At 29.2% G+C, this 57671-nt stretch carries 56 protein-coding genes; 51 read left to right on the top strand and 5 right to left on the bottom strand.

Annotated elements, in window-relative coordinates; genetic code table 11:
• Positions 1–356 precede the first annotated feature (356 nt).
• The 29 genes from OCV55_RS14195 (at position 357) to OCV55_RS04275 (ending at position 30974) form a co-directional block, all read left to right on the top strand.
• Positions 357–953 (top strand): type II toxin-antitoxin system PemK/MazF family toxin, encoded by a 597-nt coding sequence (locus tag OCV55_RS14195; protein WP_449670192.1) that lies wholly within the window; start codon positions 357–359, stop codon positions 951–953.
• A gap of 683 nt (positions 954–1636) precedes the next feature.
• Positions 1637–1846: a hypothetical protein gene (locus OCV55_RS04410; protein WP_147579920.1), complete on the top strand. Its 210-nt coding sequence runs from the start codon at positions 1637–1639 to the stop codon at positions 1844–1846.
• 84 nt (positions 1847–1930) lie between these two features.
• Positions 1931–2875, top strand: a complete 945-nt coding sequence (locus OCV55_RS04405; protein WP_117867700.1) for an NAD(P)H-binding protein — start codon at positions 1931–1933, stop codon at positions 2873–2875.
• Positions 2876–3337: 462 nt separating this feature from the next.
• Entirely contained in the window at positions 3338–4939 is a 1602-nt protein-coding gene (locus tag OCV55_RS04400; protein WP_032091527.1) for an ABC-F family ATP-binding cassette domain-containing protein, read from the top strand.
• 393 nt (positions 4940–5332) lie between these two features.
• Positions 5333–6163, top strand: a complete 831-nt coding sequence (gene dapF / locus OCV55_RS04395) for a diaminopimelate epimerase (RefSeq protein ID WP_117826017.1) — start codon at positions 5333–5335, stop codon at positions 6161–6163.
• A gap of 11 nt (positions 6164–6174) precedes the next feature.
• Complete coding sequence (dapD, locus tag OCV55_RS04390) at positions 6175–6879, top strand: 2,3,4,5-tetrahydropyridine-2,6-dicarboxylate N-acetyltransferase (protein ID WP_022002193.1); 705 nt, start codon at positions 6175–6177, stop codon at positions 6877–6879.
• Positions 6880–6888: 9 nt separating this feature from the next.
• A complete protein-coding gene (locus tag OCV55_RS04385; protein ID WP_147579919.1) occupies positions 6889–8019 on the top strand; it encodes a M20 metallopeptidase family protein in 1131 nt (376 codons plus the stop codon).
• 2 nt (positions 8020–8021) lie between these two features.
• Positions 8022–9206: an aspartate aminotransferase family protein gene (locus OCV55_RS04380; RefSeq protein ID WP_032091525.1), complete on the top strand. Its 1185-nt coding sequence runs from the start codon at positions 8022–8024 to the stop codon at positions 9204–9206.
• A gap of 66 nt (positions 9207–9272) precedes the next feature.
• Positions 9273–11333 carry a cysteine peptidase family C39 domain-containing protein gene (locus tag OCV55_RS04375; protein WP_147579918.1) on the top strand — a complete coding sequence of 687 codons (2061 nt, stop codon included), beginning with the start codon at positions 9273–9275 and terminating at the stop codon, positions 11331–11333.
• Positions 11311–11772, top strand: coding sequence for an rRNA maturation RNase YbeY (gene ybeY / locus OCV55_RS04370; RefSeq protein WP_032091524.1), 462 nt, complete (start codon positions 11311–11313; stop codon positions 11770–11772). The genes OCV55_RS04375 and ybeY overlap by 23 nt, the downstream gene beginning before the upstream one ends.
• Before the next feature lies 1 nt (position 11773).
• Positions 11774–12169 (top strand): cytidine deaminase, encoded by a 396-nt coding sequence (gene cdd / locus OCV55_RS04365; protein ID WP_022002188.1) that lies wholly within the window; start codon positions 11774–11776, stop codon positions 12167–12169.
• A complete protein-coding gene (era, locus tag OCV55_RS04360) occupies positions 12166–13062 on the top strand; it encodes a GTPase Era (RefSeq protein ID WP_032091523.1) in 897 nt (298 codons plus the stop codon). Before cdd ends, era begins: the two co-directional genes overlap by 4 nt.
• Positions 13052–13801 carry a DNA repair protein RecO gene (gene recO, locus OCV55_RS04355; protein ID WP_022002186.1) on the top strand — a complete coding sequence of 250 codons (750 nt, stop codon included), beginning with the start codon at positions 13052–13054 and terminating at the stop codon, positions 13799–13801. The genes era and recO overlap by 11 nt, the downstream gene beginning before the upstream one ends.
• 78 nt (positions 13802–13879) lie before the next feature.
• Positions 13880–15712 carry a YgiQ family radical SAM protein gene (locus OCV55_RS04350; protein ID WP_147579917.1) on the top strand — a complete coding sequence of 611 codons (1833 nt, stop codon included), beginning with the start codon at positions 13880–13882 and terminating at the stop codon, positions 15710–15712.
• The gene (locus OCV55_RS04345; protein WP_147579916.1) at positions 15709–16623 is read left to right on the top strand and encodes an alpha/beta fold hydrolase; all 915 of its coding nucleotides are present in this window, start codon (positions 15709–15711) and stop codon (positions 16621–16623) included. Before OCV55_RS04350 ends, OCV55_RS04345 begins: the two co-directional genes overlap by 4 nt.
• Before the next feature lie 122 nt (positions 16624–16745).
• Positions 16746–18119: a glycine--tRNA ligase gene (locus tag OCV55_RS04340; RefSeq protein WP_147579915.1), complete on the top strand. Its 1374-nt coding sequence runs from the start codon at positions 16746–16748 to the stop codon at positions 18117–18119.
• Between the two features lie 14 nt (positions 18120–18133).
• Positions 18134–19885 (top strand): DNA primase, encoded by a 1752-nt coding sequence (gene dnaG / locus OCV55_RS04335; protein ID WP_032091519.1) that lies wholly within the window; start codon positions 18134–18136, stop codon positions 19883–19885.
• Positions 19886–19888: 3 nt separating this feature from the next.
• Complete coding sequence (gene rpoD / locus OCV55_RS04330; protein ID WP_032091518.1) at positions 19889–21130, top strand: RNA polymerase sigma factor RpoD; 1242 nt, start codon at positions 19889–19891, stop codon at positions 21128–21130.
• Complete coding sequence (locus OCV55_RS04325) at positions 21130–21819, top strand: tRNA (adenine(22)-N(1))-methyltransferase (protein WP_147579914.1); 690 nt, start codon at positions 21130–21132, stop codon at positions 21817–21819. The genes rpoD and OCV55_RS04325 overlap by 1 nt, the downstream gene beginning before the upstream one ends.
• Positions 21806–22564 (top strand): Nif3-like dinuclear metal center hexameric protein, encoded by a 759-nt coding sequence (locus OCV55_RS04320; RefSeq protein ID WP_147579913.1) that lies wholly within the window; start codon positions 21806–21808, stop codon positions 22562–22564. The genes OCV55_RS04325 and OCV55_RS04320 overlap by 14 nt, the downstream gene beginning before the upstream one ends.
• A 62-nt stretch (positions 22565–22626) precedes the next feature.
• Entirely contained in the window at positions 22627–23082 is a 456-nt protein-coding gene (locus OCV55_RS04315; RefSeq protein ID WP_147579912.1) for a DUF3267 domain-containing protein, read from the top strand.
• A 311-nt stretch (positions 23083–23393) separates the two neighbouring features.
• Positions 23394–24824: a pyruvate kinase gene (pyk, locus tag OCV55_RS04310; protein ID WP_119363088.1), complete on the top strand. Its 1431-nt coding sequence runs from the start codon at positions 23394–23396 to the stop codon at positions 24822–24824.
• Positions 24825–24932: 108 nt separating this feature from the next.
• A complete protein-coding gene (gene bsh / locus OCV55_RS04305; protein WP_032091514.1) occupies positions 24933–25907 on the top strand; it encodes a choloylglycine hydrolase in 975 nt (324 codons plus the stop codon).
• A 163-nt stretch (positions 25908–26070) separates the two neighbouring features.
• On the top strand, positions 26071–27378 hold the full coding sequence (gene rsxC / locus OCV55_RS04300) for an electron transport complex subunit RsxC (protein WP_119363090.1): 1308 nt from the start codon (positions 26071–26073) through the stop codon (positions 27376–27378).
• Positions 27379–27387: 9 nt separating this feature from the next.
• A complete protein-coding gene (locus OCV55_RS04295) occupies positions 27388–28305 on the top strand; it encodes an RnfABCDGE type electron transport complex subunit D (protein WP_147579911.1) in 918 nt (305 codons plus the stop codon).
• Positions 28302–28904, top strand: a complete 603-nt coding sequence (locus OCV55_RS04290; RefSeq protein WP_147579910.1) for an RnfABCDGE type electron transport complex subunit G — start codon at positions 28302–28304, stop codon at positions 28902–28904. Before OCV55_RS04295 ends, OCV55_RS04290 begins: the two co-directional genes overlap by 4 nt.
• Positions 28905–28908: 4 nt before the next feature.
• A complete protein-coding gene (gene rsxE / locus OCV55_RS04285; protein WP_052011134.1) occupies positions 28909–29607 on the top strand; it encodes an electron transport complex subunit RsxE in 699 nt (232 codons plus the stop codon).
• On the top strand, positions 29604–30176 hold the full coding sequence (locus OCV55_RS04280; protein ID WP_032091510.1) for an electron transport complex protein RnfA: 573 nt from the start codon (positions 29604–29606) through the stop codon (positions 30174–30176). Before rsxE ends, OCV55_RS04280 begins: the two co-directional genes overlap by 4 nt.
• A 12-nt stretch (positions 30177–30188) precedes the next feature.
• A complete protein-coding gene (locus OCV55_RS04275) occupies positions 30189–30974 on the top strand; it encodes an RnfABCDGE type electron transport complex subunit B (RefSeq protein WP_147579909.1) in 786 nt (261 codons plus the stop codon).
• Between the two features lie 14 nt (positions 30975–30988).
• On the opposite strand, the gene OCV55_RS04270 is transcribed toward OCV55_RS04275, so the two are convergent.
• Positions 30989–31963, bottom strand: coding sequence for an FAD:protein FMN transferase (locus OCV55_RS04270; protein WP_147579908.1), 975 nt, complete (start codon positions 31961–31963; stop codon positions 30989–30991).
• A gap of 41 nt (positions 31964–32004) precedes the next feature.
• Between OCV55_RS04270 and OCV55_RS04265 the strand changes: the two genes are divergently transcribed.
• The 10 genes from OCV55_RS04265 to OCV55_RS04220 all read left to right on the top strand — a co-directional run bounded on the left by OCV55_RS04265 (position 32005) and on the right by OCV55_RS04220 (position 41906).
• Positions 32005–32364 carry a NusG domain II-containing protein gene (locus OCV55_RS04265; RefSeq protein ID WP_119363096.1) on the top strand — a complete coding sequence of 120 codons (360 nt, stop codon included), beginning with the start codon at positions 32005–32007 and terminating at the stop codon, positions 32362–32364.
• Positions 32348–32857 carry a Gx transporter family protein gene (locus tag OCV55_RS04260; RefSeq protein ID WP_147579907.1) on the top strand — a complete coding sequence of 170 codons (510 nt, stop codon included), beginning with the start codon at positions 32348–32350 and terminating at the stop codon, positions 32855–32857. The genes OCV55_RS04265 and OCV55_RS04260 overlap by 17 nt, the downstream gene beginning before the upstream one ends.
• A 251-nt stretch (positions 32858–33108) precedes the next feature.
• Entirely contained in the window at positions 33109–33909 is an 801-nt protein-coding gene (locus OCV55_RS04255; protein WP_032091505.1) for a MurR/RpiR family transcriptional regulator, read from the top strand.
• Between the two features lie 137 nt (positions 33910–34046).
• A complete protein-coding gene (locus OCV55_RS04250) occupies positions 34047–35336 on the top strand; it encodes a PTS sugar transporter subunit IIC (RefSeq protein WP_119363098.1) in 1290 nt (429 codons plus the stop codon).
• Positions 35329–36696 carry a glycoside hydrolase family 1 protein gene (locus OCV55_RS04245; protein ID WP_267309814.1) on the top strand — a complete coding sequence of 456 codons (1368 nt, stop codon included), beginning with the start codon at positions 35329–35331 and terminating at the stop codon, positions 36694–36696. Before OCV55_RS04250 ends, OCV55_RS04245 begins: the two co-directional genes overlap by 8 nt.
• Positions 36693–38381 (top strand): glycoside hydrolase family 3 protein, encoded by a 1689-nt coding sequence (locus OCV55_RS04240; protein WP_147579905.1) that lies wholly within the window; start codon positions 36693–36695, stop codon positions 38379–38381. Before OCV55_RS04245 ends, OCV55_RS04240 begins: the two co-directional genes overlap by 4 nt.
• A complete protein-coding gene (gene pgmB / locus OCV55_RS04235) occupies positions 38378–39016 on the top strand; it encodes a beta-phosphoglucomutase (RefSeq protein WP_147579904.1) in 639 nt (212 codons plus the stop codon). Before OCV55_RS04240 ends, pgmB begins: the two co-directional genes overlap by 4 nt.
• 182 nt (positions 39017–39198) lie before the next feature.
• The gene (locus tag OCV55_RS04230) at positions 39199–39675 is read left to right on the top strand and encodes a heme-binding protein (RefSeq protein ID WP_147579903.1); all 477 of its coding nucleotides are present in this window, start codon (positions 39199–39201) and stop codon (positions 39673–39675) included.
• An 87-nt stretch (positions 39676–39762) separates the two neighbouring features.
• Positions 39763–40260: an oxidoreductase gene (locus OCV55_RS04225; RefSeq protein ID WP_394802854.1), complete on the top strand. Its 498-nt coding sequence runs from the start codon at positions 39763–39765 to the stop codon at positions 40258–40260.
• Between the two features lie 173 nt (positions 40261–40433).
• On the top strand, positions 40434–41906 hold the full coding sequence (locus tag OCV55_RS04220) for a family 1 glycosylhydrolase (protein WP_147579902.1): 1473 nt from the start codon (positions 40434–40436) through the stop codon (positions 41904–41906).
• A gap of 25 nt (positions 41907–41931) precedes the next feature.
• Here OCV55_RS04220 and OCV55_RS04215 read toward each other — a convergent pair whose 3' ends face one another.
• Positions 41932–42813, bottom strand: coding sequence for a LysR family transcriptional regulator (locus OCV55_RS04215; RefSeq protein ID WP_147579901.1), 882 nt, complete (start codon positions 42811–42813; stop codon positions 41932–41934).
• A 107-nt stretch (positions 42814–42920) separates the two neighbouring features.
• Between OCV55_RS04215 and OCV55_RS04210 the strand changes: the two genes are divergently transcribed.
• Complete coding sequence (locus OCV55_RS04210) at positions 42921–44192, top strand: L-cysteine desulfidase family protein (protein WP_147579900.1); 1272 nt, start codon at positions 42921–42923, stop codon at positions 44190–44192.
• A gap of 16 nt (positions 44193–44208) precedes the next feature.
• On the opposite strand, the gene OCV55_RS04205 is transcribed toward OCV55_RS04210, so the two are convergent.
• Positions 44209–44475, bottom strand: a complete 267-nt coding sequence (locus OCV55_RS04205; RefSeq protein ID WP_217498438.1) for a ThiF family adenylyltransferase — start codon at positions 44473–44475, stop codon at positions 44209–44211.
• 168 nt (positions 44476–44643) lie between these two features.
• On the opposite strand from OCV55_RS04205, the gene OCV55_RS04200 reads away from it, so the two are divergent.
• Positions 44644–46533 (top strand): sensor domain-containing diguanylate cyclase, encoded by a 1890-nt coding sequence (locus tag OCV55_RS04200; RefSeq protein WP_032091496.1) that lies wholly within the window; start codon positions 44644–44646, stop codon positions 46531–46533.
• Positions 46534–46550: 17 nt separating this feature from the next.
• Here OCV55_RS04200 and OCV55_RS04195 read toward each other — a convergent pair whose 3' ends face one another.
• Positions 46551–47306 carry a tRNA threonylcarbamoyladenosine dehydratase gene (locus OCV55_RS04195; RefSeq protein WP_147579899.1) on the bottom strand — a complete coding sequence of 252 codons (756 nt, stop codon included), beginning with the start codon at positions 47304–47306 and terminating at the stop codon, positions 46551–46553.
• Positions 47307–47506: 200 nt separating this feature from the next.
• On the opposite strand from OCV55_RS04195, the gene OCV55_RS04190 reads away from it, so the two are divergent.
• The 3 genes from OCV55_RS04190 to OCV55_RS04180 all read left to right on the top strand — a co-directional run bounded on the left by OCV55_RS04190 (position 47507) and on the right by OCV55_RS04180 (position 49727).
• Entirely contained in the window at positions 47507–47974 is a 468-nt protein-coding gene (locus tag OCV55_RS04190) for a DUF2798 domain-containing protein (protein ID WP_147579898.1), read from the top strand.
• A gap of 66 nt (positions 47975–48040) precedes the next feature.
• Positions 48041–48841 (top strand): MBL fold metallo-hydrolase, encoded by an 801-nt coding sequence (locus tag OCV55_RS04185; RefSeq protein WP_032091493.1) that lies wholly within the window; start codon positions 48041–48043, stop codon positions 48839–48841.
• A gap of 13 nt (positions 48842–48854) precedes the next feature.
• The gene (locus OCV55_RS04180) at positions 48855–49727 is read left to right on the top strand and encodes a MurR/RpiR family transcriptional regulator (protein ID WP_147579897.1); all 873 of its coding nucleotides are present in this window, start codon (positions 48855–48857) and stop codon (positions 49725–49727) included.
• An 11-nt stretch (positions 49728–49738) separates the two neighbouring features.
• Here the strand turns inward: OCV55_RS04180 and OCV55_RS04175 are convergent, their stop codons facing one another.
• Positions 49739–50095, bottom strand: coding sequence for a hypothetical protein (locus OCV55_RS04175; protein ID WP_147579896.1), 357 nt, complete (start codon positions 50093–50095; stop codon positions 49739–49741).
• A 182-nt stretch (positions 50096–50277) separates the two neighbouring features.
• Between OCV55_RS04175 and OCV55_RS04170 the strand changes: the two genes are divergently transcribed.
• The 7 genes from OCV55_RS04170 to OCV55_RS04140 all read left to right on the top strand — a co-directional run bounded on the left by OCV55_RS04170 (position 50278) and on the right by OCV55_RS04140 (position 57590).
• Positions 50278–51081 (top strand): metal-dependent transcriptional regulator, encoded by an 804-nt coding sequence (locus OCV55_RS04170; protein WP_032091490.1) that lies wholly within the window; start codon positions 50278–50280, stop codon positions 51079–51081.
• Between the two features lie 136 nt (positions 51082–51217).
• Positions 51218–51580 (top strand): YbaN family protein, encoded by a 363-nt coding sequence (locus OCV55_RS04165; protein ID WP_032091489.1) that lies wholly within the window; start codon positions 51218–51220, stop codon positions 51578–51580.
• Positions 51573–51896 (top strand): nitrous oxide-stimulated promoter family protein, encoded by a 324-nt coding sequence (locus tag OCV55_RS04160; RefSeq protein ID WP_032091488.1) that lies wholly within the window; start codon positions 51573–51575, stop codon positions 51894–51896. The genes OCV55_RS04165 and OCV55_RS04160 overlap by 8 nt, the downstream gene beginning before the upstream one ends.
• Positions 51889–53592 carry an ABC transporter ATP-binding protein/permease gene (locus OCV55_RS04155; protein WP_267309813.1) on the top strand — a complete coding sequence of 568 codons (1704 nt, stop codon included), beginning with the start codon at positions 51889–51891 and terminating at the stop codon, positions 53590–53592. The genes OCV55_RS04160 and OCV55_RS04155 overlap by 8 nt, the downstream gene beginning before the upstream one ends.
• Positions 53582–55195 (top strand): amino acid ABC transporter ATP-binding/permease protein, encoded by a 1614-nt coding sequence (locus OCV55_RS04150; RefSeq protein ID WP_147579894.1) that lies wholly within the window; start codon positions 53582–53584, stop codon positions 55193–55195. The genes OCV55_RS04155 and OCV55_RS04150 overlap by 11 nt, the downstream gene beginning before the upstream one ends.
• Positions 55196–55266: 71 nt before the next feature.
• Positions 55267–55494, top strand: a complete 228-nt coding sequence (locus tag OCV55_RS04145) for a DUF6110 family protein (protein ID WP_022002136.1) — start codon at positions 55267–55269, stop codon at positions 55492–55494.
• Positions 55494–57590 (top strand): heavy metal translocating P-type ATPase, encoded by a 2097-nt coding sequence (locus OCV55_RS04140; RefSeq protein WP_267309812.1) that lies wholly within the window; start codon positions 55494–55496, stop codon positions 57588–57590. The genes OCV55_RS04145 and OCV55_RS04140 overlap by 1 nt, the downstream gene beginning before the upstream one ends.
• Positions 57591–57671 lie beyond the last annotated feature (81 nt).

Genomic DNA, 57671 nt, shown 5'->3' with positions numbered 1-57671 from the left:
GATGCTTGTCTCTACTCAATTCGTTATATTTCATTATAATAATAATTGTAATAAAAATTAACATGTAAAAGAATGAGATAACCCATATATATTTATATCTCATATATTTACATTTTAAGTAATAGTTTCCCAAGATATTAATTTTTTTATTACACGAATTCCCTATAAAAATAAAGAAGATCATTCCCCTTAAATGATCTTTTTTATTTGTTTATAATTGTTATTAAAAATAGCTATAACATTAATGATTAATTCAAAGATCATAACTTAAAAATGCTTTATTGAATCTCCTTATATTTAAGGAGATTTTTTTAACATATTTATGCGAGTTGAACACTAAATAGTATTGTAATTATATGAAAGGAGTATGCAATGATAAAAAAATCAGTAGAGGTGAAATATATGTAGCCGACTTAAATCCGTATCAAGGTTCTGAACAAGGTGGGATAAGACCTGTAGTTATTTTACAAAATGATGCAGGAAATTATTTTAGTAGCACTACTATAGTTGCATCACTGACATCTCACGTAGGGAAAAAAGAAAATTTACCAACACATGTCTTTATTAACAGCCGAGAGGATCTTGAACATGATTCTATAATAATGTGCAAGCAAATAAGAACGATTGATAAATCAAGATTAATTAGATGTTTAGGTCGGTTAGACGAGTATGAGATGGAGGAAGTTGAAGAGGCTTTGAGCGTAAGATTAGGATGCTTTGATGACTCATTAAGTATAAATGTTGACAATCCAATTTATTTTGAGAATATAAGATTCTTTTTCTTGCACGTTGAAAATAGGACATGCCATTGGCATTGGATAAGATTTTTTTTAATAATTATTTTTACCTTTACATGGTCCATTGGATATACGTCCTTCATTTATCCATGTAAAAAAGTTGGGTATCTCTTCTTTCCAATGTTCAAATGTCTTTATAACATTATTATTTGTTAGTGTTAAATGATTATAATTTAAGAATAATTCAATTTAAAAAGGAGCTGTTACGAAATTAAATAATTAATTTCATACAGTCTTTTCTTTTGTAAAATAAAAATAGGAATTTTAAATATCTATATAATAAAATTATTCTACTATAAGAAGCAATTGTATCTAATTACAATAATTCCTCAAACATAACGTTTGAGGAATTAATTGGTAAGAAATAAATATTACTGATAAGATATCAATATCCTATTTTTTAGTTAGATTTTATAAAAAACGGATGTTACGATTTTAAATTATTTCGAAACATTCCCCATGATAATTTATAGCGTACCGGATAATTTAATATACCTGACAAATCCATTGCCTATTTTTGTTTATTATAGGTATTAATAAAGGTGTTTAAGGAGATGAGTTGGATGAAAGAAATAGAAGTAAAAGATTTAATCAAATATATTAATCCTTTTAAAACCAGCCATTGCGATTGCTAGTGATGGAAAAGAAACCAACGAGCTTACAATTGGTTGGGCTGGATTTGGTTTTTTATGGAGAAAGCTACAGTCTATGTACATAAAACACGTTATTCAAAACATATTTTTGATCATGCTAAATATTATTCTATATGTTTTATGGATCAAGAACATAAAAATCAATTAGGTTAGTTTGGACGTGTTTCTGGTAGAGATGAAAATAAAATGGAAAAGTGTGGAATGACTGTTAATAATGAAGATGTTGCTCCTTATTTTGAAGAGAGTTCAGTCATTATTTTATGTAAGGTTATGGGTAAAAGTGATTTTGATTCAAAGAGTGTTGATGAAAATGTTTATGAATGGTACCAAGAAGAAGGGGTTCATAGTCAATACTATGGAGAAATTGTAAAAGTATTGGTTAAAGACTATAAGTAAAACTTATAGTCTTTATTAATAAATAAGGACTATGATTATCTTGTGAAAATGTTATCATATTACTGTAAAATAGGAGGAAGAATCATGGGTAAATTATTATTAACTGGTGTTGATGGTAACTTGGGTCAATTAGCTGCTGATGTTTTATTAACACTAGAACCAGTAGAAAACTTAATTTTTTGTGGATATAGTGAAGAATCACTAAAGAAATATGCTGAAAAAGGAATTGAAACACATGTCACAAACTTTAATAATCCAGATGGATTAGCTGAAGCTTTTAAAGGAGCAGATGCTCTAGCATTGATTTCTATGCCATTTGTTGGTGCAAAAAGACAAAATGCTCATAAAAATGCAGTAGATGCTGCTAAAGCTGCAGGTGTTAAACAAATTATTTATACATCTTTAGTCAATGCGGATGATGAAACAAATCCATCAGTAGAAAAGAAAGATCATATTTATACTGAAAAATATATTCAAGAAGTTGGTTTAGATTATCAATTTATGAGAAACTCTCAATATGCTGAAGCAATGGTTACAAACTACTTTACTTATGCACATATGAATGCACCACTTACAAATTCACAAGGTGATGGTTTGATGGCTTACATTTCACGTAAAGACTGTGCTAAAGCATTAGCTTATGCTTTACATCGATCAAATGAATTCCATCAAAAAGTATGGAACATCAATGGTTTAGAATTAATGACAATTTCAACATTCTGTGCTATTGGAGATGTAAGTACAGGGAATCATGTTCCATTTGTGAATGTGACTGATGAAGAAAACTATCAAATTTGGGATGCTATGGGTGTTCCTAGAACAACAGATGGTGTATTCCAAAAAGATTCAGAAGCACCATTTTCATCAGATGGAATGGTTACATTTGCTCAAGCTATTAGAGAAGGTAAAATGGATATTCATACAAAAGACTTTGCTGAACTTACAGGAGATACACCTATTTCAGTAAGATATATGTTTGATCATCAAGAAGAATTCCAAATTGGTGAAAGACATTCTCAAGATAAATAAGATATTTAACAAAAGTGAATCGATAAAGGATTCACTTTTTTTATGCTCAAAAATTAAATTTCTATATATAAATAATGGATGTTTTATTTTAATGTCATAATTTAGAAAAACGGGGCAATATAGCATAAATGAAAGTGTTCCTTCATTTATAGAAAGGATTAGATTGTTGTTAGAAAATGACTTGAAAGTTCAAATAGGAAACTTTTAGTAATTAATGCAAGACAAGCAGGAAAAATATTATGAGAGATGAAAGAAAAAAGCGGATACGCTAAATTATAGAGGCTATCAATTTTATAAAGAAAACCCGTCTTTGATGATATGGAAAGTCATTGAAAAAATATTTCAAGATTGTCATTTGTAATTAAATAAATATATTGAAAATCCATTTTATCTACTTTTAATAGACATTTTTTGTGTTTTATGTCATAATACCAAAGCTACTTAAAAGAAAGGAATGACGATATGATATCAACACAAAATGTCTCATTAAGATATGGAGATAGAGCATTATTTGAAAATGTTTCTGTTAAATTTACAGAAGGTAACTGTTATGGAATTATTGGTGCCAATGGTGCTGGTAAATCTACATTTTTAAAAATCTTAGCAGGAGAAATTGAACCTAATAAAGGGGAAGTTATTATTGAACCTCATAAAAGATTATCTGTTTTAAAACAAGATCACTTTGCTTATGATGAAAATAAAGTTGTTGAAACTGTAATTATGGGTAATAAAAGACTTTATGAAATCATGCAAGAAAAAGAAAGATTATACGCAAAAGAAGATTTTAATGATGAAGATGGTATTTTACTTGGTGAATTAGAAGGTGAATTTGCGGATATGGATGGTTGGAACGCTGAAGCTGATGCTGAAACAATGCTTAATGGTTTAGGAATTACTTCTGAGTTTCATGATATGTATATGAAAGATTTAGATGGAAATCAAAAAGTAAAAGTTTTATTAGCGCAAGCCTTATTTGGTGACCCAGATATTTTATTATTAGACGAACCAACAAACCACTTGGATTTAAAAAGTATTAATTGGTTAGAAAACTTCTTGTTAAATTTCAAAAATACTGTTATTGTTGTTTCTCATGACCGCCATTTTTTAAATAAAGTTTGTACACATATTGCTGATATTGACTATAGCCGTATTCAATTATACGTTGGAAACTATGATTTCTGGTATGAATATAGTCAAATGCAAATTCAACAAGCGAAAGATCAAAATAAAAAAGCTGAAGCAAAGAAAAAAGAATTGGAAGAATTTATTGCAAGATTCAGTGCCAATGCTTCAAAAGCCAAACAAGCAACTTCTAGAAAGAAATTATTAGATAACTTAGAAATGGTCGATATTAAACCATCTCTTAGAAGATATCCATTTATTGGTTTTAAACCAGGAAGAGAAGTTGGAAATATTGTTTTAAATGTTGAAGGTCTTACAAAAGTTGTAGATGGAGAAAAGCTTATTAATAATGTTTCATTCTCTATTCAACCAAATGAAAAAGTTGCTTTTGTAGGAGATGATAAAGCAACTGAAGCTTTCTTTAAAATTATTATGGGTGAAGATGAAGATTATGAAGGAGAATTTAAATGGGGTGTGACAACAAGCCAATCTTATTTCCCTAAAGATAACTCAAAATATTTTAATGACTGTGAATTATCACTTGTTGATTGGTTAAGACAATTTACAGATGGAACAGTATATGAACAAGATTTAAGAGGATGGTTAGGAAGAGTGTTATTCTCTGGAGAAGAAGCTTTAAAGAAAGCCAATGTTTTATCTGGAGGAGAAAAGGTAAGATGTATGCTTGCTAAAATGATGATGGAAGATGCTAATGTTCTTATTTTTGATGAACCAACAAACCATTTGGATCTTGAATCAATTCAAGCTTTAAACCAAGGTCTTATTCAATTTAAAGAAAATATTTTATTTACATGTCATGATCATCAATTTGTACAAACAATTGCTAATAGAATTATTGAATTTAATAAAGATGGTATGATTGATCGTTTATCAACATACGATGAATATTTAGAATATAAAGAAGAATTAGAAACAAAATAAAGGATCCAAGAAGGATCCTTTATTCGTTTACGATATATAATGTTTTATAAGGGAAGGAAATTTGAAAAAAATTTTTTCTAAGAAAGATGTTTAAATATTATTTATCTTTCTTGCTATTATCATAATAAACAATTGTGAACTGAATATTTCTTATTAAACAAAAAAAGCCTTTTTTAAAGACTTTTTTGTTTAAATAATAATTGGGAAGGGAATATGAATTTATTATTTAACGAAAGATGATTAATCTTTCATGGTTATAATATAGATGAAAACTATAATAGAACAATGGTTCAATCATGTGTTTTTATGTGATGTCATAAAATTAAATGATAAAGAAGATTGAAAAAAATTATCATTTTGGTAAAATTGTTTTAAACAATGTGAGGTGATAAAGTGGAATTACATTTTACAAAAATGGAAGGTATTGGAAATGACTATATTTATGTTGATGGGATCCATCAAGAAGTACCGATGGATGCTGAATTTATTAGTCGTATTTCTAATCGCCATTTTGGTATTGGTGGAGATGGGATGATCGTTATTTTAAAGTCTGATCAATATGATTTTAAAATGCGTATGTTCAATCTAGATGGTAGTGAAGGAATGATGTGTGGAAATGGAATTCGTTGTTTTGCTAAATTTTGTTATGACCATCATTTAACAGATAAAAAGGTTTTAAATATTGAAACAAAGGCAGGTTTACGTATTGTAGAGCTTATTTTTGATGGGGATGAAGTTGTTGGCGCAAAAGTAGATATGCAAGAACCAATTTTAAATTGTAAAGACATTCCTGTTATTTTTGATCAAGAAAAAATGATTAATGAAAAAGTGATGATTGGAGATCAAGAATATGCTTTAACAGCTGTTTCTATGGGGAATCCCCATGTCATTACGTATGTTGATTCATTAGATTTTGATATTGAAACAATAGGAAAACAATTTGAACATCATCAAATATTTCCAGAATCAGTCAATACTGAATTTGTTGAAGTAATCAATGATCATTATTTAAAAATGCGTGTATGGGAAAGAGGCAGTGGTGAAACAATGGCTTGTGGAACAGGTGCCTGTGCCGTTATGTATGCAAGTTATTTGAATGGTTATTGTAAAGAAAAAGCAACAGTTGAGCTTCTTGGAGGAAAGTTAGAAATTGAACTTCAAGAGGGACATATTTTTATGACAGGTCCAGCAACAACTGTGTTTGAAGGAAAAATAAAAATATAAGGAGGAAATTTATGTTACAAACAGCAGAAGAAATTATTAAGTATATTGGTGATGCAAAGAAACAAACACCAATTAAAATGTATTTAAAAGGTGAAAATTTACCTGATACAGATGCATTCCATTTATTTGGAGATAGTCATTTTAAAATTGCTATTGGAGATTTAGATGCCATCAATGCTTATGTTGAAGAAAATAAAGATTTAATCAAAGATTCATTTATTGAACAAGATCGTCGTAACAGTGCGATTCCAATGTTAGATATGAGAAATATCAATGCACGTATTGAACCAGGATGCTTCATTCGTGAAAATGTTTCTATTGGAGATAATGCCGTTATCATGATGGGTGCTGTTATCAATATCGGTGCTAAAATTGGTGAAGGATCAATGATCGATATGGGTGCTGTTTTAGGAGGACGTGCTGAAGTTGGAAAACATTGTCACGTTGGAGCTGGAGCAGTGTTAGCTGGTGTTATTGAACCACCTAGTGCTTCACCTGTTATTCTAGAAGATGATGTTTTAATTGGTGCAAATGCGGTTGTTATCGAAGGTGTTCATATTGGTAAAGGTGCAGTTGTAGGTGCAGGAAGTATTGTTACTCAAGATGTACCTGCTGGTGCGGTTGTTGTTGGAAATCCAGCAAGAATCATCAAAGAACAAAAAGATGAAAAAACTGAAGGTAAAACACAATTAATGGATGATTTACGTAAAATCTAGGATACGATTATGGAAGAATTATTAGATCAAATAAGGACATGGCGTCGTCATTTACACGCCATTCCTGAAATCGGTTTTCAAGAATATAAAACATCAAAGTATCTTTATGAAGAATTAGAAAAAATGGGGTATCAACCTTTAAAAATAACAGAGACGGGAATCGCTGTTTATCTTGATTTTCATAAAGAAAAAACACTTGCTTTTAGAAGTGATATCGATGCTTTAGAAATTGAAGAACAAACAGGTGTATCATTTAAAAGTACACATCAAGGAAAAATGCATGCCTGTGGTCATGATGGACATATGACAGCACTTCTTGGACTTGCTTATAAGCTAAAAGATGTTCAAGATCTACCACATAATGTTTTGCTTATTTTTCAACCAGGAGAAGAAGTGGTCAATGGGGCACCATCAATTATTAATACAGGTATTTTTGAAAAATATCATGTTAAAGGAATTTATGGTTTACATATGTTCCCAGATGTTGATGAAGGAAAAATTGCTTGTCGTAAAGGTCCTTTAATGGCTGAAAGTGGTGAATTGGATGTAACGGTTCATGGTAAAAGTGCACATGCAGGTAAGTATCATGAAGGAATTGATTCAATTGTGATTGCGAGTTTTTTGATTAGTAATTATCAAAGTATCATTTCACGAATAATTTCGCCTATGCAACCTTGTGTTTTAAATATAGGTGAAATACACGGGGGAACGGTCAGAAATATTGTGGCTAGTCAAACAAGTTTCCATGGAACTCTTAGAACGTATAGTGAAGAAGTTTTTTCACGTATTGTAGAAGCAATGAAAGGGTTTAATCAAGGAATGGAACAAGCATATCATTGTCAAATTGATTTTGCCTGTCAGCCTTTTAACCCACCTGTTTTAAATGATGCACATTTATATGAAGAACTTAAAAAGAATGTTGGCGCAAACTTCGAAGAACTTGAAGAACCTGTGATGTTAGCAGAAGACTTTGCTCATTATCAAAAAGTGATTCCTGGTGTTTTCTTTTATGTGGGGACAAGATGTAAAGAATATACTTCAGGTCTACATACACCAACTTTCAATTTTCATGAAGAGGTTTTAGTACAAGCCGTTGAACTTTATGAAAAACTTGCAAGAAATGTACAATTGGGGGACTAAAAATGAATTATTATGATAGATCATTGGATGCTTTAATGCATGCCTATGGAAGATATAATGTCACATTTGATCATGGAGATGGCATTCATTTATATGATGTAAATCAAAAAGAATATATTGATTTCTTTTCAGGAATTGGTGTTAATTCTTTTGGTTATAATTATCCAGCTTATGTAGAAGCCATGGAAAAACAATTACATAGATTAATGCATATTTCTAACTACTTTAATACTGTTGAAACAATTGAAGCAGCTGAATGTGTTAAAAAAGCTACAAAATTAGATAAAGTATTCTTTACAAATTCAGGAGCTGAATCAACAGAAGGTGCTTTAAAACTTGCACGTAAATATTATTATCAAAAACATGGAAAAGCGGATAGTGAAATTATTTCTTTAAATCATTCTTTCCATGGAAGAACAACAGGATCTGTTAAACTTACAGGAAACGCACATTATCAAGAAGCTTTTGGACCTTTAATTGAAGGTGTCAAATATGCCAATATCAATGATTTAGAAAGTGTTAAAGCATTAGTAAATGAAAAAACAGCAGCTATCATCGTTGAACCTGTTCAAGGTGAAGGTGGCGTCTATGTTTGTTCAAAAGAATTCTTAACAGGTTTAAGAATTCTTTGTGATGAAAAAGACATTGCTTTAATTTTAGATGAAGTTCAATGTGGTATGGGTCGTACAGGAACAATCATGACTTATTTCCAATACGATATCTTACCTGATATTTTATGTTTAGCTAAAGGAATTGGAGCAGGTTTTCCAATGGGAGCTTTTGTCGCAAATAAAAAATTTGCTGCTGCGATGGAACCTGGAGATCATGGTTCTACTTATGGTGGAAATCCAATGGCTGGTCAAGCATGTAGAACGGTCTTTAAAATCTTAGAAGAAACAAAAATGCTTGATCATGTTCAAGATATCAGTGAATATTTAATTGAAAAATTAGATGATTTAAAAGATAAATATTCTTGTATTAAAGAAAGACGTGGTTTAGGATTGATGATTGGTTTAGAATTTGATCGACCAGTTAAAGATATTGTTCAAACTTGTTTAGATAATGGACTTATTGTTGTTATGGCAGGAGCGAATGTTATAAGAATGTTACCACCATTTATTACAACTGAAAAAGATGTTGATCAAGCAATTGCTATTTTAGATCAAGCAATTGAAAAAAATATTTAAAAAATTGAAAAAATTAAAAGAAAAATAGGATGTTTTTGACATATATAATGATGAGGTGATAAATATATGTTGAAATATCCTATTTTTTTACAAGATAATGAAAACAGTTGTGGGGCATACTGTATTAAAATGCTCTTAAGCTTTTATAAAAGAGATGATGAAATTAAAAATATTAAAAAGCGTTGTCGTCTTACCAAAGAAGGCATTACGGTTTATGGATTGATACAAGTTTTAAAGAAATATCATCTAGAAGCAAAAGCTTATCAATGTGAGTTTAAACATTTATTTGAAGAAGTCAATTGTCCAGCAATCGTGCATTTAAAACAAGATGATCTCTATCATTATGTCATCCTCTATAAAGTTAAAGATGGATATTTTTTAGTAGGAGATCCAGCTAAAGGACTCATAAAAATGTCTTATGAAAGTTTTTCAAAGCAGTTTACAGGAATTATTATCATGATTGATCATGTAGGAATGCCAATTACTAAAAGAACGAATTATACTTTTCAAAATTTTTTAAAAGATCATTTTAAACAGCATTATCAAACAATCATTAAGATGATGATTAAAACCATTATTATTTCAATGCTTACAATGATTTTTTCTTATTATTATCAATTGATGATTGATTCTTTTTCAAAGTATCCAATCTATCAAATTGTTTTCATTTCTCTTGGCTTTACAGTGCTCTATGCCTTTAAACTTTTATTAGATTATTTAAGAAGACAACAAATTTTAGAATTAAGCAGAGAACTTAATCAAGAATATGCTTTAAAAACCATGCAAAATCTTATTTATCAAGATTATGATTACATGGATGGTTTAGAAAAAGGAACATTGTTATCAAGATCACAAAATTTATTTGAATTAAGTCAATATTTTATAGAATTTTATCATGTGATCTTTATTGATAGTATTTTAATGCTTTTCATTTTGATTTTTATTTTATCGATTCAATTCTTTTTGTTTTTGATTGTTTTATTGATGATGGTTATTATTTTTTTAGTATTTTATTTTTATAGTAAAAAACTACATATTGAAAATAAAAAAATATTAGAACAAAAAGAACATTTAAATGATGGCCTATTAGAATTTCAAGAAAACTATTTTCAAACAATTCAGTTTAAAGTTAAAAAAATGATGAAAAATAAACTAGGATATCTCTATGATACTTACTTTATGAATGTCTATCATCATGATGAAATGACCAATATTCATCAAGTTCAATTAGAAGCCTTGATTCAAATCATGATTATGGCTGTCTTATTATTGGCAATCATCATTTATAAAAAGCAACAAATGACCCTTGGAACAGTGATGCTTGTTTATTTATTACTTTCTTATATGATCAATCCTTTAACGAAAATATCAGTCTTTATTGCGATGCATGATGAATTACAAATTATTTTTGAAAGATATAAAGAAATGTTACCTGAAAAAAGAGAGAGGAAAAAGAAAATCAAAAAGATAAAAAGCATTGAATTAAAACATGTAAGTTTTAGTTATGGTTATACCCGACCCCTTTTTGATCACTTTCAATTAAAAATAGAACGTTCATTATTTATTCAAGGTAAAACAGGAAGTGGTAAATCAACACTTTTGAAACTTATCATGAATCAATTACAACCAACAAAAGGAGAAATTGTTATTAATGGAATCAATCTACAAGAACTTGATTTAAATAGTTATTATAGTCATATTAAATATTTAAATAAAACTCCCGTTTTTTATAAAGAATCATTAAGAACGAATATGATTTTTGATCGTTTGTTTTTAGAGGATAAAATGATAGAATTATTGCATTATTTTATGTTGGATGATTTAGTAAATGGTTTAGATTTGAAACTGGATGAACAGGGTGGTTTTTTATCGTCGGGACAAGGACAACTCGTGATGATTATTCGTGCACTATTAAGTGAACCCGATGTTTTGATTTTAGATGAAGCATTTAGTAATATAGATCAAGAAAGATTACAATTATTGATCAATTATCTAAATTTTCAAAAGATCATCGTGATTATTGTTTCTCATCAAATAAATATGATGAACTGCCAGTTTGACTGTGTTATAATTGATTCAGGAAAAATAGTGGGTGAGGAAGATTATGGAAATAGATTTAGCACTTAATAATGAAGTAGAAGATTTTAAAGAAGATTATGAAAGTATTTATTTAGAAATTATTAAAGAAGCATGTAAACAATTAGATATTCATGATGATTTAGAATTATCAGTTATTTTTGTAGATGATCAGCGTATTCATGAAATCAATAAGGAATATCGTAAAATTGATCGTAGTACAGATGTTATTAGTTTTGCTTTAGAAGATAGTGAACAATATTATATTGAAGGTATGCCAAGAGAAATAGGAGATATTTTTATTTCAATTGATCATGCTAAAATGCAAGCAGAAGAATATGGTCATTCATTTTATCGAGAAATGTGTTTTTTATTTACACATGGTTTATTACATTTACTTGGATTTGATCATATGAATGAAGAAGATGAAAAAGTGATGTTTTCAAGACAAAAAGAAATATTGAATGCTTTAAATATTGAAAGGAAATAATATGGATCAAAATAAATTAATCGATTTAGCTTGGAAAGCAAGAGAAAATGCGTATGTTCCTTATAGTCATTTTAAAGTAGGAGCTTGTATTGCTTTAAAAGATGGAACATTTGTTCAAGGATGTAATATTGAAAATGCTGCTTATGGGTCAACAATGTGTGCAGAAAGAAATGCTGTCTTTGGCGCTTATTGTAAAGGTTATCGCAAAGAAGATATTATTGGACTAGCAATTGTTGCTGATTGTAGTCCGATTGCTTCTCCATGTGGGGCATGTCGCCAAGTATTATCAGAACTTGTTGATTTAGAAATGCCCATCTTTCTAGCAAATAAAGAAAAAGTAGAAAAACATACAATTGGTGAATTATTACCAATGGTATTTATAGGAGAGAGTTTATGAGTTTTAAATCAGGATTTGTCAGTATTGTAGGACGTCCAAATGTTGGAAAGTCTACCTTATTAAATCAAATATTAAAAACAAAGCTTGCAATCATGTCAGATGTTGCTCAAACAACACGTAATACAATTCAAGGTATTTATACAGATAATGAAGCACAAATCATTTTTATGGATACACCAGGAATCCATAAACCTCAAGATGGTTTAGGAAACTTTATGAATACGACGGCTTTAAATAGTATTTATGGAGTGGATATGGTTTTATTTATTGCACCAGCAAATGAAACGATTGGTAGAGGAGATCGTTTTATTATTGAAAGATTAAAAGAAGCGGATGGACCGGTTTTCCTTTTACTTAATAAATGTGATCTTGTTTCTAAAGATGAAGTTATTAAAAAATTAACAGAATGGAAAGAACTTTTTGATTTTAAAGAAATCATTCCTATTTCAGCTTTAGAAGATCAAAATGTGGATACATTGATTTCTACAATTAAAACATATTTAAATGAAGGAATGATGTATTATCCAAAAGATCAAATGACAGATCATCCAGAAAGATTTGTAATGGCTGAATTTATTAGAGAAAAGATCCTTTATTTTACAAGAGAAGAAGTTCCTCATAGTGTTGCGATTGTTGTTGAAAGAATGGCAGAATTAGAGGATGGCAGCGTAGAAGTTATTGCGACAATTGTTGTTGATCGTAAATCTCAAAAGGGTATTTTGATTGGTAAACAAGGAAGTATGATCAAAAAAATTCGTCAAAATGCACAAAGAGAAATGAAACGTTTTTTACAAACAACAGTGCATTTGGAATTATTTGTTAAAGTTGAAAATAATTGGCGTAATAAACAAAAATATTTAAAAGAATTTGGTTATAACGAAGATGACTATTAAAAAAGAAGAAGTTGTTTCTTTAGGTATTGTTTTAAAGACGCATCCTTATAAAGAAAGTGATTCTTTAGTCACTGTGTATTTTAAAGATTATGGAAAAATGACTTTGATTGCTCGGGGTGTAAAAAAATTAAAAAGTAAAAATGCTTCGGCTTGTCAAAGTCTTACACTTTCAGAGTTTACTTTTATACCTAGAAATGGTTTATCAACGATGATTAAAGCAAGTTCGGTTGATTTTTATCGTTATATTAAAGAAAATCTTGAATTAGAAGCTTATGCAAGTTATTTTATGGAATTTGTTTTAAAGAATGAAGAAGATAATCAACCGGATTTAGAAATCTTTGATACTTTAAAAAAATCATTAGATGCTCTAAATCATGGTTATCCCTATCCATTGGTTTATCTATTATATAATGCATTTATTTTAAAAAGATGCGGGATGGCTTTACAAGTTGATGGCTGTGTAAGATGTTTAAGACAAGATCATATAGCAGGAATCAGTTTAGAAGATGGGGGCTTTGTCTGTCATGATTGTTTATCACTTCATGATAAACAATTAGATAAGGTAACATTAAAGGCTTTTCGTCATATTAATAAATTAACGATTGATTCTATTGATCAACTTAAAGTACCGGATGAATCTATTGATTTATTAATGGAAATTATGGATTATTATGTTGATGAGATGACGGGGATTTTATTTAAAACAAAGAAAATGATTCAAAGTCTTTCAAAAATATGACAAAAGTAGACACTTTTGTCTTTTTTTATAAACATATTTTGACTATAATAGAAACAAAAGTAAGGGGAGGATTTATAGATGGGACAATTTTTACCGATAAATAGAAAAGAAATGGAAGAAAGAGGATGGCAAGAGGTAGATTTTGTCTATATTTGTGGTGATGCTTATGTAGATCACCCTTCATTTGGAGCAGCTATTATTTGTCGTACATTAGAGGCAAATGGTTTTAAGGTTGCTTTTTTATCGCAACCAGATTGGCATAAGGTAGAAGAATTTAGGCAATTTGGGAAACCTCGCTTGGGTTTTTTAATTTCTTCAGGAAATATTGATTCAATGGTCAATCACTATACTGTTTCTAAAAAAAGAAGACATAAAGATTCTTATACATCAGGTGGTGAAGGTTTTAAAAGACCAGATAGGGCGGTTATTGTTTATAGTCAAATGGCAAGACAAGCATTTCCTGATGCTAATATTTTAATTGGAGGAATTGAAGCTTCTCTTAGACGTTTAGCTCATTATGATTATTGGAGTGATAAGGTTAGAAAATCGATTATTATTGATGCCAATGCAGATTTATTAATGTTTGGAATGGGAGAAAACAGTATTATTGAAGTTGCAGAAGCATTAGATAGTGGATTAGATATTAAATATTTAACGTATTTAGATGGAACAGTTTATAAAACAAAAAATATCGATGATTTAAATGAAGCTGATTATATAATGCTTCCTAGTTACGAAGAAATTACAACATCTAAAAGAAAATACGCTGAATCTTTCCAAAAACAATATTTAAATACCGATCATTATAATGCTAAAATCTTAGTTGAACCTTATCAAGGATGGTATGTAGTTCAAAATAAACCGAATAGACCACTTACCCAAAGAGAATTCGATAGAGCTTATGGTTATGATTACAATCGTGATTATCATCCAAGTTATAAACATGTTCCAGCTATTGATGAAGTTAAATTCTCACTTATTTCAAATAGAGGGTGTTTTGGATCATGTAATTTTTGTGCTTTAGCGTTCCATCAAGGAAGAATTATTCAAGCAAGAAGTCATGAATCAATTATTGCAGAAGCTAATAAAATGGTTTGGGATCCTGATTTTAAAGGATACATTCATGATGTTGGTGGACCAACAGCTAACTTTAGAGATACTGCTTGTGATAAACAAAAAACCAAAGGGGCTTGTCCTACAAAACAATGTTTATGGCCAGAACCTTGTAAAAATTTAAAAGTTGATCATGAAGATTATTTATCATTACTTACAAAATTAAGACAGCTTCCAAACGTTAAAAAAGTTTTCGTACGTTCAGGAATTCGTTATGATTATCTCATGTATGATAAAAATGATCATTTCTTTGAAGAACTTGTTCAACATCATATTTCAGGACAATTAAAAGTTGCCCCTGAACATATCAGTAATCATGCTTTAGACAAGATGGGCAAACCAAGACGTGGGCTTTACGAAAAATTTGTTGATAAATATTATCGTATTAATGAAAAATATAATAAAAAACAATTCTTAGTGCCTTATTTAATGTCCTCTCATCCAGGATGCCGTTTAGAAGATGCTATCGAACTGGCGGAATATTTAAGAGATATTCATCATCAACCAGAACAAGTACAAGATTTTTATCCAACACCAGGAACGCTTTCAACAACGATGTATTATACAGGGTTGGATCCTCGTGATATGACACCTGTTTATGTTCCAAAAGATCCTAAAGAAAAAGCGATGCAAAGAGCCTTGATTCAATATAAGAATCCTAAAAACTATGACCTTGTATATGAAGCCTTGATCAAAGCTAATCGAAAAGATTTGATTGGATTTGGTAAAAAATGCCTAATTAAACCACGTACCAAAAGGCAAAACTATAACAGATCTTATACAAGGGGGCATAAATGATGAAACTTACAGAAACGTATACCTCCTTAACACAAACACATATTAAATTTGATATTTATCAACCGAATGTGATATTAAGATATAAGGGAATCATTCAGCTTCATCATGGATTATGTGAACATTCAGACCGTTATCAAAAATTTGCGGAATATTTAAGTCATGAAGGTTTTATTGTAGTCGTGCCTGATTTTCCTGGGCATGGTACATCACTTTATCATTTTGAACAAGGCTATTTTGGAAGCGGAAATGCTCTTGATACTTTGATTGAAGATATGCAACGTTTAAGACATATTATCGCTAAAAGATATGAAGACCTTCCTTATTTTATGATTGGTGTTGATTTTGGTTCGCTTGTATTACTTAAATATGCCATGACGTATGGAGATTATATTAATGGAATGATTTTGCTTGGAACATGTCTGAAAAATAATTTTTATTATCGTATGAAAACGATTGTTGATTTAAATATTTTACTACATGGACCAATGTATCGTTCAAGAGTCATTAAAAGAGCGGTTGATTTATTTTTACAAAAAAATTTAAATAGTTGTTATAAAATGAGTAATCAAAAAGAAGTACAGCTTTATCAAGAAGATCCTTTAAGTGATTTTGTTTATACAAATCAAGCCTATCATGATATATTGGAATACATAAAATATGTAAGTGATGAAGATCATCTAAAACATATACCTGATTATTTACCTGTTTATTTATTATCAGGTGGTTTTGATAATCTTACTAAAAATGGAAAAGATACTATAAAACTTTATCAAATATTAAAAGGAAATGGTCTAAAAGATCTCCAATATAAGATTTATGATAATAAAAGACAAGATATTTTACATGATAATAATTATCGAGATGTCTATCATGATTTTATGCATTGGTTAGACGAAAGAACCTATATATAGTACCCTTATAGTTGGTTGACAAATATCCACTATAAGGGTATTTTATTTGTACGCGAAAAAAAGATAGAAGACTTGGAAAGCCAAGTCTTTATTCATTTATATCGTAAAAAAAGGAGAAAATTATGGCAACTAAAGATATGGATAAATTAGTAAATCATGCAAAATCAACTGGTTTTGTATATCAAGGTTCAGAAATCTATGATGGACTAGCAAATACATGGGATTTTGGACCATTAGGTGTTGAAATGAAAAACAATATTAAACGTTTATGGTGGAAAAGATTCATTCAAGAATCTCCTTATAACGTTGGTTTAGATTCAGCTATTTTCATGAATCCAAAGGTATGGGAAGCTTCAGGACATGTTGGTGGTTTCTCTGATCCATTAATTGATTGTAAAGAATGTAAAACAAGACATCGTGCAGATAAATTAATTGAAGCATATGATCCTTCTGTACATAGTGAAGGTTGGTCTAATGAACAAACAATGTCTTATATTAAAGAACATAATATTGTTTGTCCTAACTGTGGAAAAAGTAATTTCACTGATGTTAGACAATTTAAATTAATGTTTGAAACACATATGGGTGTTGTTGAAGATGATAAATCTGTTGTTTATTTACGTCCAGAAACTGCACAAGGAATCTTTGTAAACTTTAAAAATATTCAAAGAACTTCTCGTAAAAAAGTACCATTTGGTATTGGTCAAATTGGTAAATCATTCAGAAATGAAATTACACCAGGTAACTTTATTTTTAGAACAAGAGAATTTGAACAAATGGAATTAGAATTCTTCTGTAAACCAGATACTGATTTAGAATGGTTTGATTATTGGAAAGCTTATTGTAAAAAATTCTTATTAGACTTAGGATTAAAAGAAGAAAATTTAAAGTTCAGAGATCATGAAAAAGAAGAATTATCTTTCTATTCTAAGGCTACATGTGATGTTGAATATAAATTCCCATTTGGATGGGGTGAATTATGGGGTATTGCTGATCGTACTGATTATGACTTATCTCGTCATATGGAACATTCTAAAAAATCTTTAGAATATTTAGATCCTCAAACAAATGAAAAATATATTCCATATGTTATTGAACCATCTGTAGGGGCAGACCGTTTATTCTTATCTATTTTCTGTGATAGTTATCAAGAAGAAACATTAGAAAATGGAGATACAAGAACAGTGATGAAATTACATCCTGCCATTGCTCCATATAAAGTAGCAGTTTTACCACTTACTAAAAAACAAAGTGAAAAAGCTGAAGAAGTTTATGCAACACTTGCTAAACATTTCTCTGTTGAATTTGATGTTGCAGGTCAAATTGGTAAAAGATATCGTCGTCAAGATGCTATTGGAACACCATATTGTGTAACTGTTGATTTTGATACAATGGAAGATAATGCTGTTACTGTTCGTGATAGAGATACAATGGAACAAGTACGTTTACCAATTGATCAATTAGTAGATTATATTCAAGATAAAATTACTTTCTAATAAAGGAGATCATTATGCCAAGACTTTCAAATGAAAAAATCAATGAAATAAGACAAAGCGTTGATATCGTTGATGTTATTGGCAATTATCTTCCTTTAGAAAGAAGAGGACGTAATTATTTAGCAAGGTGCCCATTTCACAATGATGATCATCCATCAATGTCTGTTTCACCTGAAAAGCAGATCTATAGATGTTTTGTATGTTCACACGGTGGAAATGTGTTTACTTTCTTACAAGATTACTTAAAAATTTCCTTTATGGAAGCTGTCAAAATGGTGGCTCAAATGGGAAATGTTGATTTAGGTGATTTTACATTTTATGAAGAAAAACCACATGTAAATCAAGAATTAGAACCATACTATTTAATGCATGAAGAAGCAAATCGTATTTATAAACATTATTTAACGACGAAGCTTGCTTTAGAAGCAAATAGTTATTTAAGTCAAAGACATTTATCTAAAGATATTATTGACTATTTTGAAATTGGTTATGCACCGGAACAAAATATTTTATTAAAGGCTTTTGAAAAATCTGGTTTTTCAAGAATGCAAGCTTATGAATCAGGGCTTGTTATAGAATCTGAAGTAGGATACGATCGCTATTCCAATCGTATTATGTTTCCTTTACATAATAGTGAAGGACGTGTTGTTGGCTTTAGTGGTCGTATCTATCAAAAAAATCAAAAAGAATCTAAGTATATGAACTCTCCTGAATCTAAAATTTTTATTAAAGGAGAGACCTTATACAATTACCATCGTATAAAAAATGATGTTAGAAATGAAGGTAAAGTCATTATTCTAGAAGGTTTTATGGATGTAATAGCATTATATAAAGCGGGTATTAAAAATACTGTCGCAATTATGGGAACAGCTTTAACTTCACAACATTTAAAAATGTTAAAACGATTATCAAATGATATTGTTTTATGTCTTGATGGTGATCAAGCTGGAAAAAATGCGATGATCAAATGTGTGGATGCTTTAAATAATGAAGGATTTCATACATCAATCGTGGTTATTCCTGATGCAATGGATCCAGATGAATTTCTAGAAGCTAAAGGAAAAGATGAATTAATAGCACTCTTTAAAAATCCGATAAGTGCTGTTGAGTTTAAATTAAATTATTATTATGAACGTATCAATGTTGATAATTATGAAGATCGAAAAAATTATTTAGAATCCATGGTTAAAGTCATCATGCAATTGGATGATATTGTTGATCAAGATTATTATATTGGTCAACTTGAAAAAAAATCAGGATTTTCCAAAGAAACAATTCATCATTTAATGAGTCAACAAACTCTTGTAAAAAAACCAATACCTTTTAGACCAGTGACTTATGATCATGTTTCAAGATTGATTGATAAGTATCAAAAGGCTGAAAGAGATTTGTTATATTATATGATGCAGGATAAAAAGTATGCGATGCAATATGAAGCAAAAGCAGGCTATATGTATGATAAAGTTAATCGCTTAATTGCTTCCTATATTATTGATTATTATCGTCAGTACGTCATTTTAGAAGTTGCTGATTTGATTAATATGATTGATGATCAAGATATTGTTAAAAGAATTTTAGAAATATCATCTTTACATTTACCTCAATTAGAATCAAATCAAGCAATTGATGATTATATCAAAATAATACAAGAAAAACTTAAAATTGAACGAATTAAACAACTTGAACAGGAGCTATCACAAACATATGATCCTCGTCAACAAGCAAAAATTCTTCAAGAAATTATAGAATCAAAAGATAAGGAGTAAACTATGGCAAAGAAAAAAGTACAAGCAGTTTCATTTGATGATTTAAAAAAATTAGTTGTAAATGAAGCAAAAAACAATAACAATGTATTAACCCAAGAACAAATTGATGAATATTTAATGAATTATGATTTAAGTGATGAACTCGCAGAAGAATTACTTGAATATATTCAACAAAATCAAATTACTATTTCTGATGATGATTTAGATTCATTAGATGTAGATGATGATATGTTACTTGCAGGCGTTCCTGCAATGGATGATGATTTAGACCTTGATATAGATGATGCAGATGATACTCCTGATCTAGATTTTGATGGTGATTTCGATATGATGACAGGGGATACATTACATATGTATCAAGAACATGATGATGATAAAGAAAGCGAAAGCACTCAACTTGGAAGTAATGTTAAAATTAATGATCCTGTAAAAATGTATCTTAAAGAAATTGGGCGAGTTGAATTATTAAATCATGATCAAGAAATTGAATTAGCTAAAAGAATTCTTGAAGGAGATGAACAAGCTAAAAAAGAACTTGCTGCAGCAAACTTAAGATTAGTTGTTTCCATCGCTAAAAGATATGTTGGACGTGGAATGTTATTCTTAGATTTAATCCAAGAAGGAAACATGGGGTTAATTAAAGCAGTAGAAAAATTTGATTATACAAAAGGATTTAAATTCTCTACTTATGCGACTTGGTGGATTAGACAAGCAATTACACGTGCAATTGCCGATCAAGCCCGTACAATTCGTATTCCAGTACACATGGTAGAAACAATCAATAAATTAACACGTATTCAAAGACAATTAATTCAAGAATTAGGTAGAGAACCATCTGCTGAAGAAATTGCTGAAAAAATGGATGGTATGACACCTGAAAAAGTACGTGAAATTCAAAAAATTTCATTAGAACCCGTTTCATTAGAAACACCAATTGGTGAAGAAGATGATTCACATTTAGGTGATTTTATTGAAGATGAAGGAGCAATGTCTCCAGATGATTATGCTGCTAATGAATTATTAAAAGATGAATTGAATGATGTTTTATTAGAACTTACAGATCGTGAAGAAAAAGTATTAAGACTTCGTTTTGGTTTGGATGATGGAAGAACAAGAACTCTTGAAGAAGTTGGGCGTGAATTTAACGTTACACGTGAACGTATTCGTCAAATTGAAGCAAAAGCATTAAGAAAATTAAAACATCCATCTCGTTCTAAAAGATTAAAGGATTTCTTAGATCGTTAATGAAACTATCAAAAAGATTAGAATTACTTGCTTATTTGGTAGAAAAACATAAAAAAGGAAATATCTTGGCAGATATTGGAACAGATCATGCTTATTTGCCATGTTATTTAATTGAAAAAAATATTATAGATAAAGCTTATGCTTGTGATGTCGCAAAAGGTCCTTTTGCGGCGTCACTTTCTACTATTAGGCAATATCATTTCGAAGAAAATGTTGAAGCTTTATTAGGAGATGGATTAGATCCTATTCTTGATAAAGAAGTTGATATAGTAACGATTGCTGGAATGGGATCATTTCTAATTGTAGAAATATTAGAAAAAAATAAAGCGTATTTAAACAAAGTTAAACAATTCTATTTACAACCTAACGCTAATACGGATCATCTAAGAAAATACTTATTTAAAAATCATTTTAAAATTATTGATGAAAAGATGATTAAAGATGGTCATCATGTTTATGAAATGATGGTTGTAGAAAATACAAATCAAGATATTCAATATAATCAAGAAGATATGATGTTTGGTCCAGTTTTAAGAAAAAATAAAGATGAATTATTTATTCGTTATTGGCAAAAACAATATCAAACATATTTAAAGATTATGAAAGATTTGCCATCAAATCATCCAAGATATTTAGAATTAGAAAAACAAAAACAATTAATTGAAGGTGAACTTAATGAAAGCTTATGAAATTATGAATCATTTGGAGAAATATTTTCCTTTAAATCTTCAAATGGATTTTGATTGCTGTGGCCTACAAATTGGAAGTAGAGAAAAGGAAGTTAAAAAAGTTTATATTGCTTTAAACGCTGATAATGAAACATTACAAGCCTGTATTGAAAATAATTGTCAAATGTTAATTACACATCATCCTTTTTTATTAGAAAAAATAAAAAACCTGGATACATCTTTACATCAAGGAAAATTTATTGAAAGAGCTATTAAACATGGCATTGTTGTTTATAGCTTACATACATGTTTAGATAGAGGACAAAATGGGATTTCCATGAATGATTGGTTGATTCAAAAATTAGGTGTTCATGATGTTGCTTGTTATGATCATTATGAAGTAGGAAAGAAAGCTACTTTAAATCAAGCAATGGAAGGACAAGATTTTATAGAATATGTAAAAGATAAATTTCATTTGCAACATTTAAAATATAGTAAAAATACAAATAAAATGATACATACAATTGCTATTTGTGGGGGAAGTGCAGCAGACGACTTAGAAATTCTTACTGGTCAAGTAGATTGTTATATTACAGGTGATACTAAATATCGTCATGCTAAATATGCTATTGATCATGATTGTTTATTAATTGATCCGGGTCATCATTTAGAAGTTATAATTGAAGAAAAACTTCCTGAATTATTAGAAGATTTACCAATTCAAATACAAATTCACGAAAGTCTTGATTATTTTAAATATGAATAAAACTCTTGGGATGACTCAAGAGTTTTTTCATATTTGATAGGCTATAAGAAAGGAGCTTTATTATGAAATTACATTATCAAGGAAAATATAATTTAGATCCTGAAATATTACCGAAAATAAAACATCAACCCAATGCTGTAAAATTTAAAGAAGTCAGTTCGTCCAAAGAATTTGCTGTTATTGCTAATACAATAGGACTTGTATTAATGGTCATCTTATCTATTCCTATTCTTTTAGTATATAAAAATGATTTACTGCTTTATTTTGATGATGTGATGCTTGCTTTTATTTTTCCAATTTTAACAATGTTTCCTCATGAGCTTTTACATGCCCTTTGTTTTAAAGAAGACGTTTATCTTTATACAAATTTTAAACAAGGAATGGTTTTTGTTTTAGGAACTGAAACAATGAGTAAAAAAAGATTTATTTTTATGTCTCTTCTATCAAATTTAGTTTTTGGTTTTCTTCCTTACTGCTTATCTTTTCTAGGAACTAAATATTTGATGTTTGCTTTATAGGGAGTTATTGCTGTAGCGATGGGGGCAGGAGATTATTGTAATGTTTTCAATGCTCTTACACAAATGCCTAAAGGAGCTAGAACCTATTTATATCAGATGAATTCTTATTGGTATATACCTGAAAATAAATAAAAATAAGTTTCAAAAAATTAATTTATTTTATTTTATCTTTTTTTGTAACTCTTTTTTCATAAAATAATGAAAGAAAAAATATTTTTTAAGTGGATGTGCTTACATTGATTTTATGCATTGTTATCTTAAAAAAATAGGTTTATACTAAAAGATGTAGAGAGTAAAGGAAGGCAAGAATTATGAACAAAAACGAGATTATGTCAAAAACAAAAATTGTATGTACTATTGGGCCAGCTTCAGAAAGTAAAGAAATGCTTACTAAATTAGTAAAAGCTGGAATGAATGTCATGAGATTAAACTTTTCTCATGGAACTCATGAAGAACATGAAGAAAAAATCAATACTTTATTAGAAATTAATAAAGAATTATCGACAAATGTCGCTATTTTATTAGATACAAAAGGACCTGAAATTAGAACTGGTGATTTTGTTGGTGGAAAAACAACTTTTAAAAAAGGACAAACTTCAACTATTTGTGTAGAAGATATTGAAGGAACAAGTGAAAGATTTACAATTACTTATAAAGATTTATATAAAGATGTTAAACCAGGTGGTTTCATCTTAGTAAACGATGGTCAAGTTGAATTATTAGTTGATCATATTGAAGGAACAGATATTGTTTGTGTAGCAGCAAATGATGGAGAAGTAAAAAATAAACGTGGAATCAATGTTCCAGGAATTAAATTAGGATTTGATTATTTATCACCTAAAGATATTTCAGATTTAACATTTGGTGCAAATCAACCTTTTGACTATGTTGCTGCTTCATTCTGTCGTAGAGCACAAGATATTATTGATATTAAAAAATTATTAATTGAAAATGGTAGAAATGATATTCAAATTTTAGCGAAGATTGAAAATCAAGAAGGTGTTGAAAACGTTGATGAAATTCTTGATATTGCTGATGGTATCATGGTTGCTCGTGGTGACTTAGGTGTAGAAGTTCCTGCTGAAGATGTCCCACTTATTCAAAAATCAATTATTAAAAAATGTAAACAACGTGGTAAAATCGTTATTACTGCCACTCAAATGTTAGAAAGTATGCAACAAAATCCAAGACCAACACGTGCGGAAGTATCTGACGTGGCTAATGCGATTTATGATGGTACAGATGCAATTATGTTATCTGGTGAATCTGCAAGTGGATTATATCCTCAAGAAGCAGTTTTAATGATGTCAAAAATTGCTCATAAGATTGAATCTAGTTTAGATTATCAAAGCTTACAAAGACAAGCCATTCGTACAGCACCAGATGATACAAGCGAAGCTATTTGTATGTCTGTTGCAGAAATTGCTTATAAATTCAATGTAGCAGCAATTATTGCCTTTACAGAATCTGGATTTACAGCTCGTAAAATGGCTCGTTATCGTACAAAATCTCGTATTATTGCTGCAACTCCATCACTTAAAACTGTTAAAGCTTTAGCTTTAAACTGGGGTGTTAAAGCAGTACCTTGTAAACAATTAAATTCACGTATTTCAATGATTGATTATGCAAGTATTATTGCTAGAGAAAATGGTGTAAAACCTGGTCAAAAAATCTTAGTTACTGGTGGAACACCAGGAGTTAAAGGTGCAACAAGCTATTTAGAACTTGTAGAAGTTAAATAATATTCGAAATACACTCTTAAGAGTGTTTTTCTTTTCTAATTCATAAAGATGAAATAAATGGGTTATACTATATAATAGCAAAACAATGAAAAGAAAGAGAGATTTTATATGTGTACAGCAGCAACTTATCAAACAAAAGATTTTTATATGGGTAGAACTTTGGATTATGAATTTTCCTATGGTGAAAAAATAGCTATTATGCCGAGAAACTATCCTTTACAATATAGACATGGATCAAAAAATATTGAACATTATGCCATGATTGGTATGGCTCATGTATTAGATGAATATCCTTTATATTATGACGCTGTTAATGAAAAAGGTTTAGGAATGGCAGGATTAAATTTTGTCGGAAATGCTTGTTATCAAGAGGTTAAAGAAGGAGCAGTCAACGTTGCTCAATATGAATTCATTCCTTGGGTTTTAAGTCAATGTGCAACGCTTAAAGAAGCTAAACAACTTATTCAAACAATCAATTTAGTGAAGACACCTTATAACGAACATTTGCCAGCCGCATCATTACATTGGATCATTGCAGATCAAAGTGGATGTATAACTGTTGAATCAGTCGAAGAAGGATTAAAAATCTATGAAAATCCAGTCGGTGTTCTTGCAAACAATCCCTCATTTGATAAACAATTATTTAATTTAAATAATTATATGTCTTTATCACCTAAACAACCACAAAATTATTTTTCTAAACAATTAGATTTAAAATCTTATTCTAGAGGAATGGGAGCTCTTGGATTACCTGGTGATTTATCTTCAATGTCACGTTTTGTAAGAGTTGCATTTACTAAAATGAACGGACAATCAAAAGATAACGAAAGAGATAGTGTTAACCAATTTTTCCATATTTTAGGTTCTGTAGAACAACAAAGAGGATGTTGTGAAGTAGATGATGGAAAATATGAAATTACGATTTATACGTCATGTTGGAATAGTCAAAAGGGAATCTATTATTATACAACATATAATAGAAGACAAATTACTGCCGTTAATATGCATAAAGTAAATTTAGATGGTCAACATCTTACTAGTTACCCAATGCTAGATGATGAAGAATTTTATGAACAAAATTAGTATTTTTAAGATAGCGAAAGCTATCTTTTTTTATATTTAAATGTGATTAAAATCACATAATTTTCATATATTTCAAAGAAAACAAGTTAATTTTTTAATTTGTTGTAAACGCTTTCAATTTGAAAATAATAGGACTAAAATAGGGTTAAAGGGGATGGAAGTTATGAGTTTAAAATCATTTATTGGAGGCATACATCCAAAAGATCAAAAACAATATACAAAGGATTTACCTATTATTAAAATAAAAGCAAGTGATGAAGTTGTATTTCCTTTAAAACAACATATTGGTGCACCTTGTCAGCCAATTGTTAAAGTAAAAGATGAGATAAAAGTTGGGCAAGTTATTGCTTGTAGTGATGCTTTTGTTTCAAGTCCTATTATTTCTTCAGTTTCAGGTGTAGTAAAAAAAATAGAAGAAAGAATGGATGTCAGTGGGAAAATGCAAGAATCAATTGTTATTGCTAATGATGGATTATATCAAAAAGTTGAAAATAATAATAATAAACAAGAATTAACTTATGAAGAAAAAATTGAAAGAATTAAGGCAGCAGGTATAGTTGGTCTAGGAGGAGCAGGGTTTCCTACACATGTAAAATTATCTGTTAAAGATCCAAATCAAGTTCAATATTATATTGTTAATGGTGCGGAATGTGAACCCTATCTTACAAGTGATTATCGTTTGATGCTTGAAAAAACAGATGAACTAATAGCAGGAATTCATGTTTTATTAGAAATGTTTCCAAAAGCTCTTTGTTATATTGCCATTGAAGATAATAAAAAAAAGGCTATTCATTTATTAAAAGAAAAGTGTAAAGATGAAAAAAGAATTGCTGTGAAAGAACTAAAAACAAAATATCCTCAAGGTGGAGAAAGAATGCTTGTTAAGGTTTTAACAGGAAAGACATTAAATTCTAAAATGCTTCCTTTAGATGTAGGATGTATTGTTGATAATGTAGCAACAGTGATTGCTATTAATCAAGCGGTTCGTTATAATCAACCTTTAATTTCTAAAGTAATGACGATTTCGGGTGATGGAATAACACCTAGCAATATTGAAGTTCCTATAGGAACGAGTTTTAAACGGATCGTTGAACAATTAGGAGGTTTCAAATCTGAAGTTCAAAAACTTATTTGTGGAGGTCCAATGATGGGAAGCGCCCTTATTCATTTAGATATACCTGTAACTAAGACATCAAGTTCTTTACTTGCACTTGTACAAGATGAAGTATCCCTTTTTGAACCTTCTGCATGTATTCGTTGTGGTCGATGTAAAGACGTGTGTCCGAGTTTATTAGTTCCTCAAAAACTTTATCAAATAGCAACAAAAAATGATACAGAGGCCTTTATTTTAAATGGTGGAATGGAATGTATAGAATGTGGTTGTTGTAGCTATACATGTCCAGCAAAAAGAAATATGACACAGGCATTTAAGAAGATGAAATATTTAGTCTCTGTTAATAAAAGAAAGTAGGTGTTATTCATGAATCAATTACTACATGTTTCTGCTTCACCGCATATTAAAGATCGTGTTACAACATCTTCTATTATGTTAGATGTCATTATTGCTTTAATACCAGCTACTTTATTTGGAATTATTCAATTTAAAATAAATGCTTTATTGATTATTGTAACAACGATAACAACATGTGTTTTAGCAGAATATTTATATGAACGTTTTATGAAAAAAACAATTACCATCAAAGATCTATCAGCAGTTGTCACAGGATTTATTCTTGCTTTAAATTTACCATCAACAGTTCCTTTATGGCTTCCTGTTATTGGAGGTCTCTTTGCTATTATTGTGGTTAAACAATTTTATGGAGGATTAGGACAAAACTTTATGAATCCAGCGTTAGCTGCAAGATGTTTTTTATTGATTTCTTTTACTGGAAGAATGACAAATTTTGTATTTGACGGGATGACTTCATCAACGCCACTTGCAATTTTAAAAAATGGAGAAAGCTTTGATTTAATAAGGATGTTTATTGGAAATACTGCTGGAACAATTGGAGAAACTTCTGCAATTGCACTTTTAATAGGTGCAATGTATTTGATTGTTAAAAAAGTTATTAAAGTAACCATTCCTTTAACATATCTTTTAACATTTTCTATTTTTACATTGATTTTATCACCATGTCCTTTTGATGCTTATTATTTAGCTTGTGAGTTATGTGGTGGAGGTTTGATCTTTGGTGCCTTTTTCATGGCTACTGATTATGTAACAAGCCCAATGGATCAAAAAGGACAACTTATTTATGGTATTTTATTAGGTGTATTAACAGGATTATTTCGTTTTTTTGGAACAAGTGCAGAAGGTGTTTCTTATGCCATTATTATTTCTAATTTATTAGTACCATTAATTGATAAACTCACATTAAAAGGTGGTGTTGTCAAATGAAAAAAATAATAAAAGATATTTTAATTTTATGCGTGATTACTATTATTTGCGGAGGACTTCTTGGTTATGTTTATCAAATAACAAAGAATCCTATTCAACACCAATCACAACAAAGTAAGCAAGATGCTTATTTAAAAGTGATGAAAGAAGCAACTTCTTTTAAAGTTTATAAAGAAAATGATATCAAAAAATTATCTAAAAAGCTTAAAGGGGATTATGGTAAAAACGGTCTTGAAATAGAAAATGCTTTAAAAGCATATCATCAAAAACAAACTATCGGTTATATTATTCAAGTGATTGATCATGATGGTTTTGGTGGTGATATTGAAATCATTATTGGTATCAACCTTCAAAAAGAAATTACAGGAGTTGAAATTTTATCAATTGATGAAACAGTAGGACTTGGAATGAATGCTAAAAATGAAGAGTTTAGAAATCAGTATGTAGGGAAAAAAGTAGATCATTTCCAAGTCGTTAAAAATGGTAAACAAAATGAAGATGAAGTAGATTCTTTATCAGGAGCGACCATTACTTCTAAAGCAATGACAAATGGAATCAATGGAGCCTTAGATTTTTATGATTTATTGAAAGGAAGATGAAAATATGAAGAAATATTTAAAACCTTTATATAATGGAATCATTAAAGAAAATCCTACCTTTGTATTAATGCTTGGTATGTGCCCAACTCTTGCGGTTACAACCTCAGCAATGAATGGAATGGGAATGGGACTTACGACGATGGCGGTTTTAATTATGTCGAATTTTGTTATTTCAGCACTTAGAAATATTATTCCTAGTCGTATGCGTATTCCTGCTTATATTGTCATTGTTGCTTCTCTTGTTACAGTTGTACAATTATTATTACAAGGATATATTCCATCTTTATATGATACACTTGGTATTTATATTCCTTTAATTGTTGTCAATTGTATTATTTTAGGAAGAGCAGAAGCTTTTGCTTCTAAAAATAATCCACTTTTATCAATTATGGATGGTCTTGGTATGGGGCTTGGTTTTACTTTTGCTTTAACTTGTATAGGTTTAGTAAGAGAAATATTGGGTGCAGGAACATTCTTTTCAATGTCATTACCAATTTCATTTGAGCCAATAACGATTTTTGTGATGGCACCAGGAGCATTCTTTATACTTGCTTTGTTAACAGCTATTCAAAATAAATTAAAATTACCTAGTGCAACGAATGTTTCTCATTCATCTTTAAAGTGTGGGGGAGATTGTATGCATTGTCACGGTAATCAATGTCAAATAAATAAATCTTTGTTAAAGGAGGATCCTGAAAAATGAAAACACTTATTTTAACACTGATTAGTGTTTCTTTAGTTAATAATGTCGTTTTATCGCAGTTTTTAGGGTTATGTCCATTTTTAGGAGTTTCAAAACAAACCAAAACCGCAATGTCTATGGGTGGTGCAGTTATTTTTGTAATTACAATTGCGTCAGCTGTAACTCATTTATTGTATCGTTTACTTGTTTTGTTACATGTTGAATATTTAGAAACAGTCGCTTTTATTTTAATTATTGCAGCACTTGTTCAATTTGTAGAACTCTTTTTAAAAAAATATTTTCCACCTTTATATAATTCATTAGGTGTTTATTTACCTCTTATTACAACCAACTGTGCTGTTTTAGGTGTTGCTTTAACAAATGTACAAAATAATTATGATTTTGTAACAAGTGTTGTAGCTGGTTTTGGGACAGCTTTAGGATTTACAATTTCAATTACAATTTTAGCAGGAATAAGAGAAAGAATTGCCGATAATGATATTCCTCATGTTTTACAAGGCTCACCAATTGTTTTAATTACAGCAGGTTTGATGGCTATTGCCTTTATTGGCTTTTCAGGCTTGATTTAAGGAGGAAATACGATGAATACAGTCATTATTGCAGTTATTGTTGTTGGGAGTATAGGATTGTTTATTGGAATATTCCTTTCACTTGCCAGTGTTAAATTTAAAGTAGAAGTCAATGAAGATGAAGAAAAAATTAGAGCGGTTCTTCCTGGAAATAACTGTGGAGCTTGTGGTTATCCTGGATGTGATGGTCTTGCATGTGCAATTGCTAAAAAAGAAGCGCCAATCAATCAATGTCCTGTAGGTGGTAATGAAGTTGCTAAAAAAATAGGAGAAATTCTCCATTTAGAAGTAGAAGAGAATACACATTTAGTAGCTTATGTTAAATGTAAGGGAACGTGTGATAAAATACAAAGACAATATCAATACGATGGTATTCATGATTGTCTAAGTGCAGCCGTTGTCCCAGGAAGTGGCGATAAAAAGTGTCGTTTTGGTTGTATGGGTTATGGCAGTTGTGTAAAGGCTTGTGCTTTTGATGCCATTCATGTTATTGATGGTGTTGCTCAAGTTGATAAAGAAAAATGTAAATCATGTCAAAAATGTATGGATGCTTGTCCGCAGCATCTTATTGAAATGGTTCCTTATGAATCTTTATGTCATGTAAGATGTAATAGCCATGATAAAGGACCAGTAGTTAATAAAAACTGTAAGGCAGGATGTTTAGGGTGTATGATGTGTCAAAAAGTTTGTCCAACAGGAGCAATTACAGTTGAAAACTTTTTAGCACATATTGATTATTCTAAATGTGTTCATTGTGGTAAATGCAAAGAAAAATGTCCAAGAAAGATTATTGAATAAAAAGAAAAAGGACATTAGTCCTTATTTAAATAGTGCTTAAAGGCTTTACTATAACTTACTTGATTGTTTTCATCAATAAAACAACCAGAAACACCTTCAAGTGAGTTAAGTAATTCAAGTCCTTTTTCTTTTCCTAAAGAAAAACAAACCGTGCTCAAAGCATCTCCTTGAATTGATTTTTTAGAAATAATCGTTACTGAGCTTAAACCGTTTTCATAACTATAACCTGTTTTTGGATTTAAAATATGATGATATCTTTTAGAATCAATTTCAAAAAATCTTTGATAAGTTCCACTTGTAACAACAGATAAATCATTGATTTTTAAACTAAACAATGAATCAGATGTTTGTTGTGGGTTGGTAACTCCAATAATAAAAGGATTCTCTTGTTTTTTACCAACACATAAAATATTACCTCCTAAATTAATAAGGGCACTCTCGACATTTTCTTTAAGTAAATAGTTTTTGATTTGATCGGCGATGTATCCTTTTGCAATTGCCCCTAAATCAATCATTGTTTCTGTATTTAGAAAACGTATCTTATGATTTTCTAAAATAATATTTTTATAAGAAACATCGTGAAGATGGTGTTGAATCAACGGATCTTCAGGAAGTGTGTGCTTTTTAAAATCCCATAATGAAGAAATCGAACCAATGGTAATATCAAAGCTTCCTTTTGATAAATCACTATAATAAAGCCCTTGTTTAATCACTTTATAGAGATCATCAGATAATTCTTGAGCTTCTAATTTGTTGGAAGAATGATTGATTTTATAGAGTTCACTTTTTTTATTATTGGCAGAAAAGATACGCTCGTATTTCTTGCATAAATCAAAACAGTTATTTAAAATATTTTTAGAAGAAGAATCATAAAGGGTTATTTGGATAATTGTATCTAGACAAAATTCTTTATTAGAAAGAGGAGTTGTGTTTTTACAACCGCAAAGGATAAATGAAAAAATAAGTAATGAAAGTATTGATTTTTTCATAGGTAACCTCCTTTTTTTATATTATAGCATGGAGTAAGAAGATGAAAAATAAAACGTTAAGAAATGATTTGATTATTCTTGGCATTCTTGTTGTTTTGATAGGAGGACTTTTTCTTTTTAAATCAAAACAACAAGGAGCAAAAATTGTCATAAAAAGAAATGATCAAATTGAAGGTTATTATTCTTTAGATGATGATCAAATCATTAATATTGATAATGAAAATAAAATACAAATTAAAAATCATGAGGTTTTTATGATAAAAGCAACTTGTCCAGATCATTTATGTATTAAACAAGGGAAAATAAATAAAAAAGGGGCAACGATTGTTTGTTTGCCTCATCATTTAGTTGTGGAAGTGATTGAAGGAAATGAAGGAAAAGAAGATGGAAAAGTCTATTAAAAAATTATGCTATTTGGCTTTATTTTGTGCAATAGCAATTGTTTTAAGTTATATAGAATCATTAATACCTCTTTATTTAGGCGTTCCAGGAGCTAAATTAGGGCTTGCAAATGTCGTTACTTTGACATTACTTCTTTGTTTTGGCTTAAAAGAGGCTTTTATTGTCATGTTTTTAAGAATTTTGATTGTTTCTATGACTTTTACGAATTTCTATATGTTTTTATATAGTTTATCAGGAGGATTGCTTTCTTTAATAATCATGTATTTATTTTTAAAAACAAATTTATTTTCTGATATCATTATTTCCATTATGGGTGGTATTTTTCATAATGTAGGACAATTATTGGTAGCAATGCTTTTTTTTAGTTCAACAGTATTTATGTATTATTTACCGTATCTAATGCTTTTTGGTATACTATCGGGTATTGTAATAGGCATTTTAGGTGAAATCATTTATTTAAAAATAGGAAATCAATTAAAGAAAAGAGGTTAGAAGTATGTTTATTGTTCAAAAAATAGAAACAATGCAACGATTAAAAGAAAACTATTTCCAATCTTAGTAGCAAAAATACAAGAAGAAAAGATGAAAGAATGGGTTAAATGTTATACAAGTGATGTTTTAATTAATTGTTGTGTTTGTAAAAGATGACTTAAAATAGGTGATATTCAGCCAATAATTAGTAGCTGAAAATTTATAATTAATAGAAATTGTGTTAAAATACATATGTTAGATGGAGGAAAGTTATGAATACAGATTCAGTATTATCAACATTGCTAAGATATGTAAATGGACAATATAAAAAAGATACGAATTATGATATAGCACTTGCATTACTTACTCATTATAGTGTTATACCAGAAAAAACAATTAATGAGTTATCAGAATTATGTTTTGTATCACCAGCATCAATTTCACGTTTTGTTAAATTGATAGGATTTCATTCTTTTCAAGAATTTAAAAATGCTTGTTTAAATACACTTGATATATCTAAAACAGATTATTCTCCTCAAATTATAAAAGCTGATAAAAAAGATGTTAAAGAAATTTTTCAAAATTATACAAAACATGTTATTGATAATATTCAATTTACATATGATCATCTTGATTTTGAGCAACTAGATCATGTGTGTAAATATATCCATGATAGTTTAGAAGTTTTGGTGTTAGGTTTAGAGTTTTCAACATTACTAGCACAACATATACAAAATAGATTTGCTTTGATGAATAAATATATTACGGTAGCAATTTCCAATGATGAACAATTAGAAGCGGCGCATAATCTTAAAGAAAATAGTGTTGTGATTATTTTAAGTGTAGAGGGAGGTTATTTTTATAGACATAGTGAAGTTATTCAAATACTTCTTGAAAAAAATATTAAACTTATTGTTTTAACGATGAATAATCATAATAAGATGATTAATGAATTTATTGATAAAGAAGTCATTTTATGTAGCCAGGATAATACAAATACTGAATCTAGGATGTCATTATTATATAGTTTAGAAATTATTATCATGTATTATTGTATTTATTTTACATATTAATTCTTATTTTCAATATCTGAAAAACAGTGTGTATTTTTGAAAATCGCACTGTTTTTTTGACGACTTATTCTTTACATATTCTTGTTATACTAACGATAGACAAAGGCCAATGTCATATACATACAAGGAGAAGGAAAATGGAAAAATTAATATCAATTATTGAAAAGACACTTGTTCCAGTAGCTAATAAGCTATCTCAAAATAAATATTTGAGTGCGATTAGTGGTGGATGTATGTCTACATTAGGAATTATTATGGTAGGTGCCGTTTTTACAATTTTAACAAATATATCATGGCAACCTTATACAGATTTATTAGCTTCAACAGGATTAGATCAATTATTTACAGGAGTGCAAAATGTAACAACAAATTTATTAGCTGTTTATATGGCGTTTGCTGTTGGTTATAGAGGAGCAACTGTTTTTGAAAATAAAAAATATACTTTAACTTCAGGATTTTTATCTTTATTTGCATATATGTTACTTGTACCTTTAGATACAACAACATTAGCTGACTCAGGAATTAGTTTCTTTAATATTTCTTATTTAGGAACAAAAGGAGTTTTTGTGGCATTACTTGCAGGGCTTATTGTATCTAGATTGTTAGCGTTAATCACTGAAAAAAACATTGTTATTAAATTACCAGATTCTGTACCTGAAATGGTAAGTGAATCTTTATCATCATTATTAGCAGGAGTTATTATTACGATTGTTTTCTTAATTTTTAGAGCTTTATTTGCAGTGACACCTTATGGAAATGCAACAGATTGTATCTATACAATTATTCAAACACCATTACAATCATTAACTGGTAACTTGCCTGCATTCATCATTATTATTTTAATTGCACAATTATTATGGTTTTTTGGAATTCATGGTTCAATGACAGTATTACCAATTTTATTCCCAATTTGGTTAAGTTATATTGGTGATAATACAGCAGCAATGGCTGCAGGAAAAACAATTCCACATGTTTTAAATATTGGATTATGGGATTTAGCTAATTTAGGTGGATCAGGTGCAACAATTGGACTCGTTATTTTAATGTTCTTTAAAGCAAAAAGTAATCAATACAAATCATTTGGTAAATTAACATTGCCTTGTGGTATCTTTAGTGTTAATGAACCAGTTATCTTTGGTTTACCAGTTATTTTAAATCCAATTATGCTTATTCCATTTATTATTTGTCCTATTGTTTTAGTTTGCTTAGGATATGCTTTAATTCAATTTGGAATTGTAACAGCACCAATAGGAATTTTAGGTTTAGGATCAATGCCACCACTTATTTCTGGAATCATGCAAGGAAGTTTATCTTGGGGAATTTATCAATTAGTAGCTGTTGTTATTTCAATTATTATTTATTATCCATTCTTTAAAACAATTGACAATCAAGCATTAGCAAAGGAAAAAGGTGAACAAGGTGAATAACTTTTTATGGGGTGCTTCTACAAGTGGATTTCAAGTAGAAGGTGGTTATAACTTAGATGGAAAAGGATTATCAACAACAGATGTTCGACAAGTAAAAGAAGGTATTGCAGATTGCAAAGTAGCAAGTGACCATTATCATCATTTTAAAGAAGATATTCTTTTGATGAAAGAATTAGGTTTAAAAGCTTATCGCTTTTCATTCTGTTGGGCAAGAATTATGCCAGATGGGCATCATGTTAATCAAAAAGGATTGGATTTTTATGATCAAATTATTCATTTATGTTTAGAAAATCACATAGAACCTATTCCAACTCTCTATCATTTTGAAATGCCACAAGCATTAGTAGATGAATTTGGTGGTTGGAAAAACAGAAGATGCATTGATGCTTTTGTTGAATATGCGAGAATATGCTTTACAAAATGGAAAGGTATTGTTAATTATTGGGTAACGATTAATGAACAACTTATTGCTATGGCAGCAAGTGATTTAAATGGTAATCATGAAAGTGATAAAGTATTACAAACAAAAAATATGTATCAAATGTCTTATCATGCTTCTTTGGCAGAAAAAAAAGCTATGAAATTATTAAAAGAAATTGATCCAAAAGCTAAGATTGGTGTTGTTAATGCTGTACAAAATGTATATCCCTATAGTTCTTCACCAGAAGATGTTTTAGCAGCAATGGATGCGGAAGAACTTATGATGTATATGCTTTTAGATATGTCTGTAAAAGGAGAATATTCGTTTAGAGTTAAAAATATTTTAAAAAAAATGAATTGTTCTCCTGTTAAAGAAGATGGCGATGATGAGATTTTACATGCTGTTCAACCTGATTTTATAGGAATCAATTATTATTCATCTATTTGTGTAAAGGAAAATAAAACAGCAACTGTCAATTATCAATTACCACCATTTTTTAGAAGCTCTATGTTTGAAGTATGTCCAAATGAACATTTAAAGAAAACAAAATGGATGGCAAATGGTATAGATCCACTAGGAATAAGAAGTATTATTTATAAAATTTATAACCGATATTCTTTACCGATAATTATTACAGAAAATGGAATGGCTTATAGTGATGTATTAGAAAATAATCAAATACACGATGATTATCGAATTGACTATTTAAAATCTCATATTAAAGAAGTATTAATTGCGAAAGAAGAAGGGTATCCAATTTTTGGATACTGTCCATGGTCATTTATTGATGTGGTAAGTTCACATCAAGGATTTTCTAAAAGGTATGGTTTAGTGTATGTCAATAGAACAGATGAAGATGTAATGGATTGTAAACGTATTAAAAAGAATTCATTTTATTGGTATCAAAAGGTTATTGAAAGTAATGGTGAAAAATTATGATAGATTTAAAAAGTAAACCTTTTTATCTTAACGATCAACAAATTAGAAAAGTACAAAGTATTTTAGATTCTATGACACTTGATGAAAAAATAGGACAAGTATTTTGTCCTATTGGATCATCTTTTGAAGAAAAAGAAATTGTAGAATTTATTGAAAAATATAAACCAGGAGCGATGATGTATCGACCTCTGGAATCAACAAAAATTAAACAGATTCATGAAACAATTCAAAACTATAGTAAAATACCTTTAATGTTAGCTGCTAATTTGGAAAGTGGTGGAAATGGTATTTGCATAGATGGTACTTATTTTTCTAGACAAATGGGTGTTGCTGCGACGAATGATTTAAAACAAGCATATCATTTAGGCATGATTGCAGGAAAGGAAGCAAATGCGGTTTTATGTAATTGGTCGTTTGCTCCTATTGTAGATATTGACTTTAACTATTTAAATCCGATTACAAATATTAGAACTTATGGTTCTGATAAAGAAAAAGTAATTGCTTATGCTAAACAACAAATCAATGCCTTGAGAGAATATAGTGTTATCCCTTGTATCAAACACTTTCCTGGAGATGGTGTTGATATGCGTGATCAACATTTAGTAAGTAGTGTTAATGATTTAACGGTAAAGCAATGGGATGAAAGCTATGGAAATATTTATTCATCGTTTATTGATGAAGGAGTAGAAACTATTATGGTCGGTCATATGTTATTACCTCATTATGTTAAATATTTTAATCCGACAATTAAGGATGAAGATATTTTACCAGCAAGTTTATCAAAAGAAGTTTTAACGAATCTATTAAGAGAAAAACTTTCTTTTAATGGATTAATTGTAACGGATGCAACGGCGATGATTGGGTATAATGTTGCTTTACCTCGAAGTCAAGCAATTCCTTTAAGTATTGAAAATGGATGTGATATGATTCTTTTTAATAAAGATATCGATGAAGATTATACATTTATGAAAAAAGGTTTAGAAAATGGTCTCTTGTCATTGGAGAGATTAAATGAAGCAGTTCTTAGAATTTTGGCAACAAAGATGGCAAATGGTGTATTTGAAAATAAAAAACCATTAAATGAGATTGATGTAGTTGGTTGTAAAGAACATCAAGAACTTGCTTATCAATGTGCAAGCAAAGCAATTACTTTAGTTAAAAATAAGCAAGATATTTTACCGATAACACCTCAAAAGTATAAAAATATTCGCTTGTATCATTTAACAGATACCTCAAAGGGTGGTTTTAAAGAATCTGGAAGTCAAAAGAAAATAGAAGATTATTTAAATGATCTAGGATTTAATGTAGATGTTTATGATGAAAATCAACTTGATTTCCATGAAATTTTTGAAACAGGTGTTTCATATTTAAAAGATAAATATGATTTAGTTATTTATGTTGCTGATTTTGATACAGCAAGTAATTATACAGTAAGACGTGTTGAGTGGATTAAATTAATGGCTGCCAATGCTCCTTGGTTTGTACAAGATATACCAACGCTCTTTATTTCGCTTGCCAATCCATATCATTTATTAGATGTTCCAATGATTAAAACATATATCAATGGTTATAGTCATAATGATGTAGTTATTCAATCATTAGTTAATAAACTGGTAGGTAAAGAAAAGTTTGTAGGTGTGAGTCCAGTTGATGCATTTTGTGGAAAGTGGGATACCAAAAGATGATAGATACAATTATATTTGATTTAGATGGCGTGATTTGTTCAACAGATCATTATCATTACTTGGCTTGGAAGAAACTTAGTGATGAACTTCATATTTCATTTGATGAAAAAGATAATGAAAAATTAAGAGGAGTTTCACGTATGGAAAGCTTAGATATTATTTTAGAAAAAAGCAGTCAAACTTATTCTCAAGTAGAAAAAGAAGAATTTGCGAATAAAAAGAATACTTTATATCAACAATATCTTAAACAAATGACACCTAGTGATCTTTCTGTTGAAGTTAAAGAAACACTTGATCAATTAAGAAATAAAGGATATAGATTAGCAATCGGTTCATCAAGTAAAAATACGAAACTTATTTTAAAACAACTTGGTTTAGAAAATTATTTTGATGCTATTTGTGATGGAACAATGATACAATACTCTAAACCACATCCAGAAGTATTTATGAAAGCTGCTGATTTATTAGGAAAAAATTATAAGAACTGTTTAGTTGTGGAAGATGCTCTTGCGGGATGTATCGCAGCAAAGAGTGCTTCAATGCATGTTGCAGCTATTTCCAGTGCTTATGGAAGTCCTTATGCAGACTATCATTTAAATACTTTTAAGGATTTATTAGAAATAAATAATAAATAATAGATTTTCCAAAGATTCCTAGTCCAAAATACCTCCATAAATAGTTTAGGAAATTTTTGGGAAATATTAAGGATATGATGCTGATCATATTCTTTTTTGTTTTACTTATGAATTTGATATGTAATTGAAATTGTCTTTTTTATGATTCCTTTTAAAATAGAAATCAAAGGAATAAAAGAGATATGAAAGATTACTATCACTATTTTGTAAATAAGGGAAATCATCTAAATAAAAATAATATATTAAAACAAGAAGAATATCGCTTTAAAACATTTAATCAAAATACTGCACTTCAAATTATTCAACAAATCATAGAGGCTGCTAAAGCGTATGATAAACCTTTTGCATCAAGAATTGTTTATAGAGATAAAATCATTGCTGAATACAGTGAACTAGAAAATACGTCGTGGTTAAATCGAAAAGAAAAAGTTTGTTATGAAACGAAACATTCTTCGTATTATATCTTCTTAGATAATATGCAATTTCATCTTTACGATTATATGATTGATGATGAAAGTTATGGGATCTATGGAGGAAGTTTTCCTCTTTATGAAAATGATGAATTTGTTGGAACAATTACTTTTACGGGATTAAGACCACAGGAAGATCATGGAGTAATTATTCAAGTGTTAGAAAAGGTATTTCAAGAAAGAAATTGAAATATCTTTTTTTGTAACATATATAATGCTTTTTATATTTATCTCTTATTTTTAATTTGTTAGAATTAACTGATGGATAATGATGATATGAATCAATATAAAAAATTATTTGAACCAATCACTATTAGAAATATGACATTAGATAATCGATTAGTCATGGCACCAATGGGAACAAACTTTGGTGAACAAAATGGAGAGATGAGTTTTTTACATATGAATTATTATGAAAGACGTGCTAAAGGAGGCTATGGTCTTTTAATTGTAGAAAATGCTTGTGTGAAATATCCAGAAGGAAGTAATGGAACAACACAATTACGTATAGATGCCGATAATTATATACCTCGTCTTTATAAACTATGTGAAACCATTCATCAATATGGTACGAAAATAGCTATTCAATTAAACCATGCAGGAGCAAGTGCTATGGAAAGTCGTATTGGAATACAACCTGTTTCTGCGAGTGCAACTCCTAATAAAGCAGGAGGAGCGATTTCTCGTGCTTTAACAGTAGAAGAAATTTATAGTATTGCAGATGATTATGCAACAGCTGCTAAAAGACACAAACCATTGGTTTTGATGCAATAGAAATTCATGCGGGACATTCTTATTTGATTTCTTAATTTTTATCACCCCTTACCTTTGTTTTTGTTATAACGAATTCTATTTCTTTTGAAAAATGAGTTTTCATTTTATGAAAAAATGAAACCGAATACAATAAAATGAATATAATAAGTAAAGAACAAATAGGAGGAATTCAAATGGGATTTAAAGAAGGATTTTTTTGGGGTGGCGCAACAGCTGCTAACCAATATGAAGGTGGATATTTAAGTGGTGGTAAAGGTCTTGCTATTCAAGATGTCATCACTGGTGGAGATGGAAGAAATAATATTCCTAGACGTATGGCTTTAAAGCTTGCTGATGGATCAACAAAATTTATTGATCGTCGTGGAACTGAAGTACCTGATGGTGCTGTACCATATGTGGATGAAGATACATATTATCCAAGCCATGTGGCAACTGATTTCTATCATCATTATAAAGAAGATATTGCATTATTTGCAGAAATGGGATTTAAATCATTCCGTATGTCTATTAACTGGACAAGAATTTTCCCAAATGGGGATGAAAAAGAACCTAATGAAGAAGGTTTAAAATTCTATGATGATGTTTTTGATGAAATGTTAAAATATGGTATTGAACCACAAGTAACAATTGTACATTTTGATTTACCACTTCATTTAGCAACAGAATATGATGGTTGGTATAATAGAAAAACAATTGATTTCTATATGAATTATGTAGAAACAATTTTCAATCGTTATAAAAATAAAGTTAAATATTGGTTAACATTTAATGAAATCAATTTCTGTAAAGATTACACAAACTTAGGAATTACAGAAGCTTTATCTAGACCAGATAAAGTTGCACAAGCTGTTCATCATATGCTTGTTGCTGCAGCAAAAACAGTAATTCGTGGTCATGAAATCAATCCAGAATTTCAAATTGGGATGATGATCAATTATTCAGAAATTTATCCAGAAGATTGTAATCCAGAAAATATGTGGAAACGTATTACTGAAAAAAGATTACGTACATTCTATACAGATGTTCAAAATAAAGGATTCTATCCAGAATGGAAACTTATTGAATATAAAAATGCTGGTATTGAATTAAAAATGGAAGATGGAGATTTAGAAACATTAAAAGCTGGTACAGTAGATTATATTGGATTTTCTTACTATTCAACAAGTGTTGCTACTGTAAACGTAGATGCTAAAAGAACAGCTTCTAACTTAGAAAGTGCTGTTAAAAACCCTTATTTAAAAGCAAATGATTGGGGATGGCAAATTGATCCAGTTGGTCTTCGTATTGTATTAAATGAATTATGGGATCGTTATCATAAACCATTATGGATCGTAGAAAATGGTTTAGGAGCTATCGATACAGTGGAAGAAGATGGTTCAATTCATGATCCTTATCGTATTGATTATATGAGACAACATATCATTGAAATGAAAAAAGCAGTTGATGAAGATGGTGTTGATTTAATGGGATATATGCCTTGGGGATGTATTGATGTGGTTTCAGCAGGAACTGGTGAAATGAGAAAACGTTACGGATTTATCTATGTAGATATGGATGATGATGGAAATGGTGATTTGCACCGTGCACGTAAAGATTCTTTCTACTGGTATCAAAAAGTATGTCAGTCTAACGGAGAAGAATTATAAAAGAATTGCAAAATGCAATTCTTTTTTAATATTTTTCTTTTATTAATTGAAAGAATGATTTCATTTCATGAGAAAGCCATTTGTTTTTATGGCAGAGAAGTTGACGATAGACATCAATTTGGTAATCAGGAATATTAATTTGAATGATTGTTTTATTTTTTAAATCATTTTCTAAAATATATTTTGGTAAAAAACTGATATATTGATCAAGTTTCAATAGTTCTAAAAGTAAATCTGTATTTTTAGATTGGATAAAAGGCTTGATTTCTAAATTGTCTTCATGAAGCTTTTCTTCGAGAAGGCGACGATAACTGGCATTTTTTTCTGTTAAAATAATGGGATAAGTTAGGATATCTTGAATTGTTGGCTGTTTGATTTTACAGATTGGGTGATGACATGATGCTACAAAAGTAACTTCTTCTTTAGATTGATATATTTTTAGCCAATCTGTATCTAAAAGTTGTTTATCAACTAAGTATGCAAAATCAATATCGTTATTTTTAAGCATTTTTAAAAGTCCTTCAATTGTATCTGTTGTAATCGAAACAGATACATGAGGGTGGTATTGATGATATTTACAAATAAGCTGAGGAACTATGGAAGAACATAATGAATCAATAGTTCCAATTGTAAGATGACCATTAAGTTCTAATGAAGGATTAATGGCTTCTTTCGCACATGAAATATCATCAAGTATCTTCAAACAGTGCTGATAAAATGTTTTACCATGATTTGTAAGAGTAACCTTTTTACCTAAACGATCAAACAATTGTACACCAAGTTCTCTTTCAAGATTTTTGATATGAACGGTGATAGATCCTTGACAATAATCTAACTTTTTAGAAGCTTTTGAAAAACTACCTTGTTGAACAATTGTTGTAAATGAAATAAGTTCTTGTATTTCCATAAGAGTCTCCTATTAAAAAAATTAAACATATCTATTAAAATCATTTAATTTACTTGATAACACATTCATATTAAACTAGAGTTATCAATTAATCAAGGAGTATTTATATGAAAAAGACAGAACAAAAATATCAAACATATGTTCAAATATTAAAAGAAGAATTGATTCCTGCTATGGGATGTACAGAACCGATTTCATTAGCGTATGGAGCAAGTCTTGCTAGAAAAGTGTTAAATCATCTACCTACAAAAATTGTTGTAGAAGCAAGTGGGAGTATTATAAAAAATGTAAAGAGTGTCATTGTTCCTCATACACATCATTTAAAAGGAATTAAAGCAGCTGTTTGTGCTGGAATCATAGGAGGCAATGATGATAAATATTTAGAAGTATTAAGTCAAATTGATGAAAAAACAAAGAAAGAAATTGATCAATATATAGAAAAAGTAGATTTTGAAGAACATTTTTTGGATAGTTCAAAAGTATTTGATTACATAATAACGGTTTGGAATAAAAAAGAGTATGTAAAAGTGAGAATAAGTGATTCTCATATGCATGTCGTTTGTATAGAAAAAAATGGAAAAATACTTCAAAAAGAGAAAAGTATTATAAAAAAGGAAAAAGCAGATCGCTCATTATTAGATATAAAAGATATTTATAACTTTATAACGACTGTCGATTTGATCGATATTCAAGAAATTTTAGAAAGACAACTAGATTATAATTATGCGATAGCTTGTGCAGGTTTAAATGATAATTATGGAGCTAATATTGGAAAAGTTCTTTTAAAATCTTTTGGCAATGATGTAAAAAATAAAGCGAAGGCTTATGCTGCAGCTGGTAGTGATGCGAGAATGAATGGTTGCGAATTGCCGGTTGTTATTAATTCGGGGAGTGGCAATCAAGGTATGACATGTTCTTTGCCTGTTATTATCTATGCTCAAGAATTAAAGGTTTCAAAAGAAAAAATGTTTAGAGCGTTAGCTCTATCTAACCTTGTGGCGATTCATGAAAAAAGTGGTATTGGAACTTTATCAGCTTACTGTGGGGCAGTAAGTGCCGCTACTGGAGCTGGTGCAGGAATTGCTTATTTATACGATGAAGATTATCAAGCTGTCATTCATACAATTGTTAATACACTTGCCAATGTTTCGGGGATAGTTTGTGATGGAGCCAAAGCTTCTTGTGCAGCAAAAATTGCTTCTAGTGTTGATGCGGCTATTTTAGGTTATCATATGTACAAAAATGGACAGGAATTTAAATCTGGAGATGGACTAGTGATGGAAAATGTTGAAGCAACAATTCAAAGTGTTGGACGATTAGGTAGAGAAGGAATGAGGGAAACGAATAAAGAAATTATAAAGATGATGATTCATGAATAATAATCAAAATGGAGTATTAATTTAACAATACTCCATCTTTCATTACATCAGTTTTATATTTTCCAACAGTATCATAAGTAGCAATAATTTGACGATTTGGATTAGTTAAACAGATTTTATCATCGTCAATTAGATCAAATGAGCCAATTCTGCTTCTTACTAAAGCTTCGCCAACATATCCGCCAACACCACCTAAACCAAAGATAGAAACTCGACTATTTTTTAATTTATCCATGGCTTCTTTTCCATATAATAATTGTGTTCTTGAAAATTGATTTAACATACTTCCTCCTTAAGATTCATTCTATGGGGATCAAAAAGTATGTAAGTCTAATGGAAAAGAATTATAAAGAGAGTTGCAAAAGCAAATCTCTTTTTTGTTTATAGAGTTGATTTTGTAAAAAAGAATGAGTTGTGCTATACTTTTTAATAGTTAAAGGAAGTCATGAATATGCAAAGTTTAAAGGAATTGATTCAAAAGGAAAGTAAAAAAATCACATTACTTATTATCTTTTTTTTAATGATTATTGTTACTTTTTTTAACTGTATAACAGCTAAAAAAGAAGCAAATTATACAGCACAAACGACTTTTTATCATATTGAACAAATTTTAAATGAAAATCAAAAAGATTTAAATAAACAAAAGAAAGAATATCGACAAACCTGTATTGATAATGCTCAAGCTGTTGCATATAGTCTTCAAGAAAATCCAGATGCTCTATATAATATTGATGAATTAAAGAAAATAGCACAGTATGTTGAAGTTGATGAAATTCATATTTTTAATAAGCAAGGTGTTATTATTTCTGGGACACATCCTGAATATTATGGTTATTCATTTGATTCAGGTAAACAACTAAGCTTTTTTAAACCATTACTTTCTAATCAAAATTTACAACTGACTCAAAAAATTATGGAAAATACTGCTTCTCATATAAAAATGCAATATTCTGCTTTATGGAGTGAGAATAAAGAATTTATTGTACAAGTAGGTATGAATCATGAAAATGCCTCTAAAGCAACTAAAAAGAATCAATTATCTTATTTATTTAAATTATTTAGAGTAAATAATGAAGCACAATATTATGCAATCAATTCTAAAAATCATAAGATTGTTGGTACAACACATCATCATATAGGAGATATAGCTTCTAGTATTGGATTGAAAGATACACAAATTAAAGAAGTAAAAAATGGTTTTTTTACTGAAATTGATGGACAATTATCCTATTGTGTTTCAAAGAAAATAAAAAATAATTATATTTATTGTATTATTCCTGTAAGAGTTCTTTTTAAGGAAGTACCTAAAAATTGTTTAGAAATGATCGTTTGTTTAATTATTATATCTATTTTATTTAGATTACTTATTATTAAGTATATTCGTGTTTATGTGATTGATAGTATAAATCAAATTAATCATCAATTATCTAAGATTTCTAAAGGTCAATTAGATGAGGAAGTATCGATTAATAATAGTTTAGAATTTCAAAAATTAAGTCATTATATTAATGAAATGAAACAAAGCTTATTAGTTAATAATAAAAAAATGGATTATATTTTAACCCAAACAAATCAACTTATTGGGTTCTATGAATATAATCAAAAATTAAATACATTGTATTTATCAGATGGGTTTAAAGAAATATTTTCTTTAAATTCACAACAATGCACACAATTTAAAGAAGATATTAATGATTTTATTGATTTTTTAAATAAAATAAATACACATCAAGTTGAAAAAGATATTTATTATCTTCCTCAAATGAAACATTATATACAAATAAATGATCGAAAAGATCAAGATAATACATTAGGCGTTATGATAGATATCACAACCTCTTATATAAAAAGAAAGAAAATAGAAATAGAAAGAGATGTCGATGAATTAACACAAATATATAATCGAAATGGTTTAAAAATAAAAATCAATAAGTTATTAGAAGATAAAAATATAGCTCAATATGCTTTGATATTTATAGATTTAGATGGCTTAAAACAAATAAATGATGTCTATGGACATTATTGTGGAGATCTTTATTTAAAACAAATGACAAATGTTTTAAAAACTATTTCGGGAGAAAAATGTTTGGTAGGACGCTTGGGTGGAGATGAATTTATTGCTTTTTTCCATCATTATGATTCAATGGAAAAATTAAATAATGATATTAATCAATTAAATGAAATAAGAGATCAAATCGTTTTATTAGCAGATGATCATAGTGTAAATTTAGCATTTTCATATGGTGTTTGTTATGGAACAGAAAGTACTGATTTACAAAGAATGATCGAGATTGCAGATTATAAGATGTATGAAAATAAACGTAAAAGAAAAGGAAGATAGATTAAGTATCTTCCATTTTAAATAGTTGTTAAATCTTTAACAACTTCACTTGCAATAATTAATCCTACAGTGGAAGGAACAAAGGCGTTACTTTCAGGAATATCTCTTCTAATTGTACATTTACGTTTTGTTCCTGGTGGGCATATACAATGTGTTCGGCAACTGATGGATAAATCATCAATTGGGCGAATTGGTTTTTCTTCAGAATAAACAACTTTTAATTTTTTAACATGTCTTTTTTTGAGCTCTCTACGCATGACTTTTGCTAGAGGACATACTTTTGTTTTATAAATATCTGTGATTTTAAATTGGGTAGGATCAACTTTATTTCCAGCTCCCATACTTGAAATAATGGGAATATTGTGTTCTTGAGCTTTTAAAACAAGTTCGATTTTTGCAGAAACTGTATCAACTGCATCTATAATATAATCATAATCTTCAAGTGCAAAATCAGTAGCATTTTCTGGTAAAAAGAAACATTGATGTGTTTGAATGTTGACTTTTGGGTTGATTTTTAACATTCTTTCTTTCATGACATCTGTTTTATATTGACCAACTGTATCAAATGTAGCGATGATTTGACGATTGAGATTTGTTAGACAAATTTTATCATCATCTATTAAATCAAAAGAGCCAATTCCACTTCTTACAAGCGCCTCGCCTACATAACCGCCGATACCACCTAGACCAAAAATGGCTACATGGCTATTTTGAAGTTTCTTCATAGCTTCTTTTCCATATAATAATTGTGCTCTTGAAAATTGGTTTAATATAGGTTCTTCTTAATCATAGTAAAACACTATGAAATATAGTAATCATTTATAGGATGAAGTCAATATTTTTTGTTGACTTTAAAAAAATATTTTTGTAGAATAACACTCGGCTTTAAATTAAATATTTGGTATCTATTGGAAACGCACACTCCTTGAGTGATAACGAACAACACAATTCATTATTATAAGGAGGTTTTTTTATGCCAAAAACAAAATTTCAAGAAATTATTTTTACAATTATGATGGTTTTCATGATGGTTTATTTTATGATTTGTTATAACATTGCCTTAAATGTAGGAGGTATGACAAATCAAGTATTCTTAGATGCTTTCCATGAATTAGTGATTATGGGACCCGTTGCTTTTATTTTAGATTTTTTCATTATTGGACATTTAGCTAAAAAGAAAGCATTTCAAGTTGTTGATTTAGAAAATGGTCATCCATTTCATTTAGTAATTGCGATTTCAGTGGTATCTATTATTTTAATGTGTCCATGTATGTCATTTGCAGCAACACTTTTATTTAAAAATGCAGGAAGTCAAATCATTGCTGTTTGGTTACAAACAACAGTTTTAAATTTCCCAATGGCATTTTTCTTACAATTATGTTTTGCTGGACCAATCGTAAGATTTGTCTTTGGAAAAATATTTAGAGAAAATAGGGCTTAGGCTCTATTTTTATTTTACAAAGAAAAATTCTTTCGCTAAAATAAAAGAGGATGAGGGGGGATTTACTTGAAATTAACAATGCTTGGAACAGGAAATGCACTTGTGACAAAGTGCTATAATACTTGTTTTGTCATTGAAAATGAAAATGATTATTTGATGGTTGATGCTGGTGGGGGCAATACAGTTTTAAATCAACTTGAAAAAGCAGGGATCAATTGGAAAGATGTAAAACATATTTTTGTCACACATAAACATATTGATCATTTATTAGGGATGATTTGGATGATTCGTTTGATTTGTCAAAATATGGCAGCTGGTAAATATGAAGGAGAAGCTTATATTTATGGTCATCAAGAAGTGATTGAGATGTTAGAAACGATTTCTCAAATGCTTTTACAAAGTAAGCAAACAAAATTTATTCATGACCGTTTACATCTTGTGGTTGTAAACGATGGTCAAACGAAAGAAATTATTGGTAAGAAAGTAACTTTCTTTGATATTCATTCAACGAAAGCTAAACAATTTGGTTTTATGATGGAACTTGATCAAGAAAGAAAATTAACATGTTGTGGGGATGAACCTTATAACGAAGAAAATGAAAAATATGCTTTAAAGAGTGATTATTTATTACATGAAGCTTTTTGTTTATATGATCAAGCAGATATTTTTCATCCTTATGAAAAACATCATTCAACAGTTAAAGATGCGTGTCAGCTTGCTGAAAAATTAAAAGTAAAAAATGTGGTTTTATATCACAGCGAAGATCAAAATATTGAAAATCGTAAAGAACTTTATACAAAAGAAGGAAAAGCTTATTTTAGTGGGAAGATTTATGTTCCTAATGATTTAGAAACAATAGAATTATAGAAAGGAGATTTTTATGCTCATTGTCAATCAAATAGAAAATACACATTTTTCAAAAACAGAGAAGGAAATTGTTGATTATATTATTGATCAAGGAATGAATATTGAAAAAATGTCTGCTAATGAAATAGCAAGGAATACGTTTACAAGCGCTCCTTTGCTTGTAAGAATTGCTAAGAAGTTAGGATATAGTGGTTTTAATGAATTTAAAAGTGCTTATTTAAAAGAACTTTCTTATATGTTAGAAGAAACAGATGTAGATGCTTCTATTCCTTTTTTATTAAGCGATGATTTGATGACAATTACAAAAAATCTTGCTTTATTAGAAAAAGAAACCATTCAAGATACACAGCAACTTAATCATCATGATGATCTACAAGAAGCGGTTCGCTTATTACAAAAAGCACAAGTTATTGATGTTTATGGTGTTCTCGATCATGTTTTACTAGCGAAACATTTTAAAACATTAATGATGTACATTGGTAAAGATGTTCAAGTCATTGATCAAGTAACGGGTCAAAAAAGAAGTGCCTGTCTTGCCGATGAGAGTCATTGTGCAATCATTATTTCTTATTCAGGACAAACAAGAGAAATGGTGGAAGTTGCAGAAATTTATCATAAAAGAAATATTCCATTTATTTCAATTACTTGTATGGCAGAAAATTCTATTTCAAGATTGGCGGATGTTCATTTGTATCTTTCTTCAAGAGAAATGTTACATATTAAAATAGGTGATTTTGCTTCAACAACCTCTTTAAAATATTTATTTGATATTTTATATGCAGGTGTCTTTTCGTATGATTATAAAAAGAATCTAGAAACGAAAATTGTAGTTGCTTCATATGTTGATGATCGTCAAAGTGAAGATGAATATATAAATGAAAAATAGGTCGAGTTGACCTATTTTTTTAAAGATTTATTTTTTAATTCATTGACATATTCCATTTGATGTTCAGCATTTTCATGAAGTTCTTTTTCCATTTCTTCAACAGTCGTATGTTTTACTTCTGCTGCTTCATCAGTTTTCCCATAAACCGCTTCATAAGCTTCTTTAGCGTTATGTTGTAATGCATGACGCATTTGATGTAATTCTTCTAATTTCTTTTCTTGTTCTTTGATTTCATCATCAACTGATTGATACATTTCTTCAATTGTTAATTGTTTTTTAGTGTCATCATCATGTTGGATGTCTTGACTGTCCTTAAAATATTTTTTTAAAGATTCTTTTGCTTGTTCATTAATTTCATTGATACTCATATTTTATTCCCTCTTTCTTAATACAAGTATATTATAGAATGAATGATAAAAAAGATAAAGCATTTAGATATCATTTTAAATCCCATTAACAAATTCCTAAAAATGTAAGAGCTTTAAATGTTAATATCATTAACATTGACATATTAGTTAGCTTATGCTAATTTACAATATGAGGGATTAAAATGACAACAGAAAAAATAAAAAGCTTATTATTAATGAATGAAAATAAAAAAATAACAGTCACATTACTAGCTAAAAAAATGAATGTTTCAAAAGCAACAATGTCAAGAATGATCAATACTTTTTATGAACAAGGATTAACTTTAGATAAAGGTAAATGTCAGCTTTCAAAAAAAGGACAAGAATATATTGAAAAAATTCAAGAAAAAATAAAGAATCTAACCTATTGGCTACAAGAAACAAGTCACCTAAATGAAGAAGAGGCTCGTCAAGAAGCTATCAAACTCTATACGACACTTAATGATGAAACCATTGAACGCATTTGTAGTCGTATTCATTTTAATAAAGTTTTTGATCAACTGGGAGACCTTGTAGAATTTTCAGGACATTATTTAGAACATCATTTAGAACCAGGTAAATATAATTTTTCTTTTACATTATTTCATTATAAAGATGCAAATGTTCATTCAATGGCTAATCGAGGTTTTGAGCATCCTGCCTATCTTTTAATTGAGCACCATCAAGGATTTCTTGTATTTCAACCAATTGAAATGAAAAAAGAATTATTAAAAGAAAGAATTACGATTTCTTCTAAATTAAAATCGATGAAATATCTTATTCAGAATAAGGAATGTGATTGTTTTGAAAAAAATGATTGTTTCTATATACCTATTACAGATTTAAATTTCTTTTATACAAAAGAAGAAAGATTGATGCAAACATCGCTTACGGTTAAATTAAAGGTTAATTTATTAAAAGGACATATGCCAGAAAATCTTGCCCTTTTAAAAATACTGTTTCATTGATGAAACACGAAAAAGTATTATAAAACATGAAAAAAACAGCATTTTGTTTCATTGGTGAAACAAATCAAATGCTTGTTTTTTTATTTTAAACAGATATGATGATAATAGTTAGGTATAACTAACTACAGGAGGAAACATGAAAATATTATTTATTATATTTGGAATTATATCATTTATTTTAGGAGCGATTGGTGTGGTTTTACCAATATTGCCAACGACCCCATTTTTACTTTTAAGTGCTTTTTTATTTTCAAAAAGTTCAGATAGATTTCATGAATATTTAATTCAAACAAAACTTTATCAAAAATATATCAATGAAATGGTCATTGAAAGAAAGACAACCAAAAAGAAAAGGAATCAGTCATTATTTACAGTAACACTTATTTTTTTGATTGCTGTAATGATTACACCTGTATGGATTGGAAAGATATGTTTATTGATGGTAATGAGTATTCATCATTTTATTATGTTAAAGAAAGTAGAGATTATTAATGAATAAAATAGATCAAAAAAGAGAAAATGAAAAAAGAATATTAAAGGTAATGATTGATATTTATCAAAGAAAACATCCTCAAGAAAGTAAGATGTGTGAAGATCTTTATAAGTACGCTTGTTTGCGTATTGATAAATGTCCTTTTATGGAAACTAAAACTTTTTGTAGTGGATGTAAAGTTCATTGTTATCAAAAAGAATATCGAAGCCAAGTAAAAAAAGTGATGCGCTTTTCTGGAAAATATATGCTTTTTTACCATCCACTTCTAACAATCAAACATGGATGGCTTTCACTTAAAGAAAGGAGAAGAAAAAATGTTTAATAAAAGATTATTAAAAACTTTTAAAGCGGAAATGAAAAATGTTTATGGGTTAGTTTTGATTCAATGGTTGGTTTTAGTTTGTCATATTCTACTGACATTTTTACATAGTTATGTTTTATCTTGTCTTTATCTAAAACAATCTTTTTCACTTGTTTTTTATTTATTAAGTGTGATTTGTTTATTTGCTTTAAAATGTTTTTTACAAACAACACAAAATAAACAAGCATTATCTTTAACTGAAACGATTAAAACAAAGTTAAGAAAAAGTGTTTTTGATAAGATATATCATCAAAAACAAACAACAGTTTTTAAAGAATCGACGCTTACTCAACTTACAAGTGAAGGTATTGATCAATTAGAAATTTATTTTTCTAAATATATACCACAATTCTTTTATGCCATGTTGGCACCACTTACTTTATTTATCGTTGTTGGTTTTATGTCTTTAAAAGTAGCGCTTATCTTGCTTTTATGTGTACCACTTATTCCTGTTTCTATTGTTGTTGTACAAAAAATAGCTAAAAGGTTATTAGCGAAATACTGGAATAGTTATACAGGATTAGCGGATTCTTTTTTAGAAAATTTACAAGGACTTACAACTTTAAAATATTATCAAAGTGATTTATATTATCAAGATAAAATGGATAGGGAAGCAGAAGATTTTAGAAAGAAAACCATGCGTGTTTTAATTATGCAACTGAATTCGATTAGTGTGATGGATCTAGTAGCTTATGGTGGTTTTGGTCTAGGAGTTGTTTTGGGTTTACAAGAATATTTAAATCAACATATTACTTTTATGATGTTTGTTTTTATTGTAATGATTTCTATTGAATTCTTTTTACCTTTAAGAATGTTAGGAAGTTATTTTCATATTGGACAAAATGGAAACGCGGCAGCAGATAAAATTTTTAAACTATTGGATAGCTTGGATGATATTCAAGAAAGTTATCAAGAATCGATTTCAACTTTATCTTTTGAACATGTAACTTTTGGCTATGATGAAAAAATTATTTTAAAAGATGTTTCATTTTCTTTATCCAAAGGAACATTTTTAACGATTGTAGGAGAATCGGGTTCAGGGAAAAGTACGATTGCTTCACTGCTAATGAATTTATATCCAATTCAAAAAGGTAAAATTCTTTATAATCAAGAAACAATATCAGAAACAATGACACTTTATCAAAAAATAACGTTGATCAAAGATGAAACATATATTTTAAAAGGGACAGTCTTTGATCATCTTGCAATGTCAGGATATATTGATGAAGAAAAAATGATGGCTGTTTTAAAAGAAGTAAAACTATTTGAGGTCTTTGAAAATCAAGGAGGATTAAAGTTTCAACTCAATGAAGGAGCTAAAAATCTATCAGGTGGACAAAGACAAAGATTAGCTCTTGCAAGAGCGTTATTGCGTGAAAGTGATGTTTATATTTTTGATGAAGCAACGAATAATGTTGATCGTGAAAGTGAAGAGATTATTTTAAAAATTATGAAACGTTTAGCTAAAGATAAAATTGTTATTTTTATTACACATCGCATGGCCCATTGTAAAGAAAGTCATCTTACTTTTGTAATGAAAGAGGGAAGATTGATTCAACAAGGAAGTTATGAGGAATTATTCAATCAAGCTAATTTATTTAGAGAGCTTGTGGAAAATCAAAAGAATTTAGAAAGGATTATTGAAAATGAAAGATAAGACAAAATTAATTATTTCTTTATTAAAATTAGTACGTCCTTTTTTAATGATTATGTTATTGGCAATTATTTTAGGTGTGTTAGGGCATTTAACAGCAACCTTTATTACCGTTTTTATCATTCTCACTTTTTGTAAAGTAATTTCCTTTTCACTTGCTGTTAAATTAATTATTCTTTGTGCATTTTCAAGAGGAATCTTACGATACATAGAACAAGCATGTAATCATTATATTGCCTTTAAAGTATTGGCCCATATTCGGCATTTAGTCTTTGAAAAATTAAGAGAACTGGCACCAGCTAAATTAGAAAATGAAGATAAAGGAAATATTATTGCAATGTTGACAAGTGATGTTGAACTCTTAGAAGTTTTCTTCGCTCATACTATTTCGCCAGTGATGATTGCCTTTATTTATAGTATAATTATGATTTGTTTTATAGATTCTTATCATTTTGTTTTTGGGATACTTGCTTTTGTTTGTTATGGTATCATGGGTATATTGATTCCATATATCACTTATAAAGTGAGTCAAAAAGAGGGAAGTAATTATCGTTTTTTACTTGCTAATTATAATACTTTTGTTTTGGAAACAGTCTTAGGAAAAAGAGAAATTATTCAATTTAGTCAACAAGAAACACGCTTTGAACAGATGATGGATTATCAAAATAATTTAACCCAAACACATCAAAAATTAATCAAACATCAAAGTTTTCAACAAATACTTTCTGATGGGCTGATTATTTTATCGATTGTTATTGCTATTTTATTGATCAAGAATCATGTTTCTAAAGAATTGTTGATTCCAATGATGGCTCTATCATCTTCTTTTGGACCAACGATTGCCCTAGCAAATCTCGCAAACAATTTGAATCAAGTATTTCCTTGTGCAAGACGTATTTTAAATCTATTAGATGAAGAACCATTACTTAAAGAAATTACAAATAAAAATACTACTTTAAATTTACCAATCGAAGTAAAAAATCTATCATTTCATTATCCAAATACGTCTACTGAAATTTTACATCAAATCAATTATACATTTGAATTTGGTAAAACCTATGGATTACTTGGTAAAAGTGGCTGTGGTAAATCAACTTTATTGAAATTATTGATGCGTATTTATCAAGGTGAGGGTGAGATTTTATTTGATCATGAATCCATTGAAAATATCAATAGTCACACTTTAAAAGAAAATATCAGCTATGTTGATCAAGAAACATTTTTATTTAAAGATACGTTATATCATAATATTACTTTATTAAATCCTGCTTATAGTCAAGAAGATGTAATAGAAGCTTGTAAACAAGCACAAATTCATGATTTTATTATGTCTTTACCACAAGGATATCAAACGATTTATGATGAAAATATTTCGGGTGGTCAAAAACAAAGAATTGGTCTAGCACGTGCCTTCTTAAGAAAAACACCGATTCTTTTATTAGATGAACCAACAAGTCGTATTGATAGTTTAAATGAAGCCGCATTATTAGAAAGTTTAAAACGAATAAAAGATGAAAAATTGATTATTATTGTTAGTCATCGAAAGTCATCTCTTGCTTTATGTGATGAAATTATTGAAATAGAGCAAGGAATGATAAAAAAATAGAAACGAAATAAAAAATTATTTATTTTTTTAGAAAATATCGTATAATGTAAAAAAGAATGGAGGATTTTAAGATGAAAGAATTTTTTAAAAGTAAAGAATTATGGACATTTGTAGGAGGAGCAGTTACTGCTGTTGTCACTTCAAAGTTCGCTAAAAGCAATAAAGCAAGAGAATTAGCTGTTAAAGGATTAGCTAGTGGAATGCAAGTAAAAGATAACGTAGAAGCAACTGTTACTTCTATTAAAGAAGATGCTCAAGATGTCTATGCTGAAGCAGTAGAAAAAAGTAAGGCACAATAATGATGAGTAATTTTAAAATAGTTCATGAAATCGATGGAAGATTACGTGTTCGTTTTGGACAATATGCTTTTACAAATGAACAAGCAACTATTTTAAAAAGCGATTTTTTAAAACTTGAATATGTAAGATATGTAGAAGCACATTATAAAAATGGAAGTCTTCTATTGGTTTTCGATGAAAATTATAAAAATGAAGTATTTGGTTATTTAAAAAGTTATGATTTAAGTACTTTACAAAATAGAGAAATTCCTAAAAATTGTTCTCAAAATTTACAAGTACTTGATCAAAGCTTTAAACATGAATTAATTAAAATTTTTGCTAAGAGATATGCTGTTAAGCTCTTTTTACCAAATGTTGTTGGTAAAGGAATTGCCATCTATAAAGCACTTGCTTATTTTAAAGCGGGGATTGCTTCACTTGGAAATAAACGTATTGATGTTCCAGTTTTAGATGCAACAAGTATTGGGATATCTTTATTACGCAAAGAATTTAATACAGCAAGCAATATTATGTTGATGCTTAAAATTTCTGAATTATTAGAAGATTACACACGTCAAAAAGTCACTTTACAATTAGGTGATAGCTTGATGAATAAATTTGATAAAGTTTGGATTTATAAAGATGAACAAGAACAAGAAATTGCGATGTCTGATTTAAAACAAGGACAAACTGTTATTGTTCAAACAGGAAGCATGGTTCCTATTGATGGGGAAATCATTGATGGTGAAGCCATGGTTAATGAATCAAGCTTTACAGGTGAACCATTAAGCAAACGTGTGACATTAAATGATACGGTTTATGCAGGAACGTTAATTGAAGAAGGAAAGATTTTTGTTAAAGTTAGAAACTTACAAGATGAAAGTCGTATTGCTAAAATTATTGATATGATTGATACCAATGAATCATTAAAAGCATCCATTCAATCAAAAGCAGAACATATGGCTGATGCCATTGTTCCCTATAGTTTCTTAGGATTCTTTGGTGTTTGGGCATTTACAAGAAATCTCACAAGAGCTACTGCTCTTTTATTGGTGGATTATTCTTGTGCGATTCGTTTATCAACATCAATTTCAGTGATTTCAGCAATGCAAGAAGCCTCAATGCATAATGTTTTAGTTAAAGGTGGAAAACATTTAGAAAGCATGAAGGATGCAAATGTGATTGTTTTTGATAAAACAGGAACTTTAACACATGCCAAACCTGTTGTACTAGATGTCGTTCCTTTACAAGATTATACAAGAGAAGAAGTTTTAAAAATTGCGGCTTGTCTAGAAGAACATTTCCCACATAGTGTGGCTAATGCCATCGTTCATCAAGCAGAAGTTGAAAACTTAAAACATCGTGAAGAACATGCGGAAGTAAAATATGTGATTGCTCATGGTATTTCGACAAGCTTAAATGGTGAAGATGTTATTATTGGAAGCAGTCATTTTGTCTTTGAAGATGAAGGTGTAGAAATGACACAAGAAATTAAAGATTTGATTTCTTCACTTGAAAGTAAAGGTTCAAGTTCCCTTATTTATCTAGCTATTGCTAAAAAGCTTGCAGGTATTATTAGTATTTATGATCCTTTAAAACCAGAAGCTAAAGAAGTTGTTCAAGAACTTCGTGATATTGGTTTTGATAAAGTCATTATGCTTACAGGGGATAGTCCTAACTGTGCAAAAGCAATTGCGAAACAATTAAATTTAGATGATTTTAGAGCAGGAGTTTTACCAGAAGATAAAGCAAGTTATATTGAAAGTTTAAAGAAAGAAGGAAATACCGTTGTGATGGTAGGAGATGGTATTAATGATACACCAGCCTTATCCATGGCAGATGTTTCGATTTCACTTCAAGATAGCTCAGATATTGCGCGTGAACTTGCAGATATTACACTTGTATCAAATTCATTAAATGATATCGTCGCTTTAAGAATGATTTCAGAAGGCTTATTTAAACGTATTCATAGTCAATATCGTTTGATTGTTGGTTTAAATACATCCTTTATTGTTTTAGGAGCATTAGGTTTACTTACACCACAAATGCTCGCCATGCTTCATAATGGAAGTACATTCTTAATTGCTTCAGGTTCAACACGTTCATTATTACATTAGAAACAGATATTTTCTGTTTCTTTTTCTTTTTATGAAAGTATGTTGAAGTTGTAAAAGCGCTTTATTATACTAATAGAAAAG

The organism is [Clostridium] ammoniilyticum (genome assembly GCF_025566905.1).
In the GTDB taxonomy this organism is placed as follows: domain Bacteria; phylum Bacillota_I; class Bacilli_A; order Erysipelotrichales; family Coprobacillaceae; genus Faecalibacillus; species Faecalibacillus intestinalis.
The sequence above is the reverse complement of the archived record's forward strand: the minus strand, read 5'-3'. Positions and strand labels throughout refer to the sequence as shown.

Excerpts from the sequence above, each read along its gene's own strand:
- rsxC (WP_119363090.1), top strand. The coding sequence starts at position 26,071 with ATGAGTTTAAAATCATTTATTGGAGGCATACATCCAAAAGATCAAAAA.
- OCV55_RS04190 (WP_147579898.1), top strand. The coding sequence starts at position 47,507 with ATGCCAAAAACAAAATTTCAAGAAATTATTTTTACAATTATGATGGTT.
- pgmB (WP_147579904.1), top strand. The coding sequence starts at position 38,378 with ATGATAGATACAATTATATTTGATTTAGATGGCGTGATTTGTTCAACA.
- OCV55_RS04315 (WP_147579912.1), top strand. The coding sequence starts at position 22,627 with ATGAAATTACATTATCAAGGAAAATATAATTTAGATCCTGAAATATTA.
- OCV55_RS04180 (WP_147579897.1), top strand. The coding sequence starts at position 48,855 with ATGCTCATTGTCAATCAAATAGAAAATACACATTTTTCAAAAACAGAG.
- OCV55_RS04275 (WP_147579909.1), top strand. The coding sequence starts at position 30,189 with ATGAATACAGTCATTATTGCAGTTATTGTTGTTGGGAGTATAGGATTG.
- pyk (WP_119363088.1), top strand. The coding sequence starts at position 23,394 with ATGAACAAAAACGAGATTATGTCAAAAACAAAAATTGTATGTACTATT.
- OCV55_RS04175 (WP_147579896.1), bottom strand. The coding sequence starts at position 50,095 with ATGAGTATCAATGAAATTAATGAACAAGCAAAAGAATCTTTAAAAAAA.
- OCV55_RS04340 (WP_147579915.1), top strand. The coding sequence starts at position 16,746 with ATGGCAACTAAAGATATGGATAAATTAGTAAATCATGCAAAATCAACT.
- OCV55_RS04325 (WP_147579914.1), top strand. The coding sequence starts at position 21,130 with ATGAAACTATCAAAAAGATTAGAATTACTTGCTTATTTGGTAGAAAAA.
- OCV55_RS04210 (WP_147579900.1), top strand. The coding sequence starts at position 42,921 with ATGAAAAAGACAGAACAAAAATATCAAACATATGTTCAAATATTAAAA.
- recO (WP_022002186.1), top strand. The coding sequence starts at position 13,052 with ATGACTATTAAAAAAGAAGAAGTTGTTTCTTTAGGTATTGTTTTAAAG.
- OCV55_RS04140 (WP_267309812.1), top strand. The coding sequence starts at position 55,494 with ATGATGAGTAATTTTAAAATAGTTCATGAAATCGATGGAAGATTACGT.
- rpoD (WP_032091518.1), top strand. The coding sequence starts at position 19,889 with ATGGCAAAGAAAAAAGTACAAGCAGTTTCATTTGATGATTTAAAAAAA.
- OCV55_RS04160 (WP_032091488.1), top strand. The coding sequence starts at position 51,573 with ATGAATAAAATAGATCAAAAAAGAGAAAATGAAAAAAGAATATTAAAG.
- OCV55_RS04230 (WP_147579903.1), top strand. The coding sequence starts at position 39,199 with ATGAAAGATTACTATCACTATTTTGTAAATAAGGGAAATCATCTAAAT.
- dapD (WP_022002193.1), top strand. The coding sequence starts at position 6,175 with ATGTTACAAACAGCAGAAGAAATTATTAAGTATATTGGTGATGCAAAG.
- OCV55_RS04225 (WP_394802854.1), top strand. The coding sequence starts at position 39,763 with ATGAATCAATATAAAAAATTATTTGAACCAATCACTATTAGAAATATG.
- OCV55_RS04145 (WP_022002136.1), top strand. The coding sequence starts at position 55,267 with ATGAAAGAATTTTTTAAAAGTAAAGAATTATGGACATTTGTAGGAGGA.
- OCV55_RS04200 (WP_032091496.1), top strand. The coding sequence starts at position 44,644 with ATGCAAAGTTTAAAGGAATTGATTCAAAAGGAAAGTAAAAAAATCACA.
- OCV55_RS04165 (WP_032091489.1), top strand. The coding sequence starts at position 51,218 with ATGAAAATATTATTTATTATATTTGGAATTATATCATTTATTTTAGGA.
- OCV55_RS04290 (WP_147579910.1), top strand. The coding sequence starts at position 28,302 with ATGAAAAAAATAATAAAAGATATTTTAATTTTATGCGTGATTACTATT.
- era (WP_032091523.1), top strand. The coding sequence starts at position 12,166 with ATGAGTTTTAAATCAGGATTTGTCAGTATTGTAGGACGTCCAAATGTT.
- OCV55_RS04320 (WP_147579913.1), top strand. The coding sequence starts at position 21,806 with ATGAAAGCTTATGAAATTATGAATCATTTGGAGAAATATTTTCCTTTA.
- OCV55_RS04205 (WP_217498438.1), bottom strand. The coding sequence starts at position 44,475 with ATGTTAAATCAATTTTCAAGAACACAATTATTATATGGAAAAGAAGCC.
- OCV55_RS04345 (WP_147579916.1), top strand. The coding sequence starts at position 15,709 with ATGATGAAACTTACAGAAACGTATACCTCCTTAACACAAACACATATT.
- OCV55_RS04295 (WP_147579911.1), top strand. The coding sequence starts at position 27,388 with ATGAATCAATTACTACATGTTTCTGCTTCACCGCATATTAAAGATCGT.
- ybeY (WP_032091524.1), top strand. The coding sequence starts at position 11,311 with ATGGAAATAGATTTAGCACTTAATAATGAAGTAGAAGATTTTAAAGAA.
- OCV55_RS04240 (WP_147579905.1), top strand. The coding sequence starts at position 36,693 with ATGATAGATTTAAAAAGTAAACCTTTTTATCTTAACGATCAACAAATT.
- rsxE (WP_052011134.1), top strand. The coding sequence starts at position 28,909 with ATGAAGAAATATTTAAAACCTTTATATAATGGAATCATTAAAGAAAAT.
- OCV55_RS04405 (WP_117867700.1), top strand. The coding sequence starts at position 1,931 with ATGGGTAAATTATTATTAACTGGTGTTGATGGTAACTTGGGTCAATTA.
- OCV55_RS04250 (WP_119363098.1), top strand. The coding sequence starts at position 34,047 with ATGGAAAAATTAATATCAATTATTGAAAAGACACTTGTTCCAGTAGCT.
- OCV55_RS04150 (WP_147579894.1), top strand. The coding sequence starts at position 53,582 with ATGAAAGATAAGACAAAATTAATTATTTCTTTATTAAAATTAGTACGT.
- bsh (WP_032091514.1), top strand. The coding sequence starts at position 24,933 with ATGTGTACAGCAGCAACTTATCAAACAAAAGATTTTTATATGGGTAGA.
- OCV55_RS04155 (WP_267309813.1), top strand. The coding sequence starts at position 51,889 with ATGTTTAATAAAAGATTATTAAAAACTTTTAAAGCGGAAATGAAAAAT.
- OCV55_RS04410 (WP_147579920.1), top strand. The coding sequence starts at position 1,637 with ATGGAAAAGTGTGGAATGACTGTTAATAATGAAGATGTTGCTCCTTAT.
- OCV55_RS04270 (WP_147579908.1), bottom strand. The coding sequence starts at position 31,963 with ATGAAAAAATCAATACTTTCATTACTTATTTTTTCATTTATCCTTTGC.
- OCV55_RS04220 (WP_147579902.1), top strand. The coding sequence starts at position 40,434 with ATGGGATTTAAAGAAGGATTTTTTTGGGGTGGCGCAACAGCTGCTAAC.
- dnaG (WP_032091519.1), top strand. The coding sequence starts at position 18,134 with ATGCCAAGACTTTCAAATGAAAAAATCAATGAAATAAGACAAAGCGTT.
- OCV55_RS04265 (WP_119363096.1), top strand. The coding sequence starts at position 32,005 with ATGAAAAATAAAACGTTAAGAAATGATTTGATTATTCTTGGCATTCTT.
- OCV55_RS04350 (WP_147579917.1), top strand. The coding sequence starts at position 13,880 with ATGGGACAATTTTTACCGATAAATAGAAAAGAAATGGAAGAAAGAGGA.
- cdd (WP_022002188.1), top strand. The coding sequence starts at position 11,774 with ATGGATCAAAATAAATTAATCGATTTAGCTTGGAAAGCAAGAGAAAAT.
- OCV55_RS04215 (WP_147579901.1), bottom strand. The coding sequence starts at position 42,813 with ATGGAAATACAAGAACTTATTTCATTTACAACAATTGTTCAACAAGGT.
- OCV55_RS04170 (WP_032091490.1), top strand. The coding sequence starts at position 50,278 with ATGACAACAGAAAAAATAAAAAGCTTATTATTAATGAATGAAAATAAA.
- OCV55_RS04260 (WP_147579907.1), top strand. The coding sequence starts at position 32,348 with ATGGAAAAGTCTATTAAAAAATTATGCTATTTGGCTTTATTTTGTGCA.
- OCV55_RS14195 (WP_449670192.1), top strand. The coding sequence starts at position 357 with ATGAAAGGAGTATGCAATGATAAAAAAATCAGTAGAGGTGAAATATAT.
- OCV55_RS04255 (WP_032091505.1), top strand. The coding sequence starts at position 33,109 with ATGAATACAGATTCAGTATTATCAACATTGCTAAGATATGTAAATGGA.
- OCV55_RS04375 (WP_147579918.1), top strand. The coding sequence starts at position 9,273 with ATGTTGAAATATCCTATTTTTTTACAAGATAATGAAAACAGTTGTGGG.
- OCV55_RS04385 (WP_147579919.1), top strand. The coding sequence starts at position 6,889 with ATGGAAGAATTATTAGATCAAATAAGGACATGGCGTCGTCATTTACAC.
- OCV55_RS04400 (WP_032091527.1), top strand. The coding sequence starts at position 3,338 with ATGATATCAACACAAAATGTCTCATTAAGATATGGAGATAGAGCATTA.
- OCV55_RS04380 (WP_032091525.1), top strand. The coding sequence starts at position 8,022 with ATGAATTATTATGATAGATCATTGGATGCTTTAATGCATGCCTATGGA.
- OCV55_RS04280 (WP_032091510.1), top strand. The coding sequence starts at position 29,604 with ATGAAAACACTTATTTTAACACTGATTAGTGTTTCTTTAGTTAATAAT.